The organism is Aliinostoc maniaoense (assembly GCF_058172895.1).
On record NZ_CP187952.1, the window covers coordinates 5,130,735 to 5,188,405 of the forward strand.

Here is a 57,671-nt window from a genome sequence, read left to right on the forward strand (position 1 = left end):
TAGAAGCCAGCTTTTTACATCCGGTGAATTGGGTAAGTGCCTGTGTCACAAGTTCACAGCGACTAGTGTTGTCTGCCTACAATGGCGATCGCCAACTATTATCTCAAAATATTCTACCAGGCCCGAATCTAGCTAATTCTGATTCATCCTTATCTCCTAATCTTTTATTATCCGTAGCTGCTAAAAACATTCGCCACATTACCTTCTGTGCGTTTGATGGTCAATTTACCATTGATGAATTTCGTTTTTGTATTTAATTATCAACATAATTAAGGGCTACTTACCTGAAACTTGAAAAAATCAGTAATAAAACCTAAGTGTGCTACTTCAGTCTGGATATGCTTGTAGAGTAATATTGATATTCGATTTATCTGACTGAGTAAGAGAAAAGTGGCAAGGGTGAAAAATACTGGAAATTTCACCTTTGACTAAAATTTTCACTTTTCCATACTTAGTGGAATATATGTATATAGTGTAGATATTTTGTGTAAGTAGGTAGGTAAACACTGTGGCAAAGGCTGTATCTTCTTGGCAGCAATTGATCAACCAGATACCCGACTGGCTGCTTCCAGAGTTTAAAACCAAAGCCACCAAGCAACGAATTATTCAGCGTTTCTCAGAGCCAGGAGCAATTCTAGGCTTGCTAACGTTACTTGTGGGTATGCTGTTGTGGAACTGGAAATTATTATTGGCACTGGTAGTTGGCATTACTGTGATGTTAGTTGTCTACTCCATGCGAAAGTGGAATTGGCAAGCGCATTGGGGAGAAATTAAAAAGTTTTTCCACAGTCCCAACCGTCAACTAGTCTTAGCAGTTAGCAGTGGTGGTATTGCTACTCTCAGTACATATATGGCCGCAGCAATTTGGGCGGACTCAACTAGCCCCTGGATAGCGACTGGGGCTATTGTCCAGGGGTTAGGGACGTTATTAACTTTAATTTTATTAGTTTGGCAAATAGTCAACTTTTACAGCCATCACGAACAAGATAGCTTTGAGAAGTTATTACTTGATCTAACTGAACAAGACCCAATTAAGCGTTTAATTGCTGTGCGTCGGTTAACTAAAATAGTCCAGCGTCAACAAATTGACCCTACATTAGAGCAAGATGTAGTGCGATGTTTACATCTTTTGTTGAGTCGGGAGGAAGAAGCCGCAATTCAAGAAGCAGCTTTTGAAAGTTTACAAGCTTTGGAGCGATCGCAGTTAGCATCCACTCCTTTACCAAATCTTATGCCTTTAGCTGCTAAATTCAAGGAACGCGCTTCTATTTAGGGGGCAGGGGGCAGGGGGCAGGGGGCAGAGGGAGACAAGGGAGACAAGGGAGACAGGGGGCAGGGGGAGTAGAACTCCTGAATTTTGTAGGCGCAAGCCTTCCCGCAGGGTATTTTGAATTTTGAATTTTGAATTGATATGCCCAATGCCCGATAATTCACCCCTGATAAAGTCTACCGTTACGTACTTGTATCACTGCCTTATTGCACCGACGTACTAGTTGTTCATCATGGGTAGTGACGATGACTGTCGCCCCAAAGGAATTTAATTTTTGCAGAATTTGCATCACCTGCCAGGAGTTATCAGGATCAAGATTACCTGTGGGTTCATCAGCTAAAAGTAAAGGAGGTGTACCTACAATTGCCCGTGCAATACTAACTCGTTGTTGTTCTCCCCCTGAAAGTTGATGAGGAAAACAATCAGCTTTAGAAAGTAAACCCACTAGTTTTAATGTAGGTTCTAAACGTCTTTGAATTTCTTTGCGGGTGTAGCCTTGGGCTTGTAAGACGAAAGTCACATTTTCTGCTACTGTGCGCTGGGGAATGAGTTTATAGTCTTGAAATACGATGCCAATGCGTCGCCGTAATAATGATAAGCGATCGCCCCGTAACCCAGAAATATTACATTCACCAACAATTACTTCTCCCTGTGTCGGTAATTCTTCACCATACAGCAGCTTTAAAAGTGTTGACTTCCCAGAACCACTAGGCCCTGTAATAAACAGAAATTCTTTCTTTTTCACCTCTAGGTTGACATCTAATAAAGCATGACAACCATTACTGTAAGTTTTAGTCACAGCACGTAGCTGCACCATGTTATCAATAATGCTATCCTGCTTTTGCTGTTGCTGATTGTTATCTTGTGTAGTTGTAACTGGTTGCGTTAATACGGGCATTGCTAAATAGAAAATAGGAAGTGGGAAGTTGAGAAGTGAAATCAGTTATCAGTTATCAGTGAACAGTTATCAGGACTGTCCAATGTGTATTGTTGACTAAAAACAATGATTCCCAGGAAATACCTAGGAATCACAAGTCTGACAGTGAAAATTTGTAATTTTTTGCACCCTGGAACTTTAGCCAAGTTGAATGTTCAAGTTTCAAGTCGCATTTTTGGCTGTGAAGCGATAAATAAAGGCTTTTACCGCGAACTTGGGTAAAGCCAACATCCGTCGCCAACGCCAGGGTTCTTGATAAAGTCGATACAACCATTCCAAATTGTTATTACCCAGCCAGGATGGCGCACGAGATTTTGTCCCTGCCCAAATATCAAAACTGCCACCGACACCCACCCAAATGGCTTGGGGACACAAATGACGATTTTGAGCAATCCATAATTCTTGACGTGGTACACCCAAACCTACCAAAATTAATTGCGGTTGCAATTGAGCTAAAGTTTGTTGTAGTTGTTGTTCCTCTTGGGCAGTATGGTAGCCAGAATGAGTACCAGCTATCTGCAAACCGGGATTTTGCTGCTGCCAAAACTCTGCTGCCTTAGCTGCTACTCCTGGTGCGCCACCGTAGAAAAATATTGTTTTGTCTGTCCGTTGTTGCCCAATGGCACGCAACAGAGTTTCTGCTAGTTCAATACCTGGACAACGGTTGATTTTTTGCCACAGTAGCCATCTTAAATAGAGAACTACTCCTGCACCATCTGGAATCACTAATTCTGCATTTTGAATGATTTGAGCCAAAGCAGGATTTTGCTGTGCTTGCATCGTCATTTCTGCATTCAGGGTAATGACATGAGTTCCTTGGTTGTTTTGCCAGCACTCTAGCAACCACCCTGGATAGTCATTCATGACATGAACAGGTATTCCCAACACCGAAAACACTTTAGGAGCTTGAAACATAGCATTTCTCTTAATTAGTCTCACACCAGATGATCTAGAACGATAGTTTATCAAATTTTTTAATAGGGTGTGTCTGAATTTGGATTCAAAGTCAAACTCAGTAAACCAATGCACTAGAGATTTTTTTAGCCTATTTTCGGTGATAAAAACAGCTTATAGTTCATCAGCAGAATTTTATCATCGATTTTTGATAAATTCTTAGCAGGATCACCTGATTTTTCCCAATCAACAGGCTAGCATCGTAACAGACTAAAGACGCAATAGTTCAGGCGTTCAAATAGACTATTAGGTAAAAATTCTATATTTATCTGTAAACACAATTATTTACACTGCATCTATTAAGTCTTTTTAGTAAACTCAGTTTTACAGTTAAGGTAGCGTCATGGATAGAAGTTGACTATGAAGAAAATTCGGATTGGCCTGATTGAAGATCACGAGCTTACCCGTGTAGGTATTCGCACAGCTTTGCTGCAAAAAGAAGAAATTGAAATTGTGGGAGAGGCTGCTAATGCTGTAGACGGATTGAAGATGTTAACAATGTTACAGCCAGATATTGCCATTATAGATATTGGACTACCTGATAAAGATGGTATTGAACTAACACGGGAGTTCAAAGCTACTGGTAATGGAGAAGAACTAGAGACGAAAATCGTGATCTTAACACTTCAAGATAATAAAGAAGCAGTGTTAGCAGCTTTTGGGGCTGGGGCTAGGCTGTTGACTTTGTTGAAATTTGGGCGGTTTTTAGTAATTTTGTACGCGATGTTTAATTTGTGCCTCAAAGCCTTCTCAAAACACAGTTTCAGCCATCGTAACTACGCACATTTTTTGCATGGACAAAATCCCAAAAAAGGTACAGAGTCAACAGCCTAGGCTGGGGCTGATTCCTATTGTATGAAAGATATTAAGTTTGATAATTTGTTAGAAGCGGTGAGAGTAACTTACAATGGCAACGCTTGGATTGATCCGGCGATCGCTCGCATTGTATTACAACAAGCACAACATAATCCTTCCCAGATAGAGAATGCCCCAGCAGATCGTAAATATCTACTCTCAAACCCAGACTCCCCAGAGCAACAGGAAAATCTTGATTCATACACCCTCACAGAACGAGAATTAGAAGTCTTACAATTAATCGTCGAGGGTTGTAGCAATGCAGTCATCGCCGAACGTCTTTACATTACAGTCGGGACTGTGAAAACTCACGTCCGCAATATTTTAAATAAACTCTGCGCTGATGACCGTACCCAAGCTGCTGTCCGTGCTTTACGTTCTGGATTAGTCGGTTGAAGTGATCTGCTGAATTTTCGCAAATTTCACCACCGACAAATTCCATCCTAGGGTACACAATATAAAGAGTAAAGTTATACTCGTATAAATAAATTCTTTTCCTGAAAAAATTTTTTCAGGGAGTTTTTAGGTGGTGGGATGAATATTTTATGCTCTTGCCACAGATTGACCCGTAAATAAAAGTCAAATATGACCCAAATCGAGGGAGAAAGACTTAAGCTCATGGTCGTAGACGATGAGCCAGATAACTTAGATTTACTCTACCGCACTTTCAGACGAGATTTTCAAGTATACAAGGCCAATAATGCTCGTAAAGCATTAGGGATTCTGGAACAAGAAGGAGAAATGGCCGTCATTATCTCCGATCAACGAATGCCAGAAATGAACGGTACGGAATTTCTCAGTCACACAGTAGAGCGATTTCCTGACACCATTCGGATTTTACTGACTGGTTTTACAGATGTGGAAGATTTGGTAGATGCCATTAACTCTGGTCAGGTATTTAAGTACATTACCAAACCTTGGAATCCAGAACGGTTAAAGGCTCTAGTTGAGCAGGCTAGTGATACATATCGCCTACTGAAAAAGCGTACTCGAGAGTTAAGTCGAGCTTTACGACGAGAATCTTTATTTAATGCTGTGACCACGGCAATTCGAGAGTCATTAGACTATGAGAGTATGCTACAAAAGATTGTCGCCACGATTGGACAAACTTTTGATGCTACTTGTTGTCTGCTGCAACCAGTAGAAGCGGATCTCCTATTACCAAACCGATTTTCTTATCAAAATCCCGCATTCCATAGCCCTGATGATGCTTTTGACCCCAGTGTTTTAATTCAAAAGGTTCTAGCGACCCATCAATGTCAAATTTCTCAACAGGTATATGAGGATAAACCGTGTAACTACTTAGTTGTCCCCCTATCCTACCAGCAAGACTTGTTGGCAGTTCTGGCTTTATACCAATGGGATCACGATGACCCTTGGCATGAGGAAGAAATTCAACTCATTACAGGTGTAGCGGAACAAGCGGCTTTAGCTCTTTCCCAAGCCAAACTTTACCAACGTCTTCACGAAAAACAAGAGCAAATTAAAGCGGAGTTAGAAGTTGCTCGCCAAATTCAAAACAATCTACTCCGCCAAACTCTCCCTGAGATGAAAGGCGCGAAGTTACAAGCTTGCTGCTACCCTGCGCGAGAAGTTGGCGGTGATTTTTTTGAAGTTTTTGTCCACCCCAAAGGAGACTTATGGTTAGCGGTGGGAGATGTTTCTGGAAAGGGTGTACCAGCTGCTTTATTTATGGCTAGTGCTATTTCTGTGTTGCGTCGGGAATTATCTCAGGAAACACCTGCTGATCCGAATGTAGTTATACATAATCTTAATCATGCTTTATGTAATGACTTAATTAGTAACAATTGCTTTATTACTCTTGTGTTAGCTTGTTTTACTCCGGCTACTAGAGATTTAGTCTATGCCAATGCGGGACACATTTATCCAATGGTTTGGTCACAGCAAGCTAAACAAGCACAAGAACCAAACTACCTCAAAGTCCGAGGCATTCCTTTAGGAATATTACCTCAATGGCAAGCTCAGTCAGGCCGCTTAGTTCTCAACTCTGGGGACATATTACTGCTTGCTAGTGATGGAATTACGGAAGCAATGGTATCAAACAATGTGTTATCTTCAGTAAAAACCGATGATGGCGTTCTGCCAGCAAGTCGTTCTATGCTGAAACAGGATGGTCTGTGGCAAATATTACAAGACGAAGTACAACCACTGTCTTTGAACCATTTACTAGCTCGCATCCAGGCAGATAACCCCGTGCAAGAAGATGATCAAACTATACTATCTCTGGAGGTTTTATAAGTAATGAAAAGTGAGCTGCACGTACCAAGTGACTTAAATTATTTAAATATCGTCGAAAACTGGTTACTGGGATGCTTAAAAATCCAATTGGGTGAATCTGTTGATTGGTCAAGACAGTCTAGTCGTTTGCGTCTAGCTTTGGTCGAAGCCTACTCCAATGTGGTTCGTCATGCTCACAAGGAGCAATCTAGTATACCTATTTTGCTGCGTTTGGAACTTAAGGAGCGAGATATTTCTCTAGAGGTTTGGGACTATGGTTCGGGCTTTGATTTGTCTACTTATTTTCCACCTAATCCTGTCGATAAGCAAGAAGGTGGCTATGGGTGGCTGATTATGAATCGTTTGATGGATAAAGTGGAATATCAGTTAAAGGTTGATGGGGCTAACTGTCTAAAATTAGAAGCGACTATCCCGGAACTCGCTAATAGTCATTAGTCTACACAGCTTGATTCTTAACCCTTAGACATTGACCGAATTTGATTATGCGTTGCCCAGAACCCTTGATAGGTACAATTAAGACATTGTACCTATCTGATTTTTTATTGAGAAATCTTAATTAGCCAAGTTATTTTTCAGGGCGTAAAGCCACTAACTCTTGAGGTGATGCTAGGAGTTTAATTGTAGCGTTAAGAATTTTTTGGTTTTGGTTGAGAACAAACACCCACAAGACATTGATGCTACACCAAGAAGTCTGTGCTTTACCCCGAACTTGTATTTGAATATAGCCATCTTCTGAGGTTTCAGCTATACCCTGATGAGGCTCGGCTTTAATGTCTTGGGCTTCTTTTTGTAGATAACGAGCGATCGCATCTACTCCCACAATACCAGATTCAAAGGGTGGATACATCACACCATCAGGGGCAAATAAAGCAGCTGTTGCTGTAAAGTTGCCAGCGTTTAAAGTTGTAAAATAGTCTATGATTGTAGACTCTGTAATTCCTGGAATCTCAAGAGCAGTTGTTTTCGCACCAGATAAATATTCAGCCGTTTTCATAAAAAGTACCTAGAATGATCATCGCTGAACATTAATTAAAATCAAAAAACAGAGATCAGAAAACTGCTATTGGAGCGTATTACCTCATCCATAAATCTCACCTAAGAAAGAATTTGTTCCCAAACTAGAGCTTGGGAACTAAAACGGGTGTGACATTGAGGTTGAGAAGAGATGGAAAGTTGACGTGTTGCGTAACAATTGATTGGTTGAAGTAGACTGCGAATCAGTTGGAGGTTGGCATCACTCTGGTAGTTTTACCTCCTGGTTTACATTTTGCATTATTTATTTACAAATCGCCAATAAAATTTACAAATGATGGCGGTAAGAAATATTGAACCCAAGCCTTGATAGAGTTAGGTATAATCGACAAACGCCCATGTTGGCAAAATTTGGTTATACGAATGGACTACTATTCCGTAGTTAGCAGCAGTGTGGTAAAGGAAAAAGCCAAAGAGTTGGGTTTTCACACAGTTGGGATTGCTGCTGTAGATAGGGGAAAAAATACAGAAGCCGAGAGGCTGCAAGCATGGCTGACAATGGGTTATCACGCTGATATGGAGTGGATGAATAACCCCAAGCGTCAAGATGTAACTTTAGTCATGCCAGAGGCGCGATCACTTGTTTGTGTGGCACTCAATTACTACACCCCACATCAACATCCTGAAGGGGAAGAATACGCCAAAATCTCCCGTTATGGGTGGGGGAGAGATTATCACAAGGTAATGCACAAGCAACTCAAAGCTTTAACTACTTGGTTACAATCCCTAGATCCAGGCATTCAAGCTCGTTACTATGCTGATACAGGCCCGATTCAAGATAAAGTATGGGCGCAACGTGCGGGGATTGGTTGGATTGCCAAAAATGGCAATGTGATTACTAGAGAGTATGGCTCTTGGGTATTTTTGGGTGAAGTGTTGACAAATATTGAACTAGAAAGCGATCGCCCCCATACAGAACATTGTGGTAGCTGCACACGTTGTCTAGAGGCTTGTCCTACTGGGGCAATTACCCAGCCTTTTGTAGTAGATGCTAATCGCTGCATAGCTTATCATACCATTGAGAACCGCGCTGAAAAATTACCAGAGGCGATCGCATCTCATATGCAAGGTTGGGTAGCCGGTTGTGATATCTGCCAAGATGTTTGTCCTTGGAATCAGCGTTTTGCTCAAACCACAGATGTGGTAGAATTTCAACCTTATCCTGCAAATATTGCGCCGAAACTGATAGAATTAGCGCAAATCTCAAAAGAGGAGTGGGAGAGAAGATTTCCGGCATCAGCGTTGCGGCGGATTAAGCCAGAAATGTTAAGACGGAATGCCCGTGCTAATCTTGACGCATCCAGGCAATGTCATGACACAGAAAGTGATTATCTTTGATTTCGATGGTACGATAGCAGATACTGTAGATGCACTTGTAACTATTGCCAATCGGTTAGCTATAGAGTTCGGTTATATCCAAATTACTCCAGAACAACTAACCCTCCTCAAAAATTTATCATCAAGAGAAATTATTAAATATTCAGGAGTTTCTTTGTTAAAAATACCTTTTCTGGTGAAAAAGGTAAAAGCAGAATTGAAAAATAAAATCCAGGAATTGAAACCTATTTCTGGCATGAGAGAATGTTTATTAGAACTAAAAAATCATGGCTATCAGCTAGGAATTATTACATCTAACTCCAAAGATAACGTTACAGCTTTTCTCAAGGTTAATGAATTAGATAATTTATTTGAGTTCATCTATTCAGGAGTAACAATTTTCGGTAAAACGACAATTATTAACAATGTCCTCAAACAGAAACAACTCAAACCTCAAACAGTGATTTATGTAGGTGATGAAACCAGAGATATTGAAGCATCGAAAAAAGCTAATATTAAAGTAATTGCCGTCACCTGGGGTTTTAATTCCGCCGAAATTTTATCTCAACAAAACCCGGATTTTTTAATTCATCAACCTAGTGAATTATTGCCAGCTATCAAATTTCTTGACTCATAGCTCAAATCACAATTAATCGTTGATGCGTGACTACATAAAAAATATTCCATTTGGGTAAGTCCTAATATAATTAATTACGAATTACGAATTACGAATTACGAATTATTGATTGGGATCGCTAAACTGAGGATTATGAATAAATGTCTCATCTGTTAAACTTCTCAAGAAAGCTATGAGGTCGCTTTTTTGGGCTTCAGTTAACTGAAAACCATTGATAAATTCACTTTTCCAAGGGTTTTTGCTCCCTACTCCAGCCAACTCACCTGTATGAATAGTTCTACCGCCTGCTTGGTAGTGGTCAATCACTGCTTCCAGAGTGGGGATAGTACCATCGTGCATATAGGGAGCAGTTAGAGCAATATTTCGGAGAGTGGGAGCTTTAAAACGTCCCATATCAGAGGGTTTGGTAGTAATTTCATAAACCCCAGTATTATTTGGTGGGTAAGCTCCTTGACCATCAATATTGTAAAGCCCAGTGTTGTGAAAAGCGATTTCTACAAAAGCCAGGCGATCGTGCATTACGGAATCACTAAAATTAATCCCACCATGACAATGAAAACATTCCAGATTTTCACTGTTAAATAATTGCTCCCCTCGTTTAGCGGCTGGGGAAATAGCATTAGCATCACCGCCGAAACGATAACGGTCATAGGGAGAATTGACGGAAATTAAAGTCCGTTCAAAAGCTGCTATAGCTTTCGTGAGATTACTTAAGCTAATTGCATCTTGATTATCGCCAAAAGCGGCTGCAAACATCCGGCGATATTTCTGATCATCCCGCAGCATTGTTAATATTTGTTGTTCCCGTCCTACCATACCCATTTCTACGGGATGTTCCCCAAACATTGGTACTAAAGCTTGACTTTCCAGCTTGGTCATGAAAGGATTAGCCCAAGTCAGTACCGAGTTGTAGCCGATATTAGCCAGACTCATCGAATTACGTGGGTGTTTTTCGCCAGTTGCACCTATCCCTACTGGTTTACCATCGGTAAAAGCTAAAGACTGGATATGGCAAGACGCACAAGAAAAATCACCTGTAATTGATAAACGCTTTTCGTAGAATAAATGCCGTCCTAACTCTACCTTGTGAGAACTCATTGGGTTATCTGCTGGGACAACTGGCTTGGGCATCCAAGTAGGGAGATTCCAATCATATTCTGAAGTTGAGGATGCGCCAAAAGCTGCACTCAATCCCATTGAGAGACAAAGCGACAACAGACAAATTATAGCCAAGGTAAACCAACGAGTTAATCTCATCAAAGGCAAAAGTAAGTATAACAGGGTAAATAATTAAAGGTTTGTAGTGAGAACTTTAGTTCTCTCTCCGTTCTCTCCGTTCGCGGAGCGTGTCGTAGACAGAGGCTACCCCAACGCATAGCGTTTCGTAGACAGATGCTCCGCGTTCGCGCAGCGTCCCGCAGGGAACAAAAAAGGACTAAAGTCCTTACTACGAACTGAATGCTATTATTTTTACATTACTTAACATAGTTTTCATGCGTTCTGGTGTAGGCAGTTCATGCCGACTACTTAAAAAGGTAAAAGAAAGAATGAACTGGGAAAGATATAATTTCCCATTCCCAATGCCCTACTTTACTATTACTCAACTTTGAAAAATTTCTGTTGTGAAGTTGGTTTATTACCAAAGGGTATACCTAAGTTAGTCATAATACCATTGCAGTCAGGGTCATTGGGGGATGACATACAACCTTGGGGGGTATTTGGTTGGTTGACTGTTAAATTAGTATTAGCTACTAATGCGGCTAAGTCTGCAACAACTGTATTTTTGTTGGGGTCAAATTTAGTCAGGACAACCTTGACAGTATTGGGATTTTTACAAGATGAGGGTTTCTGAGTATCTCCGCTAGCTTCGCAACCTGTGCTACCCAAGTGGATGGGGAAACCTTGCGCTTGATGATTGGGTTCACCGTGTTTCGCACCTGCGCTGGAAGTGTGTCTATGGTTCTCTAGATCAATCCGCGCAAATTTGTAACCAAACCGCCAATTCCACCAGAGGGATGTTAAATTTAACGGTGATGGGGCAATAACTGCATCTTCATGATTGAGATTGAAGGGGACACCCAAGGTAAATTGCAGTCCTTGATACTGTCCTTTAGGTACTGTACCAATCACTTGATTACGTGTTTCTACTGTGCCGTTACTACAAGCACCGGATTTGTTTTCAAAGTCTAGCAAGGCTAAGTTTTGGTATTGCCATTTACCATCTTGGGTTAAGGTGAGGGGTACAGTTTTGCCATTACTATCGATTAACGCTACATCATATACATAAAAGCGAAAGTCAGATATAGTAACTTTTTTAGCTGGCTTTCCTAAAGTGTAAGTTTTACCACATTCAAAAGGCTGCTTACCAACTTTACTATTAAATTTAATTGTGACTGCTTGAGTTTCAGTAGTAGAAGCTGAACTGAGGGTATAATTTCCCAGAACTGCGGCGCAGGGAATTGTTACCGCTATGAACGCCACTAATTTTGCTGGCAACTGCATCACTTTACCTGTGCATTAATTAAGATTTCTCCCAATTTTCAGTATATGGATGAGTTGCTGTCAAATGACTGGCTGTCAAAGTTGATAGGGTGGGAATGGGGCATGGGGCATGGGGCATTGGGCATTGGGCATGGGTTGAAGTCTGACGGGTTGTCTTTTGACGACATGAGGAATGAACAGCAGAATAAAGAGTGGTGATTAGTAATTGCGTTAGCGGAAGCGGGGCGTTTAGCCCATTGCGTAAAGCCTGCGGCATAGCTGTGCTTAGAGCGTAGCGGGACATTAGTCAATTGCGAATTACGAATTGCTTAATGTCGGTTTTTGTTCTCCTCACACAATTAAGATGATCTCATGAGTCGCTTTTATCGATTCATCTGGGTTTTTAGTATTGTTTTGCTCTTGTTTACTTCGCCTGCACAGGCATTATCTACGGTTAAAGAAGAAGCTACGGCAGGGGTATTTCTCCAGTCAGGGATAGAGAAACTGTTGCAGGGAAGTTATCAGGAAGCAATTCCTGATTTTACGGCGGCTATAGGCTTAAAAAAGAATTTTGCGGCAGCTTATAGCGATCGCTGTTTAGCTTATCTAGAATTAGCGGATTACAAAAATGCGATCGCTGATTGTAATCAAGCTGTTCGTTTTACCCCCGACAATCTGGAAGCATATCTAAATCGGGGTCTAGCATACTACAGATTAGGGAAATATCAGCAAGCGATCGCGGATGATAATCGTGTCATCGCTCTCAAACCTGATGATTCTAGAGCTTATTACAATCGGGGTATAGCTCGTGCGATGTTGGGCAATTATCAAAAAGCTATCTCAGATTATGATTTGGCGTTGCAAAATATCTCCTCAAGTTCTCCTTTAGGTGCAGCTGATATCTACAATGATCGGGGACTGGCTTGGTTTGAGTTATCGGATTTGTCCGAGGCTATCAGGGATTTTTCCCAGGCAATTGCTCTCAATCCTGGTGACTATAGAGCTTACTATAATCGGGGGTGTGTTTGTGGTAGAAGGAGTGATTATGCCTGTGCTATTGGGGATTTTACAAAATCAATTCAGATGAATGCTGACAACGCCCAAGCTTATCTCAACCGAGGGATAGCTTACCATCAAATTGGTCATGAAGCGGCGGCAATCGCAGATTTACAAAGGGCTGTAGAATACTTTGCCCAAGAGGGAGCAACTACAAGCTATGAGAAAACCTTAAACTTACTCAAAAATTTACAACAACAACTCTCATCGCAGTTAGAAATTGCTCTCATCTAGAATGGTATTGAGAAGTGACAACAACATCACCAAAGCCTGATACCATTTCACAAAAAATATGATGCAAATGTAGGTTGGGTTGAGGAACGAAACCCAACACCTCAAAGTCTTGTAATTGTTGGGTTTCACTTCGTACCACTCCGTGGAAGCAAGCTACAACCCAACCTACGCATCTGTTTCATTCTTTTCATGAATTGGTATGACTGCAAGTTTTCATAAAAAAATAGATAACATTTTTAACTTTTCACCATCATTCAAGTAATCTCAAGTTAAGTTTGACACTCTGTCTTTTGACATCAACAGTAGTTTGATTTACTGTCACAAATAATGATTTAAACAATTTTAAAAACAGCAAATCACTTACTTTTGAGTATAAGTGTGAGTGTGAGGGACTAGGTGAAACAATATAGTTTATCTGCTTATCTATGGTTAACATCTACCATATCAATTTTTGCTGCCTTCCCTGCATATTCAGATGAAATAGCTAGCAAAGATATTCCTCAATTGAGCGAAATACAGTTTCCTTATACCAATGTTAAAGAATTATTTGCACAGCAACCAAGTCAAGCTATTCAAGTGACAGGTGTACGTCTCAATGAAACTGCTAGCAGTTTAGAAATCATATTAGAAACCCCTACATCTGATCAGTTGCAGATTGCTAACAAAAGTGAGGGAAATCAATTTATCGCAGATATTCCCAACGCTCAATTGCGTTTATCAAGTGGTAATTCATTTCGTCAAGAAAAACCATTTATAGGTATTGCAGAAGTAGTCGTCATAAATCAGGATGCAAATACTATCCGAGTGATGGTTACAGGTGATGTAGATGTTCCCAAAGTCGAGTTAGATGACAGCGATGAAGGTTTAATTTTTATCATCACCCCAGCAACATCTCCAACACCACAAACACCGGATACATCTCAACCTAGTAGTGAAACACCACCCACACAACCATCATCCGACGCAAATGAACCGATTGAGTTGGTAGTCACCGCCCAAAAACGCCCAGAAGCATCACAGGATGTTCCTGTGAGTCTGACGGTAATTCCTCGCCGGGAAATCACAGACGGACAAATCAATTCTTTATCAGCGATCGCTAATAATACACCCAATTTTACTTTTCTCCCCACTACAGGAGGAAGTGCTGATTTTAGCTACTACAGTCTGCGGGGACTGAATAATTTTAACTTTTTAGCTAGTCAAGATACTGTAGGCTTTTATATTGATGATGTTCCTTTTGATTACGGCGGTTTTCTCGATGTTGCTTTGATTGATTTAGAACGGGTAGAGGTGTTACGCGGCCCCCAAAGTACCCTCTATGGTAGAACTAGTCCGGCTGGGGTGGTGAACATAATTTCTCGTCCCCCTAGCAATCGCCCAGAAATCGGTATTACGGCAGGTTACGGCAGTTACAACAGTCGGGAATTACAATTATCGCTCAGTGATGCGATTATCCCTGATCAACTTTCCTTTCGACTGGCGGGGGCATACAATGCACGAGATGGTATATTTGACAATATCTTTCTTGACAAGGCGGTAGGAGAGCGATCGCAAGTCACAGGACGCGCTCAAATTCTCTGGACACCTACCCCAGAATGGAATATATCATTTAATGCCTATGCCAGTGATAACGATCATGGCAGCCCAACTTTTTCCCGTCAAAATGCACCTGAACCTTTTACCGTTTCTCAAGAAGTCGATGGTTTTAATCGCCTCAGCACTAACACCCAGGCGTTGAAAGTGAGCTATAACGGTAACAGCTTTCGGGCTACATCCATCACCACACGCCGATTTAGCAATCAAAATACTTTAGTGGGTGATAATTTTCCTGGTGACTTGTTGCAGCAAATTATTGGTATTAATTCTACCTTGTGGTCGCAGGAGTTTCGCCTGCAATCTCCTGAAGATGCGGAAAAGTTTCGCTGGCTGTTGGGTGGATATTACGAGTTACGAGATTTTAAAGTAATTGATGATACTTTTAAATATACTCAGGCTGGTGCAGCTGCTTTTAGTCTACCAGCACCGGGAAGCGATCGCGTATCCGCAGAACAATACCGCCACACCTACGCCATCTTTGGACAAGTTGATTACAAACCAGTTACATCCCTAACTGTATTTGCTGGTCTACGCTATGAAACAGCTGATACTGACCTCGACCGTCGTCGTGTGTTTGAAAATACAGACGGCAGTATTAATCCCCCTACAGCAGAAGTACGGGGTGCAACCCTCAATAGTCAAGAATTTATCCCCAGGTTTGGCTTACAATATCGCTTTAGCGAAAATATGATGGCATACGCCACCATAGCGAAAGGCTATAGACCAAGTGGATTCAACTACCGTGCAGATACAGAAGATACACGACGATTTCAAGAAGAAACCTCCTGGAGTTACGAAGCAGGCTTAAAATCTTCTTGGTTAGATGATCGTCTCACAGCTAATCTCTCGGTTTTCCAAACTGATGTGGATAATTATCAAGTTTTGCTAACTGACGATTTTGGCTTTTTTAGAAATGTCACTAATGCCAATGTAAAAGTAACAGGCTTAGAATTTGAACTTACAGCCAAGCCAGTACAAGGATTAAATATAATTGCTGGTATTGGCTACGTAGACAGCAGATTTAAAAATTACAGAAATCCCTTTACAGGGGGAGACTTTAGTGAAAACCGCGTCCCCTTTGCACCAGAACTTACCTATAATTTAGCGGTACAGTATCGCAGTAGAAACGGAATTTTTGCCCGTGCAGAACTACGGGGTTATGGTATAACTTATTTCGATGATGCCAACCAAGTCAAACAAGACCCCTATGCTTTAGTCAATACCCGCATTGGTTATGAAGGTGAAAAATACGGCATTTACTTATATGCTAACAATCTATTTGATACCCATTATATTACCTCCGGCTTTCTGTTTCCAGCACCAAACGTCACCGCAGGATTTGGTGATCCTGTGACTTATGGTGTCCAGATGCGAGCTAACTTTTGAGCTGATAACGAAAATCTCAGCACAGGAATGGCGTTAAAGTAGTTCGCCATTCCTTGACGGTGGTTGCAAGTTTCCCAGATAACCACCTATCAAACTGCGGATATACAGGTAAACGTGGGACTAATTCCCACCCCCCAGGCTGTAAAATTTCTCTTAATTCTTGTTCCTGTAGATGAGGATAATCGGGATTTACTTCATCTTTGGGACTAATTCCCCCTAAATCTCTAGCACCAGCAGCGATACAAGCTAACAACCATTGCGGATCTTTAACTAAATTCGGCGGAATTTGAATTGTCACATCTGATGGTAAAATCTCCCGTGCTTTTGCAATTACCGTTGGTAATTGATGAGGGTTAAAAGGTGGTGCATCAAAGGTTTGTTGATTTCCTGGACTGTGGGGTTGTAAGATGACTTCTTGAATGTGATGATAACGTTGATGAATTTGGGAAATGGCTGCTAAGGTTTCCCAGGAATCATCAGCAGTTTCCCCAATTCCCAAAAGTAAACCGGTGGTAAAGGGAATTTGTAATTCTCCCGCCCATTCTAATTGTTGCAGCCTCAGTTCTGGTAACTTACTCGGTGCATAACGATGAACTGTCTTTAATAGTGCTGGGGTTAATTGTTCCAACATTAAACCCATTGAGACATTTACATTCTTGAGTTGTTGCATTTCTGCAAAACTCAAAGGGCCTGCATTCGTATGTGGTAAAAAACCCATCGATAATGCTAATTCACACAAATCATAAATCCTATGAAACCATTCTTTACGTTTATGTGAGTGAGGACTCACCTCACCGCTAAGGATGAGAATTTCACAAACTTGCTGATTTTGTAGTCGTTTTAAAATTTCCTCTGCTACTGATAAACTCAGCCAAGTGCTTTTACCAGGGTCGGTGCGAAAGTTGCAGTAAGTACAGCGATTGAAACATTCATAAGTCGGAACAATGGTGTAAGCAGGACTATAGGTGACTAGAGCAGAATTGAGAACTTGCATATATATAGAACTTACGCAGTGATACGAAGAATCAAGAGTTTGAGTGAGGGTGTAGGTGTTCAAAACCCTTACACCCCTACACCCTTATACCCTTACACCCCTTCTTAACAGATACCCTCTGTGCGTAAGTCCTGATATATAGAACCGTTTGAACAATTGTAAATAATTTACAGTCAAGAAAAATTATGGAATCTGTAGGCTGAAACACAGATGGCACATAAGTAACAGAGGTTTATACAGGTCTATGTAAAAAATTTTTTCTCAAAATACTTTACAAATCGCAACATCTTTGATTAAGATATGTAACAACAGGCGAAAACAAAAACGCCTGATACATACATAAAGTCAACCGTAATCATAGAAACATGACCACAACCTTACAACAGCGTCAAAGCGCGAACGTATGGGAGCAGTTCTGCAACTGGATTACCAGCACCAACAACCGCCTATATGTAGGTTGGTTCGGTGTATTGATGATCCCCACCCTGCTAGCTGCAACCACCTGCTTCATCATCGCCTTCATCGCAGCACCTCCAGTAGACATCGACGGTATCCGCGAACCCGTTGCAGGTTCACTAATCTACGGCAACAACATCATCTCCGGTGCAGTTGTTCCTTCCTCTAACGCGATCGGTTTACACTTCTATCCCATCTGGGAAGCAGCATCCTTAGATGAGTGGTTGTATAACGGTGGCCCTTACCAATTGGTAATTTTCCACTTCCTCATCGGCGTATTCTGCTACCTCGGTCGTGAGTGGGAATTGTCCTACCGCTTAGGAATGCGTCCTTGGATTTGTCTAGCATTCTCTGCACCTGTAGCAGCAGCAACCGCAGTATTCTTGGTATACCCCATCGGACAAGGTTCATTCTCTGATGGTATGCCCTTGGGTATCTCCGGTACATTCAACTTCATGATCGTGTTCCAAGCAGAACACAACATCCTGATGCACCCCTTCCATATGTTAGGTGTAGCTGGTGTATTCGGTGGTAGCTTGTTCTCTGCAATGCACGGTTCATTGGTAACTTCTTCCTTGGTGCGTGAAACCACCGAAAACGAATCTCAAAACTACGGTTACAAGTTCGGTCAAGAAGAAGAAACCTACAACATCGTAGCTGCACACGGTTACTTCGGTCGCTTAATCTTCCAATACGCGTCCTTTAACAACAGCCGCTCCTTGCACTTCTTCTTAGCTGCATGGCCTGTAATCGGTATCTGGTTCACCGCATTGGGCGTAAGCACAATGGCGTTCAACTTGAACGGTTTCAACTTCAACCAATCCATCATTGATTCTCAAGGTCGCGTCATCGGTACTTGGGCTGATGTGATCAACCGCGCTAACTTGGGTATGGAAGTAATGCACGAGCGTAACGCTCACAACTTCCCCTTAGACTTAGCTGCTGGTGAAGTTGCTCCTGTTGCTATCAGCGCACCTGCTATCAACGGTTAATTCTTCAACTGAGTTTAATAAACTTAGTTAAATAAAAAATACCCTCCAGAAATGGGGGGTATTTTTGTTTGGTTCTAGAGTTTAATCAACAGTCTAATGTCTCTAACTAGCAAATCATTAGCCGTTATGCTGAAGATTCTTGCTAGCCTTCTCCTTCCCTATGGGACGCTACGCGAACGGAGACGCTAACGCGAACGGCAACGCTTCGCGTACATCCGTCCTCACTAGAAACCTGAATATAAAGCGAAAACTCAGAGATGGGGAAGCCGCCGCTCTGAAGTTCGGTGGAGAGGAAAATCCACACCGCTTTTTGCCTCCCCTACATATCTACTTTTTCAGCAAGCCCTATATATCAATTGGCTGCTGTCTGGGCTTCTTGGTAAATAATTTCTTGGAACTGAATCACATCTTTTTGGGGATCAGAGATACTAACTTTCACTGATACCTGTTCACCTAATCTGACTGTCCGCCGAAATACCATTGGTAATTGTAAGCCTAAGTCTTCTAATAATATCAGTGCTAAGTTGCTATCTTCTCTGAGCCACATTAATATTGTGGCTTCCCAAACTTGCTCAGGATGACGACGTAAATATTCTAATGCCCAGTATCTATTAGTTTGCCGTTCTACTATTGTGACTTCTTGGGTGGTACTGGTGACGGTCATCATCACTTCTTTGAGTTGTTCGGCACTAAAGGGTGGAACTTCTCCCCGTAGATGGGCTTTGAGTTGGAAGTGAGTTAGCAAGTCACTGTAACGACGAATGGGTGATGTGGCTTGGGTGTAAGTGTCCAACCCTAAACCAGCGTGACGCACGGGAGTGATGCTCATTTCACTCTTGGGCATACAACGCCGCATGGCACAGGCGCGGACAAATCCGGCTGGTAATCGGACTAATTCTTCTTCTGGGGGTAATTCTGGTTGGGGTTGACCGCGAAAAGGTAAGGGGATGTTGTGTTCTTGACCGTAACGGGCGGCGACTTCCCCAGCTAAAATCATCATTTCAGCTACTAGTTGCCGCGATCTCGAATCATCTAAAATGTCGATGCTAATGTCGTCATTTTTGACTTTAATCATTGCCTCTGGCATATTGATGCTAATCGCACCTTGATTGTAACGCCAAGCTTTGCGTTTAGTTGCCCAAGCTGCGATCGCGGCAATTTCTGGTTCGGCTTGTACTCCTAATTCCAACATCTCATCTACATCTTCGTAGGTGAGGCGGTAGGTAGGTTTAATTAAAGTTGGGTGAATTGTATAATCTTCTACTGCGCCATTTTCATCTAAAATCACCCCGAAGCTCAAAGCACAACAAACTCTGCCCTGTACCAAACTCATTGGCCCAGTTGCCAGTACTTCTGGAAACATGGGAATCATCCCTGTTGGTAAATATACTGTACTACCCCGCTTTCTAGCTTCTAGGTCTAAGTCATCTTCTGGTGCTAACCAACGTGTGGGATCGGCGATGTGTACCCAAAGTCTTTCCCGATTATCTGAGAGGGTTTCCCAACTTAAACCGTCGTCTATCTCAGTGGTACTTTCATCGTCAATTGTATACACCTTCAGGTGAGTCAAATCTAGACGATTTGTGTCTGAGTCTGTTGGTGGATGATCCAAACGCTGTTGAGCCACTTCTAATACCTTGCTAGGAAACTGGATAGGAATTGAAAGACGACGGATGAATAAGTTTTCATGAAGACCCCACCAGCCCAAGTCTACTAATAATTGAAAGGCTGCTTGGGGTGTCGCTTGTCGCCCCAACATATTCATTGTTTCGAGGACTGTAGTTGGGGCAGGATTGCCACGGACTAAAGATTCATAGTTGATTTTCTCCAAGGCAATATCTGCTAGTAGTGTGGCGTATTTTTCCAAACCTTCTATACGCTGGCGGTCATGACGCTGCCATTCTACCACTTCCCCTTGGAGTGCTTTTTCTATCCTGACTAAAAATTCCTGCTGTCCCCTAGCTTTGAGGGCTTCTACTTCTATTTGGTGTTTGCGCTCTGCTACTTGTGTTGTTGTTCTCGGCTCGTAAGCGTCACCTTTTTGCTTGAAATAGAGTTTGTCATCTGATAATAGGCAATGGGCAGCGTAACAAGGGGCTGATGTTGATTCAGAAAACAGTAGGTTAGCCATTTGGGATGGCGTGACTGTCTCCCCTTCTTCTACTAGCAATTCCCAAGCTACTTCCAAGCTAGAGGGGTCTAAATACGGCTTGACCTCTTCTAAAAAGCTGGGAATTTCAGATGAGTTATATGTTTTACCGTTAACTTTATAGGTTATTTGTCTAGGCGCGAGGCTGTGGGATTGACCACGTTCATCTACCACAAACCAACGGGTCTTTCCGTCTGGACGATCTATTACGCCCAAACGGCGATCGCCTTGAACCCGAAATTCAACTAGCGTCCCCTTCTCCACAACTCTCGCAATTATTAATGGTTAACAAATAAATTTTAGATTTTGGAGTTGAATAATTGCTACTAAATCCAAAATCTGTTGATTTTAACTGACTGAGATTTTAGATTGAGGACTCAGACAACTGAAAGCTACATATCACTATTTATGTAGCTTTTCCCGTTCATCCCAAATCTAAAATTCTCGCCACTGAGTCAAATAATTAGCCTTCTGCATTGATAAATGGCAATAAAGCCACAATCCGCGCTCTTTTAATAGCTAATGTTAGTTCTCGTTGCTGTTGACAAGTCAGCCCGGTAATCCGGCGTGGCAATATCTTACCCCGCTCGGTAATAAACTTCCGCAGTAAGTCAACATCTTTATAATCAATTGGTTCTCCAGGCTTAATCGGAGACAAACGCCGACGATAATAGCTCATCTTTACTTGATTTCCTTGTGAACGGTATGTTTATTACAGTGGGTACAGAACTTTTTGAGTTCTAACCTGTTGGTGGTGTTACGACGGTTCTTGGTTGATGTATACCGTGAAACACCCGGCGATCGCTTGTCTGGATTTGTCCGACACTCAGTGCATTCTAGTGTCACTATGATGCGGACACCTTTACTTTTAGCCATAATCTTACAAACACTAAAGCCTGAAGAGAATTAACACAAATAACTATCTTCTCACATTTCGGCGCAAAGTTTCAACTAATCGTTTAATTTTTAAATCTAACGAGTAGCCGCGACGCGACGAAACAATGAAAGTACCTGCATAACGGTCGTGTAGAGCTTGGCGCATCTGGGTATCAGATAACGCTGCCCCACAGTCGATAGCTAGGGGAATTACTAGCAGTATAGCAGTGGGATTGGCGCGAATATTGCCCAAGGCAATAGACACCAAAATTGCACCAAAGCCAATTATAGCTTCTCTTTTAAAGAGTGCTAGCAATTGGGGAATCCTGCCGATAACTTGCCCGTCTTCCACTTCTAGCACTTTCAAGTCAAACGCCCATCGCCCAAGACTTTGCCCTTGATTGTTAAATACCACCAGTACCCGCAAAATTAACCAACCACAGATAAAAACTAAAATCGGGATGAGTTGAATCCCGACTTGATTACTTCCCAATAGAGAACTGACTAGCCAGACAACGAAAAAATCCAATCCCAAAGCCATACCACGCCGACTAATCTCAGCTTTGGGATAGTGTTTTTGGGGAACGCGTTCGATAGTCATAAATATTGGGGAATGGGGAATGGGGAATGGGGAATGGGGAATAGGGAATGGGAGAGAATTATTGCTTGTGCTTTTAATATTAAAGTGAAGTTTAAATACTTTATTTTTGGCAAACTTCCAATATCAGGCGATCGCTATGTTATCAGTCAGGGATGCAGAAAATATTATTTTTAATCTAGTTCAACCACTACAAAGCTTACAAGATACAGAAGTTATAGATTTATTCGCCGCCAATGAACGGATTTTAGCCACCCCTGTGACTAGTTCCCTAGATTTTCCCCATTGGGATAATTCAGCGATGGATGGCTATGCGGTACGTTATGAAGATGTTAAAAATTCTACCGCCGAACAGCCGGTTAAGTTAAAAATTATCTCAGAAATTCCCGCAGGCTATCAACCACAATTTACCCTCCAACCAGGAGAAGCGGCGCGGATTTTTACTGGTGCAGTGATCCCCAATGGTGCGGATACTATAGTTATGCAAGAGAACACACGCCGGGAAAATGACGAAGTTGGGATTCTCACAACACCCCAATTAAGCGAATTTGTCAGACGCAAAGCCTCTTATTACCAAGCAGGAACAGAATTATTACCAGCCGGAATTAAGTTAAATGCTGCGGAAATTGCTGTGTTAGCAGCAGCCCAATGTCCCCAAGTCAGGGTTTACCGTCGTCCTCGTGTAGCAATTTTTTCTACTGGTGATGAATTAGTTACAGTCAATCAATCCTTACAACCAGGACAAATTGTTGACTCTAATCAGTATGCCTTAGCTGCTTTAGTAGAGCAAAGTGGTGCAGAACCGATATTAATGGGGATTATTAAAGATAACCCAACAGCTTTAGCCGCAACAATTCAAACGGCTGTAGCCAACGCCGATATAGTAATTTCCTCCGGTGGTGTTTCCGTGGGTGATTATGACTACATTGACAAAATTCTTGATTCGTTGGGTGCGAAAATTCATATCCGCGCCGTAGCTATGCGCCCAGGCAAACCCCTCACCGTCGCTACCTTTCCCCAGTTTCCAATATATTTTGGTTTACCAGGAAACCCGGCGGCGGTTTTGGTGACATTTTGGCGATTTCTGCAACCAGCGATACGGAAATTGGCAGGACTGGTTGAGGGTTGGGAGGTAGAATTGATCAAAGTGCGATCGCATGATCATCTCCAATCAAATGGGAAGCGCGAAACTTATATTTGGGGGCGTTTGCATTTAATTGATGGAGTTTATGAATTTCACAAAGCACAAGGTAGTCATAGTTCTGGGAATTTAATTAATTTAGCGCACACAAATGCTTTAGCTGTGTTGCCTATAGGTCAAACATTAATTTCACCAGGAGACGAAGTAGAAGTTTTATCAAGAATAAGATTGAGTTTGTAGTAAGGACTTTAGTCCTTATTTGAGAACTAAAGTTCTCACTACAAACCTTTATTTTTCTAAACTCGCACCTTACCGTTATTACTCTCTGTTGTCATATTGGGTTGCAATTTCTGTGATTTACGTCCAGAAATATCCTGTAGTAAACCCATCAGTGCGGGGACGACTGTAGGAGTCAAAATTGTAGAAAATGCTAAACCACCAGTGAGAACAATACCTAAACCTTGATAGAGTTCCGAACCTTGTCCCGGTAACACCGCCAAAGGTAACATCCCTAATACACTCGTACCCGCCGACATAAAAATTGCTCGCAGGCGATCGCTTGTCGCATTATATAAGGATGTATCATAATCCTCCCCTGCTTGCTGTAGTTGTAAGGCTCTATCGACTAACAAAATGGCGTTGTTAACTACAATACCCGTAAGAATCACAAACCCTAACGCCGTAATCATATCCAACGCCACATTCATTCCCAGAATGTTGTTAGCAATTACTAAACTCAACAGTGCGCCACTCATCCCCATTGGTACAGTCGCCATAATTACGACTGGGTACAAAAACGAACGATACAACGCCACCAGCAATAAATAAGTAATGAAAATCGAAAATACAAAAGCCGAGGCTAATTCATTGACAGTTGTCGCCAATTGATCGGCTGAACCTGCCAATTCTAAACTGTAACCTGGGGCAAGACTGGCACGTAAAGGTGCTAAAACTTCCGCTTCGGTACGTTCTACCAATGTACCTAGAGGTGCATCGGGTGCAACGGAAACAGTTAAGCTAATGGAACGTTCTAAATTAACGTGATTAATCACATCTGCCCCTGTGGTTTCGTTAACTTCTGCCACGTCACCGAGTTGCACCTGTCGCCCTTGGGCATATAGTGGTAATTGTCGCAGTTGTTCTGGAGTTTCGACGGCTGTATTTTGCAGTTCTACTGACACGTCGAGTTCTTCTTTGCCATCAATATAATTAGAGGCGATGCGTCCCCCTAAAGCAGCTTCTACCATTGAACCAATTTCGGCTTCTGAAAGTCCGACTTCTGCTAAACGTTCGCGGTTGGGAATCACTTGTAGTTCGGCTGCACCGGCTACGAAGTTAGAACGGACATTCCGCACCCCTGAAAGTTGGCGTAATTTGCCGGTGATTTGCTTTTCTAAATCACCCAACTGATTTAAATCAGCCCCCACAATATCCACTTCAAATTCTTTACCAGGATCGCGGAAAGTGGGTATCCGTGTAGGGACAATAAAACGGTAGCCTGCGAAGTTACCGCTTACGGCGCGTAATCTATCCACCATTGCCGCTAAACCTGTAGTGGTGGCAAATTCCGATTTTAAGACGGTGGCAATTCCCCGTAATGCCCCTGGACGATCAACGTATAAAATGCGATCTACTTCGGGTTGCGATCGCAAAAATTCCCGTATCGGTTCAGATTGGCGAATGGCTTCGGGGATGCTTGTTCCTGGTAAGGGTTCAGCCCGTATCACCACTAAGTTACGATTCCCTTCCGGTAGGTAATCAGCAGGCGGTAAAAACAGCACACTAAATACTAGTAAAACTACGGGAATAGACAGCACCAACAACCGTCTACCAACGCGCTTGCGTCCCAATGACCAACTAACACTAGCAGCCAGGAAGTTTTCTAATTTACCTTGAAAATTCCGAAACACCGCAGAAGTTTGCGCCACAGCCCGTTCTAACCAATTCCCGCCTCGATATTCTCCCCCTGCCATCATTTGGGTTGCTTCGGATTGCTTGAGGAACAATCCCGACAGCATGGGGACTAGGGTTAACGCCGCAAACAGGGAAAATAGGGAAGAAGCAGAAAGAGCGATCGCCATATCTGCATATAGTCTTCCGGCTTCACCAGTCACCATAATCAATGGTGCAAACACTACAACGTTAGTTAAGGTAGAACCCAGCATTGCCCCCCAAACTTCCTGCGTTCCCTCAATCGCTGCCCGCATGGGACTTTTACCGTGCTGCATATGGGTGAAGATATTCTCAATCACCACGATTGCATTATCAACAACCATACCCACAGCAAAGGCCAGCCCAGCTAAACTGATAATATTCAGGCTTCGTCCCAAGGCAGACATAACAATAAACACCATCACCAAGGTTGTCGGAATGGTAATCGCTACTACCGCCACGGTACGCATTGAACCGAGGAACAAAATCAAGACGACGGTAGCGAGTAATGCCCCCGTTGCCAAGTTCCCTTGCACAAACGCCACCGACTGATTAATGTATTGGCTTTCGTCGTAGTTGAAAACAAACTGAATACCTTGATTTTGTTGGTCAAACTCCGCTTGTAGTGCGGCAATCTCTTGCCTAACGCCTTTAGCTACCTCTGGCACATTCGCCCCAATTTGGCGAATTACCCCAATGGCTACCCCTGGATTTCCATTGAAAATCAAAGCACTATCTTGGGGTTTGCGTCCCATCTGTACTTGTGCCACATCCCGCAGGTAAACTGTACCTGATTGGTCACGACGTAAAACAAAACCCTCAATTTGCGTTAAATCTTGCGATCGGCTGACAGTACGGACGCGGTATTCTCTGCGACCTAAAATTAAGGGGCCGCCCCGGATATCACGGTTATTGTCGCGGAGTACCTGGACAACATCACCGATAGTTAAATTGCGATCGCTTAACGCTTTGGGATCAACTTTTACCTCTACTTCCCGTTCTTGTCCACCTACTAATAAAAATTGCCCAGTTCCCTGCACTCGCCGCAATCTGGGAATTACCACTTCTTCTGCTAAATCACGATAGCGGTTAGCATCCGGCTCAAATCCTTCCTTGGTGTCAAACGGTAGCCAAATCATCGGCGAACTATTCGCACCCACCATTTCCACACTCGATTCTTGAGCTTCTGGGGGTAAATTATTTACCTGCTGTAAACGGTTGATCACATCAATCATCCGTTCCTGTACATCAGCATTGGGAGCAAATTCCAGACTAATACTACTACGTCCCGCACGGGAGTTACTGGTAATTTCCTGTACTCCCAACACCTCCTCCATTTGTTCCTCAATGGGGCGGGTGATTAAATCCTCCACCTCTGAAGGCCCTGCCCCTGGGTAGGATGTAGTAATAGTAATTTCCGGGCGATCGCCTCCCGGTTGCAATTCCAAAGGCAACCTGAGTAGGGAGAATACACCCAACAGTGCCAATAAGCAGAATAGGACAAAAGTACCGTGTCGCCAGCGTACAGCAGTTTCAATGAATTTCATAATTTAATTGGGGAATGGGGCATGGGGCATTGGGTAGGCTGTTGACTTTGTTGAAATTTGGGCGGTTTTTAGTAATTTTGTACGCGATGTTTAATTTGTGCCTCAAAGCCTTCTCAAAACACAGTTTCAGCCATCGTAACTACGCACATTTTTTGCATGGACAAAATCCCAAAAAAGGTACAGAGTCAACAGCCTAGGCATTGGGCATTGGGCATGGGACAAGAGAAATTTACTTCCTGTCATCTGTCATCTGTTACCTGTCACCTGTTACCTGTCACCTGTCACCTGTCACCTGTCACCTGTCACCTGTCACCTGCTTCACTGGCATACCATCTTGCAAACCATCGCCGCCACGGAGGACAATGTTTTGACCTGCGCTTAAGGTGGGATGATAGATGGCTACTTTTTCACCCATGTCTGCAACCATCTCTACTTCCACTTGTTGGGCTTTGTTATCAGCGACGGTGAAGACTAACCACTGATTTTGTCTTCTAGTTAAGGCATCTCTGGAAACTACAAAACTAGAGCGATTTGAGGGCATATTTAAATTACCTGCGATCGCCATTCCTGGTAATAATCCGGGTGGTGGGTTGTTAATTTGGACACGCACTCTTTGACGGCGGGAGGCTGGATCGGCAGAGGGAACTACGGCTGTAATTCTGGTTTGTTGTTTCCAATCAGGTAAAGCACGGGCTGTTAGGTCAATTGTCATCCCAGGGTTAACTTGACCACTGAGTGCTTCTGGTAACTCTAAGAAAATATCGAAGCGATCGCCTGCTACTAGACTGACAATGGGGCTAGAACTTTGAACTAAATCGCCGTTGCTGACGTGTCGTGTTTGTACCATCCCCGACTGTGCTGAGACAATGCGGGTGCGTTGCTGTGCTAATTCCGCTTGGGCTAAGTTGGCTTTGGCTGCTTCTACATTGGCTTTTTGAGCAGCGATTTCTTCCCGAATTGGCCCGGCTTTGGCTTCCGCCAGTTGCGCTTGGGCTTCTAAAAGTTCGCCTCGGATATCTTCTAATCTAGCTTGGGCTTCCACTAGCAACCGTTGTGATAAAGCTCCCTCTCTCACTAAGTCACGGGTACGCTGGAGATTATCTTGCGCTTCCTTCTCCCGTGCTTGTGCTGATGTCACCGCCGCCTGACGCTGGGCAATAATTTCGGGACGTGTGCCGACTTGCAACCGGGCTAAATTGCTGACTTGCTGTGCTAATTGTGCCTTGGCTTGGGAAATCGCCAGTTGTTGATCAGAGTCATCTAAAATAGCTATAACCATACCTGACTTGACGCGATCGCCTGGCTGCACTAATATTTTCTCCACAACCCCGCCAGTCTGGGCGCGTAGTGTAGATTGTTGAGTTGCTTCCACCTGTCCCAAAAGCTGTACACTTCTGGTAGCACTTCCCGTTGCTAAAGTCATAGTTTCAATCGGACGCGGTGGTTGTGGTTGTCGCTGTTGGGCAACAGAAGGCTGTGATGTACCACCAGGAATCAGCATCCGCCAGAGAATTATGCCCCCAGTTAGCAAACACAAAATTAATAATGTCTGCAACCAGGGTTTACCAGAACGAACTGGCACTAACTCAGAAGCAGAGACAGAACTATCTGACTGGGTTTCAACAGTTGAAACTTGAGCTTCAGAAGTATCCATAGTGTTTCACACCAGCTATTGAGGGATCAGTATAAAAATTGCTATAAATTAGCTCCCTCGTATTTTTGCAAAGAAAGGTGACGAAAAAATGACAAAATCTATATTTAGATTAAAAAATATTAAAATTAATCCCGTTTTAATACCAGTTAGCGTAATTTAGCGAGTTTTAATATATTTAAATGAAATAAATTTTTGTAAGTATATAGTTATGTTTGAAAAATATCAAAATCAAGGACATATCATATTTTACGGTGATGCTCTGGATATTTTATCTAGTGAAATTCCTTCCCAATCTGTAGACCTAATTTTTCTTGATCCTCCATACAATATAGGAAAAAAATTTTCCAATTTTTATGATAAGTGGGAGTCTGACGAAGAATATGCAAACTGGGCATATAAATGGTTAGATGAATGTATTCGTGTTCTCAAGCCAAACGGAACTTTATATTTGATGGCAAGTACGCAAGCGATGCCATATTTTGACCTTTACTTAAGGAATAAATTGACAATTCTTAGTCGTATTGTCTGGCATTACGATAGTTCTGGCGTTCAAGCAACAAAATACTTTGGTTCAATGTATGAGCCAATACTCCATTGTGTAAAAGACAAAAATAATTATATTTTTAATTCAGACAATATCAAGATAGAAGCTAAAACCGGCGCACAACGTAAATTGATTGATTACAGAAAAGCTGTGCCAACGCCATATAATACAGAAAAAGTTCCTGGGAATGCTTGGTACTTTCCTCGTGTTAGATATCGCATGGCAGAATATGAAAATCATCCTTCACAAAAGCCAGAATCATTGCTAGAGAGAATTATTCTTGCAAGTAGTAATCAAGGTGATATTATACTTGATCCCTTTGCAGGTACTTTTACAGTTGGTGCTGTCGCTAAGAAATTGGGTAGAGCTTCAATTAGTATAGAATCTCAAGAAGAATATTTAAAAATTGGACTGAGAAGGGTTTTAGAATTACAGGATTATCAAGGAGAAAAGCTTTTACCTTTACAAAAGAATCATACGAGCAAGAATAAACATATACAAACATTAGATATGATACAGGGAAATATTTTTGATGCGGATACTACAGCATGAATTTACTAAAAAAATAATTGAAATTTTAGATTCTTATTTCCCCGGTTATGGGAATAGAGCTTTAGAATCTAGTGAGTTATTGCAGTATCTCAATATCAAGACAAAAGCAGCTAATAGAGGTTCTAAGTCACGAGCAGGATTTGCTAATCATTATGCAATTTATGTTTTAGTTGAAGACTACTTAAATCATGATTTTCATATTAATAACAACTATGAAAATTATGAAGGTGTGCAGTTTACGACTCTCCTGCGTAGACAAAGAGAATTACCTTTTGGCAGTAAATTACAAAATCATGCACTGAATCATAGATTGAATGAAGAATTTAAAAAATATTTTCCTACATCTTTGTATTTACCTATTATTAGAGATGCTAAAACAAATAGATATTGGATTAATGAAAACCTCATTAAAATTATAGTTGATAATCATCAAATCAATCTTGCCACATCAATTAGAGATATAATTGATGCTTATGTAAAAGCAAGAAGCGATGCTTTTAATGAGTTTTTAGTTTACTGTCAACAAATGATAGATATTCAACAACAAGAACCCATACGATCAATAGAGTTTATTCGGGGTTTACTCAGACCAAATATAGATGCAAGAATTTTTGAAATTGTAACTTATGCGATTTTAAAAGAGTATTATGCCGAACAACAAATATATTGGGGTTGGTCATTAGATCGGATTAATACAGAATGTTTAATTCTATATAAGACAGGACGGACTAATGCAAATGATGGTGGTATAGATTTTGTAATGAAACCCCTTGGACGCTTTTTTCAGGTAACAGAAACTATAGATGCTGATAAATATTTTTTAGATATTGATAAGGTACAAAGATATCCAATTACTTTTGTGGTTAAAACTGAGGATACAGTAGATAACATCTTAAAAAAAGTAGAAGAACAAGCAAAAGCCAGATATAAGATTAAAACCATTGTTAATAGATATATGTCATCTGTAGAAGAAGTTATAAATATTCCAGAATTAATGCGTCGTTTTGATGTAGTTATAGGAAGGAATAAAGGTGCAGCAGTCATTGAAGAAATAGTTATCCAGAGCCGAGTTGAGTTTAACGTAGAAGCAGAAGAACAAGATATTCTCATCTACGAATAAACTTTGCAGAATAATATGTAAACGATATCAATTATCTCGGTGGATCTTTTTCTGTATACCTTGAGCGAAAAAATTACCTAATGCTGCACAGGTTGATAACGAATTAGTTCCTTAACGCGTTCTGGTGATAAGCCCAACTCACGACTGAGTTTAGCTTCTAGGCGACGAGGTTCGGTAATAGAAAACTCAAATATCATCGTTTTGAGAACCGAATGATTTGTTGTCACCTTCACCAGCGAAACACCTTTTGGCTGAAGAATTTCCGCCTCAATTGCCACTACCTTTTTCATCATTTGCCCTGTTAAGCGTGTATCGGCTGACAACGATTTTTTATGATTGTGAGTACGACTGAGTATTTGATCACCTATCAAACCACTGCCGAGCCAAAAAATTAGCCCAATCAATGGCAAAGATAACCAAAACACAAAACCTAAGTTACGTAATACTTGAAAAAATTGAAGTTTGTACATAGGTTGGGAATGGGGCATATCAATTCAAAATTCAAAATTCAAAATTCAAAATTCAAAATGAAAGACAGTTTGGGAATCAACAAGCCCTAAAAAACCGGGTTTCTGAACGAAAGATTAAGGTTTTAAGCTGAGGGATTTGCAAGAAACCCGGTTTTTAACCGATGTGCAAGATGTGTGTATGGGGTAAATATGTCTACCTTATCTACCTTGTCTCCCTGCCCCCTGCCCCCCTGCTTCTTCCTAAACTGACTGCACAGTGACATTTTTGCGTCACTTTTTTGGCTTAATGTGAAAATTAATAACTATAAATCATAGTAACTTGAGCAAGTGGGATGCTGATTTTACTTGTAGAAGACGATCCAGAGCAATTAGAGCCTCTGCGAGCAGCATTGTTAAAAGGTGGACATTTAGTGGATGCGATCGCAGATGGGGATACAGCCCAATGGTACGCTTTTCGCAAGGACTATGATTTACTGATTTTAGATTGGATGTTACCTAAAGTCAGTGGGGTAGAATTGTGTCAAATATATCGTCGGGCGGGGAAAGTCTCCCCGGTGTTGATGTTGACGGCAAAAGACACCGTAGCTGATAAAGTCATGGGTTTAGACGCGGGGGCTGACGATTACCTAGTCAAGCCTGTAGACGTGCTAGAGTTATTAGCGCGAGTGCGGGCATTAGGTAGGCGATCGCCGATGTGGCAAGGTGATATCCTGACCTTAGAAGATTTACATTTACATTTAGCCAGTTTGACTATTGAGCGAGGTACAGCCACCACTCAACTTTCTAGCCGAGAGTTTCAATTAATGGAATATCTCATGCGCCACCCCCGTCAAGTCTTATCTCATGATCAAATAGAACAAGCCCTCTGGAGTTACGGAGAAGAACCCGAAAGTAACGCCATCACCACCCTAGTACGCCGCCTCCGCCAACGCCTACAAATCGTAGACGCAAGAGATTGGCTGGAAACAGTCCATCGTGTTGGTTATCGGTTGAATCCGCCTAATTAGGGGTGTAGGGGTGTAGGGGGAGACAAGGTAGACAAGGTAGAATTTTTACCCAATTCCCAATTCCCCATTCCCAAACAGTCTTTCATTTTGAATTTTGTAGGCGCAAGCCTTCCCGTAGGGTATTTTGAATTTTGAATTTTGAATTGATATTCCCAATTCCCATTAAAAAATGTTTGAATCTAGCCGCCGTAATCTTGCTCACTGGTTTGCTTTATCGATGGGGGGGATTTTATTTGCTTTTGCGGGGGTGGGTTATTGTCTGAATGTGGAAGAACAATTACGGTTTTTTGATGATGAACTGTTTCAGCATAGTAAAAGCTATGGTACAAAAAATCAGTATTATTTTTATCAAACTCAATGGCAAAATCAACAGGAACAACCATTATCAGAAAACGGTAATTCCTTGAATGGTGGGTTGATATATGCCCGGTGGTATAACGATAGGAAGCAACTTGTACAGTTTATTGGCTCATCGGGTGATAAGGTATTAACTATGGAATCCGGGTTTCAAACGCTACAACTAACTAGGGGTGTGGTACAGTCTTCTACAAACCAATCTTGGGTTCGCCAAGTGACTATTCCTATAGTGCAAGATAAGGAGCTAATTGGTTACTTTCAAACAGCCGCACCGATGGACTCTCTCCGAAATAGTCTCAATCAAGCTCGGTTGTTTTTAGCTGTGGGTGTTCCGATTACGTTCGGTGTGATTGGAATTACGGGTTGGTTTTTAGGTGGCTTGGCAATGCGTCCATCTTGGCGTGCTTATCAGCAATTACAAAGATTTACCGCCGATGCTTCCCATGAACTGCGGACACCTGTAGCGAGCGTGTTAAGTAATGCCCAAGTTGCTTTAATGCCACCGGAAGATATTGTAGAACAAAGACAGCGATTACAAAAAATTGTTGAAACAGCTAAGTCTATGAGTGTGCTGATTAATAACTTGCTGTTTTTGTCACGGAATGAAGGTTCTCTAGCTGAAACTACATTACAACTGATTGACTTGCGGGAATTATTGCGATCGCTCACTTTAGAGTTTACACCCCAAGCCACTGCCCAAAATCTCTATTTCAGCACCGAACTACCAGAACAATCTATCATGCTTCGGGCTGATGCGAATTTACTCAAACAAGCTGTCATCAACCTCTTGAGTAATGCTTTGAAATACACACCTCCAGAGGGTAACGTGAAATTACGCCTATTCACCCAATCCCACCGCGCCATCGTTCAAGTTATAGATGATGGAATTGGCATTCCCAGCGATGATTTACCCTATATTTTTGATCGCTTTTATCGAGTAGATACTGTGCGTTCTCGCCAAACAGGCGGCTTTGGATTAGGATTAGCGATCGCTCAACAAATCATCCAAGCACACCAAGGTCAAATATCTGTCAAAAGTATAGTTGGTCAAGGCTCAACTTTTCAAATTGATTTACCTATGAAGGGATAATAAATCAGTTATCAGTTATCAGTTATCAGTAACCTGTAATACCGTTTTTTGATGAAGATGCACTTTATTCTGTACTGTAGAGACGTTGCATGCAACGTCTCTACATCATTTATTTGGCGCAACTTCATACAGAATTGGTATAAGCTGTCACCTGTCAATTGAGCAACACCACAAAAGCTTACCCTTGTAACAACCAAAAACCTGTGTAAGTCATTCCAGAATCATCAGGTTGTACTATTAAAAAATGCAGTCCTTTGCTTTGCTGTTTGCGCTGTTCAAAAACTTTCGCCGCCGCCGCTACTTCTGCATCTTCAAAAGTTACTAAAATCCATCTATCTACTAAACCAGCTTCTAAAACTAAACCATCCGGCGCGCCAGCAACATAGTGAAGAGAGACAGGATTTACTGATTGTATCCATTGGGCTAAACGTAGCGATCGCCTACCACCAAAAATTACCACACCGGGAACGGCTGCTGTTGATGACAATCCCAAATTAAGCGGTTGTAGAGATTCTGGCATAGATGAAATTGGGATGGGGCGATCGCTAAATAAATCGACAATATCACCAGCCGCAATTGTCGCAAATCTCCACTCCTCCCCCCAAAGGTTTTCCGGTAAAGGTAATGGAGGGGGTTTATCTATAGTTATGGAATATTGCTTTTCTGTTAACCATTCTTTCAAAGCCACAGTTTGCCGTAATGGTTCAACCTTAATTCCTAAATTCCCGCCAGCTGTTTCCATTAAACTCAACGACTGGGGACGAAACACCTGAATCACATCAGGAAGCTTTCCCCCAGCCGCCTGCTGTAATTGCTCAGTTAACCAGCTTGCATTCGCCTCAGACTGGAGACAAGTAGCAGTATATTCAAAACTACGAGTTGCATCACAAATCAACAACTCCCATAAAATATTACCTGCACTATCCTGGTGCGGACTACGATAAAAATCAGCTTGCCAAACTAGAGTCATGAGTTGGTAGGGGTGTAGGGTGCAGGGGGCAGGGTGCAGGGGGCAGGGGGAGACAAGGTAGACAAGGGAGACAAGGGAGACAAGGGAGAAATATTTACCCCACAATGCCCGATGCCCAATGCCCCATGCCCCATCCGTTACATTAAACCAAAAGCGATCGCATGATGGCGAATGTGTTCTTCTATAAAAGTAGCGATGAAATAATAGCTATGGTCATAACCTGTTTGATATCGTAAGTTTAGAGGCTGGTTAACACTTTTACAAGCCTGAGCAAAGACATCTGTAAGTAATTGTGTCTCTAAAAATTTATCAGCAGTACCTTGATCAATTAAAATTTCACTGTGAAAACCCACTTGCTGCACTAATTCACTAGCATCATAAGCGCGCCACGTTTCTTGATTGCTGCCTAAATAACCAGTCAAAGCTTTTTGTCCCCAAGGACAACGCATCGGTGCAACGATGGGTGCAAAGGCTGACACGGATTTATATAAACTCGGATTTCGCACTGCACAAACTAAAGCCCCATGTCCCCCCATTGAATGGCCGAAAATACCTTGATTTTCAGACTGTACAGGGAAATTAGCCGCAATCATAGCAGGTAATTCTTGTACGATATAACTATACATTTGATAGTGCGATCGCCAAGGTGTTTCCGTCGCATCCACATAAAAACCCGCACCTGTGCCAAAATCCCAATCATCATCTTCACCAGCAATTCCAGTATTACGGGGGCTAGTATCCGGTGCAACTAACATCACACCGTACTCAGCCGCATAGCGTTGCGCCCCAGCTTTCACCATAAAATTTTCTTCAGTACAAGTTAAACCAGAGAGAAAATATAAAACTGGTAGAGGCTTTTGTTTAGCTTGCGGTGGCTGATAGACAGCAAAACGCATTTCGCTATTACAGGCTGATGAGTGATGAGAGTAAAAGCCGAGTTTGCCGCCAAAGCTTTTATATTCAGAGATGAGTTTTACGCTAATCATTTTTGGTAATTTATCACTAGCTAATACCTACTCGTACAGTCATTTAGTATTGCTAAACTTCAATCGTGATGATTTCGCTCAAACATAGGCTTTTTGCCCGAATACGTTTGATTCCTTCATGCTTTAATCGCTGTTTGTGCCATTGCGCTTCAAATGCTTGACAGAAATCATCTACCTGGCAAAACAAAACATCTAAACTAAACATAGGGCAGGTTGCTGGATTTTCGTTATTTTCAGCTTACTACCTGTCCCTTTCCTTATCCCGAACTCAGGTTACTTAATCTCCTTAGAATAGTCTTATCTTTCGCCTCTCTGAAATTTCATTGTCATCTCTAGGCGAGATAACGCACTAGTGGCAGACTCCCGCACATAGGAGTCGGTAGATTCATCCTCAATTAGAGAAGTTAGAACCTCTACACCTCGCTCATCACCAATTGAGCCAAGGGCATTGACTAGGGAGATTGCCAGCGCGGGGTTATCTGTAGTTTGCAATGCCTCAATTAAAACATCTACAACCGGAGAACCAATTTCACCCAAAGCCATGACAGCCGCAATATGTACTACCGGGTTAGGATCATTGAGGGCAGTCTTTAAACCCTGTACACCTTCTTCCGCAAAGGGAACATCGGGATGATTAATAGCAACTTGCGCTAGTGCTTTAGCCGCACTTCCCCGAACAGTCACATTTTCACTATTAAGCAACGCTTCTACCAGAGGAGTCACCGCATCAGGGCCGATCGCGCCTAAAGCCTTGACAGCAGCACGTCGATAGGTGGTATCTTCCTCATCCAGAATACTCATTAATCTAGGAATCACTGTTGCATCTGGATTTTCAGCTAAAGCCCACATTGCTTGATCACGCAGGTGTGGGTTAGGGTGTCTTAGTTGTTGAAATAATTCTTCTGTAGTCATAAAAAATTCAAAATTCAAAATTCAAAATTCAAAATGGGCATGGGGCATTGGGTATTGGGCATGAATTACTCCCTTGTCTCCCTTGTCTTCCCTGTCTCCCTTGTCTCCCTGCCCCCCTGCTCCCCTGCTCCCTGCTCCCCTGCTCTCCTGCTCCCTGCTCCCCTGCTCCCCTGCTTCTTCAATCCCCCAATACTTATATTGAGATACTGAGTTGCAGTTTCGAGTTGACTTTTTCCCGAATCAACCAATCATCATCGTTGGCGAGTTGCTGATAACTGCTGGTATCGCCGAGTTTTTCTAATGCCATCAAAGCTGCATACTTTAAATCCCAGATTTTGGTTTCTAAACAGGCTTTCAGTTCGGGAATTGCCCGTGATTCACCGAGTTCACCGAGAGCGATCGCAGCTGCTGCTCGTGATTTTTGAAATTGTGGTTGTTTGTTATACAATGCTTCCACTAATAAATCATAGGCTGGGGAATGTTTCAACCAACCAAATAATTTCATGACATGGAAATGCGCCCCATAATCATTGTTGGCTTCTTCGGCATAGGTAGCAAACAAAGCCTCTGGTGCAGCATCGGCGTAATGTTGCAAAATAGTTTTGCTAGCTAAATAGCAGCGTCCAAAGTCTGTCTCATACAAGCCACGTATTAAAACTGACAATTCAGGTAAGTTATTATAACTATGCACCAAATTTAAATTTTGGGGATGGTCGTATAATGTCTGCTCTAAATAGGGTTGAATTTGAGCAAAGGTGATTGCGCCGCTAGAAATACCTGCTTGTGCTAATGTCCTGATACCACGTAGCCGAAAAACTAGAGAAACTGGACACCGAGCAATATCAGGAATGGCATCATAATAACGAGCATCCATCAAATCTTGAATACACAACCGCCTCCCTAAGACATTGGGATGTCGTAATATTGCCACCACTTTATCCATCTGAGCATAATCTTGAGTTAAGCGGCAAACTCCAGCCATTGCAGCACTGGCTGTAGGTGGATCAGCATCATTTACAAATCTGCGAATCCGTTCTAGGGCAGGTTGATAATTAAATTTTGTCAGTGTATGAATAATTACTCTATATGTTTGCCCTGGCTTGTCTAGTAGCTGGGCTACTTCTTCCAGTAAATCGGGTTCATCCGTACCGATTTCACCAATTGCCCATACAGCGTTTTCTACTGTATAGCAGTCATCATCACCTAGACAAGTGCGAATCACTGGTAAAGCCGTAGTAGCTTTGAGTTTTCCCAAAGTTTCCACCGACTTACGGCGAACGATACGGTTATCCAAATCGGGATCAGTGCGCTCTACTGCCCGCATCAGTGCATTAATTGAGGGTTCTGTGGGGAAGTTGACTAAATGAGCCGCCGCAATATAACGTGAGTCATCCTCACTCAACTGATCTGGAGGCGTATCCAAAAGTGCGATCGCCTGTTCTTCTGTAAGATTAAAAAAATTAAAAAACCGTTTATCCATAATCAATAGTCAATAGTTTTTCTCCCCAATCCCTAATCCCCAATCCCCAATCTAAAACAAAACAAGCCCAGAGGTTCTTTGCCATCACTCGACCTTAACAGGCAAAGCAAAGAGCGAAGAAACCCTAGGCTTGATGGGTAACAATTTACACCTGCAACCCAATTACAAGTTGAGCAATTGACTAGGACAAGGAGTTGATAGCGTAGTCAAGTAGTGCATTGTACTCGGTCAATGCTTGAGCAGACATATCACGAGGAGCGCAACCACGGTTACGAGCAAAGCTTAATGCTTCAACGTAAGGAGCGGTGGGTAAGCCCAAAGCGCGATAAACTTCACGTTGTCCAGCAATACCCCACTCATCCAATGGGCCAGTACCACCAACTACCAAGCAGTACTGAATGAGGCGCAAGTAGTGCTTGATGTCACGAGCGCACTTAGCTTTGAAGGTATCGGTGGAGTTAGCTTCACCAGCATTGTTGAGGTAAGGATATTTTTTGATGCAAGCATTGTAAGCTTCAGTTGCAACGGCATCAATGTTGCCAGCTAGCTTTTCAGCAGCTTCCAAACGAGCAGCTGCACGTTGGATAGAACCTTGTACTGATTCTAAGTCAGAGGTGCTGGGGAAACGACCTGCGGCATCAGCAGATGCAATAACGGTTGTAACAACTGATTTCATTTCTTCAATCTCCCAAAAGGCTTTTAATTTAAAATGTGTTGGATGTTAATCTGTTGAGTTAATTACAATTTGTAATTAATTAGCTCAAAGCAGAGATTACGCGATCGAAGTAGCTAGAAGCTTCAGCAACTAAGCTAGCGCAACGATCTTCTACAACGGGAGTTCCCATCTTACGCAATTTAGCACCAGCACGAGCCTCGCTGGGGGTGTCTTGAATGTGAGCAGCTGCTTGAGCCTTCATGATTTGTACTGCACGCACGGTAGAGGTGGTAGGTACGCCTAGAGCAGCATAGGTTTCTTTCAAACCGTTCAAGCAACGATCATCGAGAACTGAAGCGTCACCAGCTAATAGAGCGTAGGTTACATAGCGTAAGATGATTTCAGCATCGCGTAAGCAAGCAGCCATGCGACGGTTAGGATAGCAGTTACCACCAGCTTGGATCAAACCTTGGTTTTCGCAGATCATTCCAGCTACAGCATCAGAAACCATGCAGCTAGCGTTACTAGCGATCGCATTTACAGCATCCAAACGTCTGTTACCACTAGCAACGAACGCTCTGAGGGCAGCAATATCAGATACAGTAGAAGTGCTAGCATCTGCTGAAACTACAGCTCTAGAAAAAGCGTCAAGCATTTCGCTCTCCTTGAATATTGGTTATCTGTAAAACTTGAGTGTCTGTTCCTTGAACAAGACAATATAGAACATAAAAGATCACCCTTGTATCAGTCTCAGTTATGAGAAAGTAAGTAACAATCCTTAACATCCTCAACACAATACCCCAGTCAGACTTCTGGCTGGGGTAAATATCACAAATATTGTTTGAGAGGGGCGAAACGAAGGGATTGATTGTTTTTCCTGAGAGTTGATCCTAAAGCTGCTTAAGGAGGTGCTTAATCATATTGTCTTTCACCATTAACTGTCTTAGCACCTCCAACAGAAATTTTTGAGATTCTTCCTGGCTTAATCCTTTAACTTGTTCTTCATAAAGTTTGAGATTAAATTTTTGCTCTAAATTTAGCTCCATTGGAATTTCCATAATTTTAGCTCTCCGGTGTTTCGCAACATTCAGTTTATTTAGCCTCTAAATCTAAGGTTAACAAAAGTTACACCTACTTGACAAGTGGACACTTTTAGACGATTGCGAATAAACAAAGGTAAATACTGGGGACGCTAAGGTTTTATAGAAGAGAGCGGGAAGCTGAAAACCACTATTCTTACAGGCTGTGGATATTCGCGTAGCGTTCCCGAAGGGTAAGCGACACGGGCAACTTTAGTTGCCGTGTTCATGGTACAATTACAAGCAGTGGCAGGGTAATCAACCACTTAAAAAACCCATTTGCTGCCTAACACGCAGAAGCTGAACCTTGACAAATGAATCTAGGGGGTTCTACTTCGTAGTTCTAGTATCACCTGGAAGTAGGTAAAAGATTCGCAGGTACTAGACGAACAGCATTAAACTTCAAACAAATTTTGCACTTTGTGCAACTATGGTCGGGCAGACCAAAAGTTAACGCTTGGGGAGAGAACTACCTCTGGCTTAGATACCGCAAGGACTTTAAGTTAAGTGGACTCGTTGAACCAAGAATCCCCTGCCTTTTTAAGCAAGTGAGCGAAAGCGTTCGCGCAGCGTGCCGTAGGCAAACTTGATTAGGCAGGGGAGTGTCAAAATTGATGAGCATAGGGTTGCCCAATTTATTGTTCGGAGTTAGCTTTTAAGTTATGGATGCAATGGAGTTTTTTCAAAAAAGTACAGGGAAATGGCGATCGCAACGCACAACACACCACCTGGCTTTTAAGCGAGCGGAAGCAGGAGAATCTGATATTCAAGTCCAAGCCCTAGCAGCCGATCATCCTCAAGTGATTGAAATTTGCCAACTCCATGAGGTTGACCCCAAATTAGCAATTGGTGGTGCTTTTGTGACTTGGCAAGGTGCGATGGGATGGGATAGAGAAGACGAAAATCATGAAGGCTCGACGGTGTTCTCCCTGATTCCTGATGCTGATAATCCCCGTCAAGGCTCATTATTAAGAGAACGGGGCTATGCCGAAATTGTCCCAGTGGCAGGACGTTATCACATGGATGATGAAGATGCCTTAGTCCTGACAACTGAGTACGAAACCATGAGTTCAATTGAGAGATTTTGGTTTGTTACCCCCAGCGTCAGGATGCGAACCAGCACAGTCAAACGGTTCGGCGGTTTTAGTACTGCTACCTTTTGTACAGAATTGCGGATTGCAGATGCTTCAGAGGTGGACTCTCACCTAACTCCTGACCAGATTAACCATGCGGCTCAACCCACAAAACACTTCTCCTTCTTTGGTTGGTAAATTAATCATTACGAACAGCACCGATCCAGTAGCACGGGGGTTAGACTACCTATATGGAGTGAGGAGTCTAGCTCTTGATTCAGAGATGATAGATGTGGTTCATGATCTTAAGAACCGCATCCCTCTGTGTGCCTGGATCGGTAAGCATATTGATGGGGTGAACAGACAACTGGAAAACTATCTTCAAGCGTGCCACGATTGTTTTCACCCTTGGGAGCAGCCCCCTATTCAAATTTTTGCTGCTCCGATTGCCCAGCGTTTTGGTATCGATGCTATCTGCAACCTCAATACCAATCCCATTACCATCCTAATTGATGTGGGACGAGTAGTGCCGGCAGACTGGTTGTTCTTAGTTGTCCATGAATATGCCCATGCTCATGTCGGGCTGCCAGGACACGACGAACAATTTGCGCGATCGCTCTCTCACCTCTGCTTGGGTTTGGGAATTGCACCTCCCCCCAGGACATCTACTATAGCCTCTCACCTGCGTTATTATCCCGACTGCCGTCCCACTCAAAACCCCTTAGCATTTTGGCGGGGAGAATAAGCAAGACTGACAATCCAATGTTACGAATTGCTGCTTTGTTTCGCAAATCAAGAGTCTAAATACCTACACAGGCCTATTCTGAATTTTGAGATTACCTAAATGGGTAGCAGTTACATCACCCATACTCAAAATTTGGGGTAATAGGCTGTTAACCATTTGGGACAATGGCGAAATTCTTACGTGCGTTTCACATAGCATAAAGGTGTTCATTATGTCAATTCCTTTGTTGGAGTATGCCCCTTCATCTCAAAATCAGCGTGTGATTAGCTTTGAGATACCTGGTGATGAACAGCCTAGAGTTTACACAACAGATAACCTGCTGTCAGCCAGTGAAATGGATGCCTTGATTATGGCAGCCTATCGTCAAATTTTTCATGAACAGCAAATGCTGTTAAATCATCGTCAAATCTTCCTAGAATCGCAACTCAAAGCCGGACAGATAACAGTCAAAGATTTTATTCAAGGATTACTTTTGTCCGATTCATTCCGACGGCTCAATTATGATGCTAACAATAATTATCGCTTTGTAGAACTTTGCGTACAAAGGATTCTGGGACGCAATATTTATAGCGAACGCGAAAAACTCGCGTGGTCTATTGTCCTAGCCACCAAAGGACTCAAAGGCTTCATTGATGAATTGCTCAACAGTCAAGAATATCTAGATAACTTTGGAGATAATACCGTTCCTTACCAACGGCGGCGAGTTTTACCCCAGCGTTCTCAGGGTGAGTTACCCTTTGAACGGATGGCACGCTACGGCACTGATTATCGTGACAAGTTGCCACCTTCCATGAGAGGGTATAGACAATTTCAGCCATTTAATTTACAAACCTTCTTACGCAGTTCTGACAAGGATGTAATTTTATGGCTACTGGCTACTGCTGTATTTTTGATTGCCTGCTCCTATTTGCTACCCATATTTAATGTGCTGCCACAAATCGGCCCATACTAATAATTGGTAGCCCAAAATCCTGTTTTAAAGACGCGATTTATCGCGTCTTTAAAAAAGTCTTTTCCTTACACCCCTATACCCTTACACCCCTATACCCCTTTTAAATAATTAAAGGTTTGTAGTGAGAACTTTAGTTCTCTCTCCGTTCTCTCCGTTCGCATAGCGTGTCATAGACAGACTCTCCGCGTTCGCGCAGCGTCCCGCAGGGAACAAAATAAGGACTAAAGTCCTTACTACGAACTCAATCTTAATCTTTTTTTGTCAATTTTTAATTTTGCAGCTTTAGCTTGTCGCAGGGTATATTGATTCATTTTCCCAGGAAAGTAATTGAATTTCTGTATTCAGGTTATATCTAGCAAATAGCTCTGCAAATTCCAACATCAAAGGTGTAAAGTATATATTTGCCCTTTGCAAAAATTTTTGCAAAACTCGTTGACGCGCTACCACATACTCTGATTTTGATAACCAGGAATATTCTTGACGAATAGCATCGGCATATTCCCGATATTTTTGGGGATTAACAGCTAAAATTCCCAAATCTGCATCTAAGAGAACTTGACTATCAAGATCATCAATATCGGCTTGATGGTATTTCGTATTGATGATTAGACGTTTAACAGTATTAATTTCGTTAATGGGAACTTCTAACTTTCTGAGGAATTTATCGGCATATTCAGCACTTTTTTCTTCGTTATCTTTGGCTTGTGGATCATAAACAATATCATGCAACCAAGCAGCCAGTTGTACGGCTGGTAAGTTGTCAGTGTAAGTTTTTAAAGTCTCAATAATCTCAAGTACATTATGAATATGTTTTAGATTATGGTAATAACGATGAGGAGCAGAATAGGAATCTACTAATTCAGCAAAAGCTGTCTCCAGATTTATTTTATTAGCTCCAAAAGGTTGGAGTGTATGCTGCCAGTAACGAAATAAAATATTCGTAAGATTTTCTGTAGGCATAGATGCAGGATTGGCACTGTTGATACTCAAAAATTTTTAGCTGCAATTTATCCAAGAAACCGGGTTTCAAGAAACCCGGTTTCTGAACTTCGCTACCATCTTAACTAATGAATTAAACTTCTAGGGGTGCTTATGATATGAAAGAATTAAATAACGCAAAATCCCCAGGCGACTAATCCACTCAGCAATGGCTGTAGAGTTAGCAGATTGCTCATAACCTATTTCACGCTGAAGCCGTTTGAGTAGTGGATAAGTGGGTAGGGTGTTAACGGTGATATCTTCTTCTAAGATGGATGTAAAACCTGTAGTTTGGGCAAGTTGACGATAAGTGTCTAGGGTAAAACTACTATCAACTTGTCCATAGGTGCTACTAACACCTGGCCCCAGTACATTGGCGGCTATGTTCATCAAAGGACGGATAAATTTTAAAGGGACAAAGTCACAAATAGCTAATTTACCGCCTGGTTTTAACACTCGCCATGCTTCTTGGAAAAAGCGTTCTCGACTAGGGAAATGAAAAATACACTCAACAGCAAGTACCAAATCAAAAGAATTATCTGCAAAAGGTAATTGGCAAGCATCCCCTTGAATAAATTCGATTTGATTATTATTACGAGGTTGGACTTGTTCTTTGGCTCTGGCGAGTTGGCGGGGGTCAATATTTAAACCAGTCAGCTGCATATTGTTGAAGCGATCGCTTAAACTAGCGATCGTGCCACCAAATCCACAACCACAGTCTAGTACCTTTTGCCCATTCGTCGCCCCACCAGCATCACATACTCGCCGCGTTAAATTTTCTGCTGCTGTAGCAAAATCCTCTACTGAACCATCTGATGAATTGGGATTTTCCCAGTAGCCCCAATGTACGTGTAAACCAAAGCCTTTAGTTAGTTCAGTGTTACCTTGACTAAATCCTTCTAGTAATTGGTCAAAATAGGGTAATTCAACTTTTTGATTATCAAGCATACTTTTTTATCAAAACTTACACCAATTTCTATCATGGTTTGGTGTCAACCTGGGAACAGCAGAGTAGAAATGTTTTACTCAATACTCATCACCCATGACAATTTCATAGATAGCGATCGCTTCATCTTTGCCCTTTAATTTCACCGCTTGCTCTACTAATCTCAGAGAAAATAATTCTGGTGAGGATAAACTGTTAACTACTGACTCAGTAATCAATATACTACAACCATAGTGCTTAGTTAAGCCCTCCACACGGGAAGCCACATTAACAGCATCACCGACTACGGTAGAATCAATCCGGCAAGTAAAACCTACTGTTCCCATCACCACTTCACCGCGATGAATACCAATACCGACGCTAATTTTTGGTAAACCGTTTTGTCTGCGCTGATCATTAAATTTATCTAAAGCTGCCTGCATCAAAATTGCTGCTTGTAGTGCGCCATCAGTAGCAACATCATCAAACAAAGCCATAATGGCATCACCAATATACTTATCAATAAACCCACCAGCTTGATCTATCGCTTTCCCCATACAAGCCAAATAATCATTTAAAAATGTAAAAATTTCTTGTGGTGTCATTAGCTCTGACATAGATGTATAACCACGGATATCACAGAATAAAATTGTGATGGTTCGGGTAGCGGCTAAACCGACGATAATATTTTCAATTCCTTGGGGAGCGATCGCTAAAATAAATTTATTCGGCACAAATAACTCAAAGGAGTTTAAAGTCTTCTGTAACTTATTAAACGACCCCTGCAAAGTCACAGACATTTCATTAAACGAAGTTGCCAATGCTCCAATTTCGTCTGCATTGGTAATTTGGGCGCGATGTTCCCAATCACCAGCCGCAATTTTCATTGCACTTACCTGTAAACGGCGAATAGGCTCACTTAAACGCTTGGCTAAGATATACGCCATTACCCAACCAATTGCCAAACTGATTAAACCACCTACTAACGCCTGATTGATTACCCTAGTAATAGCACGGTCAACTCGACGTAAAGACAAACCTAAACGCAGATTCCCGATTTTTTGGCCAGATGGGAAGCGAATTTCCGAGGCTACTTCCATCACTCTTTCACCCCGTTTGGCTCGTAAATTTTCAGCAAAATAAATGTCGCGGAGAATAAATGTCTCTGTTACCGTTAATCCTTGCCTCGATTCTAAAACATTATTTGTCACAGGTACAGGTACAACATCGGGAATATACTGATTTTGTAAATCATTGAGCGAACTAGCCACAATCAAATTTTCTTGGCGAGCATCGGAGACAAAAACATACAAAAACTCTTGATTTTCCCGTAAAAGTATATCAAAAGTCAGGCGAATTTGACTCCAGTTCTCTTCTACTAACTCATTACCCAAAGTATAACTTAATACTTGAGTAAAATATTTGGCATTCTTGACACTTTCTTCTTGATAGAAACGACTTTCACTTTTTGCCCACACCGAGACAATTACACCAATTACACTCAGCAATAAAAGTGTAGTAGTAGCCATTATCCGGGTGTGGATTGACTGGAAAGCCCAAAATTTCATGGTTTGATTACCAATTCTTCTACAAAAGTTACCCACCACCAACCGCGAGTTTGAGCCTGACAATTAGAACCAAAAGCTAAAGTAACCGGGCCACCCATTTTGGCGGGGATGGGTTGTTTGTCATCACCCCAGTTAGTTACCAAGAGAATGTCACAGTTTTGGATGTCAGTAGAGGCTAATCTGACTGGGTTGAGTTTGTTGTGGTATGTTGTTTGTTTACCTTGCACCACAAGCTCCCCAGAAGCTGGTAATTTTATTTTTGCTAAATCTAAAACATTGCGTACATTGACTCCATGTAGTTTGACTTTGCCACTCGGCCACCCACTACGATAACCAACAGTTGCCAACATCGTAACTTGGGGTAATTTTGCCAAATCAGCCGAGTTAAATTCTTCCTTTCCTATTCGTAGGCGGATTGGTTCTGTCCCCACAACGATATTACTGATATAAAATACCCAAAATGATTGCGGATAGAGCTGTTTAAGCAGGGGGTATTGAGTATGGGGAAAAACTAGATAAATCGGGCCGCCTTGGTTACGGCTGATAGGTTTACCATTATTGGCGATCGCTAAAATAATTGGATACTTGAATAAATCTTCTAACTTGACTGTTACTTGATAAGAGTTGTAAGCAATAAAAGTTACTTCTGTCACATCAGCCTGATAACCAAATTTTTGCAGCAGCCTCGATACTGGTACACCACGAAAATCAAAAACTTGATGTGGCTGAAGGATGTTATTAGCATCAATTGTTTTGACATGAGTTGTAGCCAATGATTGTAACTGCTGCCAATTTAAAGTAACGTCTTTACCAGTGGTGGTTTGACCTTGAATAACTAAATTCCACTGCCTTGGCTGAGTGCTTTTGGCGTGATTTGCCATAATTTCCGCATTGCGAGCGATCGCTTCTTTACGCCATACTTCCAGTTGTTCATCACTAGGTTGCTGTGTACAACCTCCCAAGTCAACAACAGTGAACATTACAATGCTGAGGAGTGAGTTTTTCAGTAAAAACACAGTATTTCTACGTATATTACTCATCTCTCTTTCGCCCTTTTTCCATAGGTGTATTACTGTTTTACACGTTGTCTGAAAAACGTCCACCCAAAAACTTGAATCTACATTTTTAATTTTGAATTTCTTATCTGTGGTGACAAAAAAAATCACGCGCCACAATAGAAAGCGCAGTCTTCATAAATAAAACTCTTAACTGACATCAGGAGTTCACTATCAGTGGTATTACAAATACAAACCAGCACCTACGAAGCGAAAACTCAAGAAATTGCTAAACAGCTTTTGGCAGCAACTCAAGAAAATCGCTCATTTTTAGCTTCCCTACGTGATCAAATGCGTTGGGACGATAAATTACTCGCTTGGGCGATGAGTAACCCTGGTTTACGGGTACAATTGTTTCGTTTTATCGATACTCTCCCCGCACTGCGGAGTAAATCGGAAATTGCTGCTCATCTCCAAGAATATTTAGGTGATGAGTCTGTAGAACTTCCAGCCGCTTTAAAGGGAATGCTCAACTTTGCTAACCCTGACTCGATGCCGGGGCAAGTGGCTGCAACTACTGTGTCTACAGCCGTTGAGACTTTAGCTCATAAATATATTTCTGGCGAAAATATTCAACAAGTCATCAAAACCGTTGAACGACTACGCAAAGAAAAAATGGCGTTCACCATTGATTTACTTGGTGAGGCGGTAATTACGGAAGTAGAAGCACAGTCTTATCTAGAACGGTATCGAGAATTAATCACTCAATTAACAGCAGCAGCTAAGAATTGGGGCAGTATTGGGGCGATTGATGAGGCTGACGGTGAACCGTTGGCAAAAGTCCAGGTTTCTGTGAAATTAACGGCGTTTTATTCTCAATTTGACCCTTTAGATGCTCAAGGTAGTGAAGCGCGAGTTAGCGATCGCATCCGTAATTTATTACGTTATGCTCAAGAGTTGGGCGCATCTATCCATTTTGATATGGAACAGTATGCTTATAAAGATTTAATTCTCAATATTTTGCAAAAAATCTTATTAGAAGATGAGTTCCGCCAACGTACAGATATCGGCATGACTATTCAAGCCTATCTGCGGGATAGTGAAGCAGATGCCAAAAATGTGATTGATTGGTTAAAAGAGCGTGGTTATCCGTTAACTATTCGGTTGGTAAAAGGGGCGTATTGGGATCAAGAAACTATTAAGGCTGCTCAAAAACATTGGAATCAGCCTGTATTTAACGATAAGGCGGCAACGGATGCTAATTTTGAGGCGATAACTCAGTTATTGTTGGAAAATCATCAGTATGTTTATGCTGCCATTGGTAGTCATAATGTGCGATCGCAAGCACGGGCTATAGCTATAGCGGAAACTCTTAATGTCCCCCGGCGGCGGTTTGAAATGCAGGTGCTTTACGGGATGGGGGATAAGTTGGCTAAGGCTTTGGTGGATAGGGGTTATCGGGTGCGGGTTTATTGTCCCTATGGGGAATTGTTGCCGGGGATGGCTTATCTGATTCGGCGGTTGTTGGAAAATACGGCTAATAGTTCTTTTTTACGGCAAAATTTGGAGAATAAGCCGATTGAGGAGTTGCTTGCACCTCCAGATGTTGATTTGTCTCACGCAGAGGCGCGGAGGCGCAAAGAAGGAAAGGAGGGGTTTGTTGGTGCGGCGGATACGGATTATGCGGAAGTGGAGGAAAGGACGGAGGCGGCGCGGGCTTTTGCGGCTGTGCGTGGGGAGTTGGGTAGGAGTTATTTACCTTTGATTAATGGGGAGTATGTCAATACTTCTGAGGTGATTGATTCGGTTAATCCTTCTAATTTTAGTGAGGTGGTGGGGAAGGTTGGATTGATTTCGGTGGAACAGGCGGAACAAGCTATGCGGGCGGCTAAGGCGGCGTTTCCTGGGTGGAAGAGTACGTCTGTGAAGGAACGGGCGGGGGTTTTGCGTCGGGCGGCTGATTTGATGGAACAGCGTCGGGCGGAACTCTCGGCTTGGATTGTTTTGGAGGTGGGTAAACCTGTTAGGGAAGCTGATGCGGAAGTGTCGGAGGCGATTGATTTTTGTCTCTACTACGCCGATGAAATGGAACGGTTGGATCAAGGTGTAATTTATGACGTGGCTGGGGAAACTAATAGATATATTTACCAGCCCCGTGGGATTGCTGTGGTGATTTCACCTTGGAATTTTCCTTTGGCGATCGCTTGTGGAATGACTGTTGCTGCTTTGGTTGCAGGTAATTGCACTCTGCTCAAGCCTGCGGAAACTTCTTCTGTGATTACTGCTAAACTCACGGAAATTTTGGTGGAAGCGGGGATTCCTAAAGGTGTATTTCAATACGTCCCTGGTAAGGGTTCGCAGGTGGGGGCTTATTTGGTGAGTCATCCCGATACCCATGTCATCGCTTTTACTGGTTCTCAGGAAGTTGGTTGTCGCATTTATGCGGAAGCTGCTACCCTCAAGCCTGGGCAACGGCACATGAAGCGGGTAATTGCGGAAATGGGTGGTAAAAATGCCATCATCGTTGATGAAAGTGCTGATTTAGACCAAGCTGTTGTAGGGGTAGTACAGTCGGCCTTTGGCTACAGTGGACAAAAATGTTCTGCTTGTTCGCGGGTAGTTGTGGTAGAAACCATTTATGATGCGTTTATTCGGCGGTTGGTAGAGGCTACGAAATCCCTAAATATTGGGGAAGCGGAGTTACCCAGTACCCAAGTCGGCCCGGTAATTGATGCTAATGCGCGCGATCGCATCCGCGAGTATATTCAAAAGGGTAAGGCAGAATCTCAGGTGGCTTTAGAGTTATCAGCACCTGAACATGGTTATTTTGTCGGGCCTGTGATTTTTAGTGAAGTACCAGCCAATGGAATCATCGCCCAGCAAGAGATTTTTGGCCCGGTATTGGCAGTAATTAAAGTTAAAGATTTTGCGGAAGCTTTAGCAGTTGCTAATGATACCAACTACGCTTTGACTGGTGGCATTTATTCTCGTACACCCTCCCACATTCAAAAAGCACAGACAGATTTTGAAGTCGGGAATTTGTATATTAACCGTACCATCACAGGGGCGATCGTTGCTCGCCAACCCTTTGGCGGCTTTAAACTCTCTGGGGTAGGTTCTAAAGCAGGGGGGCCAGATTATCTCTTGCAATTCCTCGAACCCCGCACCATCACCGAAAACATTCAACGCCAAGGTTTTGCACCCATTGAAGGAGCGGAATAATTTGTAATGGGGCATGGGGCATGGGGCATGGGGCATGGGGCATGGGGCATTGGGTAGACAAGGTAGACAAGGTAGACAAGGTAGACAAGGTAGAATTTATTTGCCCTACACCCTTACACCCCTACACCCCTACACCCCTACACCCCTACACCCTTACACCCCTACACCCCTACACCCCTACACCCCTACACCCCTACACCCCTACACCCTCTACCGTTCTGGTAAAAAAAGCGTAAACTGACTCCCTACACCCACAGTTGATTTTACAGTTACATCACCACCATGCAATCGGGCTAATTTTCGAGTTAGGGCTAAACCTAAACCCGTACCTTCATAATGACGATTTAATTTACTATCTAACTGTTTAAATGGTTGAAATAAATATTGAAATTGACTGGCTTCAATACCAATTCCTGTATCTGAAACTGTGAATGTTATCCCTTGTGGTACTTTTTTAACTATCAAGGAAACTTCGCCGCTAGGAGTAAATTTAATGGCATTAGTGAGTAAATTGAGCAACATTTGCTTAATGCGTCGCTCATCAGCAATACAAATATCTACCCTAGCATCAATGTGACTGGTGAGTTTTAATCCTTTTGCGATCGCCAGATCACGCACACTCGATAAAATATAATTACACAAATCTGAGATTACTACAGGCATCAGAAATATTTCTTCTTTGCCTACTTCTACTTTTGATAAATCTAAGATATCGTTAATTAATGACAGTAAGTGTTCGCCACTACTATATATACAACTAATATATTCTTGCTGTTGTTCATTCAAAGAGCCAGCTATTTCTTGTTGCAGTAACTGAGATAAGCCCATAATGGCATTCAGAGGTGTTCGCAATTCATGGCTCATCGTGGACAAAAATTCACTTTTGGCTCGATTACCTGCTTCTGCTGCTGCTTGTGAGGCACGCAATTGTAATTCAGTTTCTTTAGATGCGGTAATATCTTTGACAATAACTAACAGCAACTCAGGTTCACCATCGAAACCAGGCATTACAGAAACCGAAATTTTAGTCCAAACCAAGTATCGCTGTTTATGTAAGAATGCTCTTTCAATTTCAACGTGTTCTGCATGATTAAACTGTTGAATATCTTTGCATATTTCTACAAAAAACTCTTGATAATTATCTAAATTTTCTGGAGTGGGCAAAATATAATCTGTCAAACAATGGCCAAATAACTCTTCTCGACTATACCCCAGCATTTGACATAGTGCAGGATTAACATCTACTATTTGCGCTTTGATATTTATTAATCCTATTCCCACAGAAGAACGCTCAAAAATTGCCTTAAATTGTGCCTCACTCTTTTGTAGTTGTTCTTGTGCGGTTTTGCGTTCTCTCGCTTCTATGGCTAATGAAATAAAATCTGCGATCGCACCTGCAAAATACTCCTCTTCTACAGTCCATTCCCGAATTTCAGCACAATGTTCATAGCATAATATTCCTAGTAAACGACCCTCTACCCAAATTGGTGTACTCAGCAGAGACATCACATTAAACGGTGAAAGATAACTGGCAAATAATTCTTGTGTTCTGTGATCATTCATCACATCATCCACTGCAACGCAACGTTCCTGGGCTAAAGCTTGGAAATATTTAGGATAATTCGCTGCTGACAAGGACTGACCAAAGCTATGCTCCTCAGTATTCAGATTATACAAATCAATACACTCCATTTCTAAGTGTTCCTTGTTGTATAACCATATACTAACGCGTTGCACTAAAAGTGTTTGCGCCGTAGCTTCGGTGATTTCTTGGAAGACGGCATTTAAAGTACCTGATTGGAAGGTCTTGCTTGTTGCCAAGTGCAATAGTGTCCGACTGTATTTACGTCGTTCCTTGTCTCTAATTGGCAGTAATTCTTGGGACTGCTGGTATTGTGTAATATCTTTAACCACTAGCACCTGCATGTGTTCTCAACAGAAATCACTTTGCATTGCAGTTCTAAAAATAAATAGAACTGTTTCTATAAATACAACTTTCACATCTAGATTTACAGAACCTGAAGGTATATTTTTTAGGATAATTTTTATAAGTTCTATGTTTTTAATTACAATCTATTTTGTGTAAGCTGTTTTTAACCTGATATCAATTATCTCATTGATATCAGGCGATCGCACGAAAAATATCTGTGTTAATTTTTTACAGAGATTTCACAGAAAATTTAAAAACACTGGGTTTAGAGCCAGAGTGTATTAGTTTAGATCAAAATCAAGAAATATTGATCAAACTATACATTACCAAAAGTAATTTAGATAGCGATTCCGGTTAATTACTGACCAGATAATTCATGATTGTTAAATAATTTTGCTGAACACCCATTCTCAATAACCATGAGAGATATAGACAGATATACTCATTTTTCTATTAGTTTTGATATTAACACTTGTGTATTCCCCTCTAGAAAGATACTCTAATAGCTAAATTTTGCAACAATTGAACTAAGTTCAGCACAGCTGTTACAGAGATGGTGCAATAATGGAAAATTCTACTATCAGAATTATTTCTCTGATTCCTAGTGGAACAGAGATTTTAGCAGCTTTGGGTTTAACGGATGCAATTGTCGGGCGATCGCACGAATGTGACTATCCTCCAGAAATCACAGATCGTCCTATTTGTACTCAAGCTCGCTTAGATGGCAATATTCCCAGCAGTAAAATCCATGATCAGATCAATGGTTTGCTACAATCTGCTCTCAGTATCTATGATGTCAAGACAGAGACTTTAGAAAAATTACAACCTACCCATATCTTGACCCAAGACCAATGTAAGGTTTGTGCAGTTAACTTTAAGGAAGTAGAAAAAGCAGTTGCCGAACTTACCCAAAGTCAACCTCAAATCATTTCCTTACAACCTAATCTCCTGGAAGATGTTTGGCATGACATTGAGCGGGTAGCGCATATCTTTGATGTAGATGCAGTTCAGGTGTTAGAAAACTTAGAGGCTCGTGTCAAAATTTGCCAAAAGAGAATCCAAGGACTATCTTTGGCAGAATTACCAACTGTCGCCTGTATCGAGTGGACAGATCCTCTCATGGTGGGAGCAAATTGGATTCCTGAATTAGTCAACTTGGCTGGGGGACAATCACTATTTTGTGTGACTGGTCAATCTTCTCCGCATTTGCGATGGGAAACACTCTTAGTCAGCAATCCCGATATTATCGTATTTATGCCTTGCGGTTTTGACTTGCATCGTACCCGTCAGGAAGCCCAAATCATCACCCAAAATCCTGAATGGGAAAAACTCCACGCGACTAAAAGCGGTAGAGTCTACATCACTGATGGTAATGCCTACTTCAACCGTCCAGGGCCAAGGCTAGTAGATTCTCTGGAAATTATGGCAGAAATTTTACATCCAGAAATTTTTGACTATGGTTATAGAGGCACCGCTTGGGAACGCTTGTGAATTTAAAAGACAAAACAAAGGAACTATCTTAACTAGATTTTTTGAGTTGATTGAGGTATTCAATTAAAGTTCTTAAAGCGTTAGTTAGTGCAACTTCACTGATTATCACTGAGTGTTGCTGGCCATGATCTGCTACAGTCAACCTATATTGGAAGCGATCGCACTGAGAATTACCAGACATCATTTGCTCAGGTAGATGAAAAAAATCTGCCCCCTCCAGCAGTTGTGACAGTTCCTCAGTTACCTGGAGTGGGAGATTATTAGTATCAACAGTGATTTTTTGACTAATCCCAGTAAAGCCACCTGTGCGTTCTAACGATACCAGCATTTTCGAGAGGGATAAATACTCAAAGCCATTGACACTCCCCACGGCTGAAGCCGGGGGATTCCAGCGTCACTGACGTTCCTTGCTTTTACTGGACTTGCGTCCAACAGAAGTAGAGGAAACATCTCGACTGGCGTTACTTCCCGGATGCCCTCCGGTAGCGGCAGTTGCTCCCCTTGGGGAGACCCCAAGACCGCACTGCCTTGCCTTTGCACGACTCAAAATTACTTTGGCAGCATTCACATCACGTTGTTCAATGTGTCCACAATGTAGACAAGAATGAGTTCTGGTGCTAAGTGATTTCTGGACTTTAGCACGACAATTACTACATTCTTGACTGGTGAAATGAGGCGGAACAGCAATTATTTCTCGTCCTAATTTCTCCCCAAAGTATTCGAGCCATTGGCGGAAATTGTACCAAGACGCATCAGAGATGCTCTTAGCAAGCTTGTGGTTTCTCACCAACCCACTAACATTTAAATCTTCCAAGACAACCTTAGCGTTAGCTAGGCATAAGTTACGCGCCAACTTTTTGGCGTGTTCATTCCTTTGTCGAGTTACTTTTAAATGTTTTCGAGCATAAACACCACGAGCTTTTTTTCTGCCAGATGACCCCTTTTTCTTTTTATAAATATTGCGCTGAACCCTTTTAATATCTTTCTCAGCTTTACGCAAATATCGTGGGTTTTCTTCATGCTTGCCATTGCTATCAGAGTAGAAGTATTCCAATCCCACATCAATGCCAATTTCAGATGTGGTTATTGGTACTTCCTGCTTATTATCAACTTTCACGCAAAACTGCACATAGTATCCATCTGCACGACGAACAATCCTAACTCGCTTGATTAGCTCAACAGGATAAGTATGAATATCCCATTTACCTAATAATTTGAGTTCACCAATACCTTTCTTATCAGTGAAAGTAATACGTCGTTTTGTTGGGTGAAGTTTCCAAGATTGTTGTTTATATTCAACAGAGCGACTATGTTTTTTGAATCTTGGATAACCTTTCTTGCCTGGTTTTTTAGCTTTGCAGTTAGCAAAAAATCTATTGATAGCACGTTCTACATTTTCCACAGACGCTTGACAAGCATGACTGCTCAAATCTCTAACAAATTCAAATTCTGCTCGTAACTGAGTGTTGTATTGGTACAATTCTTTCTTGCCAATACCACGATTATCAATCCAGTATCTAAGCACCTTATTTCTGACGAATTGACTTATGCGGATAGCTTCATCTATAGCTTTGGCTTGTGCCTTTTTGACAACTGCTTTGTACTCCATTACTAACACTCTTGAATCACCCCCTTGTATTTGATAGATTATATTTAGTATATACACAATATCTAAGTATGACAACTAAAAAAAGATTAAAAAATGTGCCAATTTTGCATGATGAAATTAAAGAAAGGCATCAGATAGTAGTTACGCCTACCGCTTGGAAAAACATGAAAATGGAGTCCAGCAATAGAGGTATTAGCGTTAGTGAATTAATTGAAGAGTTTGGACGGCGAATAAATTCGCCTGCGGCTAACCCCCATGTCTAAAGCCAGGGGCTAGCCCGCCGCAGTTATATTGGTCTAGCAAATTACGAATTACGTAGCTTGCTTCAGCGTAGCGGTATTACGAATTACGAATTAACTCAAAACTCCCACCTCTTGCCAAGCTTTCTGTACGGCTTGATGTTCTAAACTTCCATCTCCGTAGAGTTCGCTGGCTATTTGCACAGTCACATGGGCAGCTTTTTTAAAATCAGCTTTAGAACGCAGGCGATCGCATAAAGCAATATACCAAATTTTCCCGGCTTTCTCCCAAGCGTACCCCCCTATTTCCATAGCGGCTAAATAGAAAGCACGGTTAGGAATACCTGAGTTGATATGTACCCCACCATTATCAGCCCAGCCTATATATTGCTCTTTGACATGGCCTGGTTGGGGGTCTTTACCCAATACAGGATCATCATATGCTGTTCCTGGGTCTTTCATAGAGCGAATACCAACACCTTTGACACTTGGCATCAATAAACCCTCACCAATAATCCAATCAGCCTCTTCTACTGTCTGATTTTTTACCCTCTGTTTTACCAAAGCACCAAATACATCAGAGAAGGATTCGTTTAACGCTCCTGGTTCACCATAATATATTAATGCAGCCTCATACTGAGTTACACCATGTGTTAACTCATGTCCAATCACATCAATACACTTAGTGAAGCGATCAAATAATTCTCCATCACCATCACCGTAAACCATCTGGTCGCCATTCCAAAAGGCGTTTTCGTATTTCACACCATAATGCACTGTTGAATCTAAACGCAGTCCTTTATTATCAATAGAATTGCGCTCAAATATTTCGTAAAATAAATCATAAGTCGCACCAGCCGCATCATAGGCTTCGTTGACTGTTTCATCCTCACTCGGAGGATCACCTTCGCTTCTGACTATAGTTCCTGGTAGTAACTGAAGATTTTTAGCATCATAAACTGTGCGGCTTTTTTCACCAGGGGAAGGTGCAAAAGAAATATTGCCAACAATGTCTCTACGTCCGCGCAACTGTGCCGAAAGATTTAATGTATGGAACGCCCAATTGCGCTGTTGTTCTGTACCATTCACCGCTACATTTTCCAGGATATGCGGCGGGATAACACAACATATAGGACATCTTGTTTTGCTGGAATGATCACAATTGAATCTAGATGATTTCTGTTTATTCCTAGCCATCTAATACAGTCTCCTTTGGTAATTAAGTAAGGAACAACCGTGGATAAAACACCACGGTTGTCATGTCAGGAGCAGAGGGATTAATGGAGATGGCGATTCCCTGGTTGATATTCTGATGAATCTTTTCTACTTTTTATTGTCTAATAAATCTCTCAAAAATCAATAGGTTTTTGAACAACCAATCAAATTTTGATATCCCGTAAAAATCATTTTTTATTTATATTCATAAATTTGTAATCCCTGATTATTTTTAGTAATTAAAAATAACTAAAAAAATACTCACATCAAGAATAATGTAGATATTTTGATGGGGTTATTACTCAATAGATTACATACACGAATTAAAATTATGTAGATTAAGCCAGTAATATCTCTATTACTGACAAGATAATTTTTTCTAGTGGTTAATGTTAAATTATATTGCTAAAAAAATAGGCTATCTACTTTCGTCAATTACTAACTGACAACAGAAATTGACTGATAACATTTCTGTATTAAGAATGCCATATTTGGCACAATGTTAATACTTCGGAGATTGCTGATTAACTTGATTACCAGAATCGGCAAAAAAATGGCGATCGCTTTTTTGGTATGTTAGTAGCAATAATCAGCTAGTCAAGTCAATGATCCTGTAGAGAAAATCGAACCACATTTTTGATATCTGACGCACCCTACTAATATGCCAGTTGCGTAAGTCCTGACTCATTACTCATTACTTATTACTCATTACTCATTACTCATTACTCATGCTCTACGTCACTTACTTCAAAAGTGCTGTAAACTATCCTGTTGTCCGCTAAAAAAGTTTGTTTCAAGGCGCGTTTTAACTAGCCATTCAACAAATTCTGCTTTGTATTCTTCTGTTTTCTTTATCATAAAGAAAATTGAAAATGCAAGTGAAGGTAATACAGTTGATAATGGACGGGCAATTATTTTGGGAAAAGGGTAGAATTGAGAACCAGAGAATTTTTCAACAGATGCAAAACGTCCAGCAATATTTTTATAAAATTGAATTGTATCATTTTTAGAAAATACTCTTACATGAGCAGATATTAACTTTGAACAAGTTGGGTGCATCCCAAAAATACCTAAAATGCGGTTATGGAAAGAAAGTACATTTGGTACGCCCAAATACAAATAACCCCCTATTTTTAAAGTTCTAAATATTTCGT

At 41.8% G+C, this 57,671-nt stretch carries 53 protein-coding genes and 3 pseudogenes (2 of these 56 cut by a window edge); 24 read left to right on the top strand and 32 right to left on the bottom strand.

The window, feature by feature from the left end; translation table 11 throughout:
* Positions 1-257, top strand: partial view of a hypothetical protein gene (locus ACPZ3T_RS22260; protein ID WP_490271617.1) — the 3' end only. The gene continues 346 nt to the left of window position 1, outside the view; the window shows 257 of its 603 coding nt (coding positions 347-603); its start codon lies off the left edge, out of view; it ends in the stop codon at positions 255-257.
* A gap of 251 nt (positions 258-508) precedes the next feature.
* A complete protein-coding gene (locus tag ACPZ3T_RS22265) occupies positions 509-1,273 on the top strand; it encodes an armadillo-type fold-containing protein (protein ID WP_490271618.1) in 765 nt (254 codons plus the stop codon).
* Between the two features lie 157 nt (positions 1,274-1,430).
* Here ACPZ3T_RS22265 and ftsE read toward each other — a convergent pair whose 3' ends face one another.
* Both ftsE and ACPZ3T_RS22275 read right to left on the bottom strand, forming a co-directional pair.
* Positions 1,431-2,168, bottom strand: a complete 738-nt coding sequence (gene ftsE / locus ACPZ3T_RS22270) for a cell division ATP-binding protein FtsE (RefSeq protein ID WP_490271619.1) — start codon at positions 2,166-2,168, stop codon at positions 1,431-1,433.
* A 201-nt stretch (positions 2,169-2,369) separates the two neighbouring features.
* Complete coding sequence (locus ACPZ3T_RS22275; RefSeq protein WP_490271620.1) at positions 2,370-3,122, bottom strand: WecB/TagA/CpsF family glycosyltransferase; 753 nt, start codon at positions 3,120-3,122, stop codon at positions 2,370-2,372.
* 399 nt (positions 3,123-3,521) lie between these two features.
* On the opposite strand from ACPZ3T_RS22275, the pseudogene ACPZ3T_RS22280 reads away from it, so the two are divergent.
* The 4 genes and pseudogenes from ACPZ3T_RS22280 to ACPZ3T_RS22295 all read left to right on the top strand — a co-directional run.
* Positions 3,522-3,824, top strand: a pseudogene (locus ACPZ3T_RS22280) (response regulator); the annotation flags it as partial.
* A gap of 171 nt (positions 3,825-3,995) precedes the next feature.
* Positions 3,996-4,412: pseudogene (locus tag ACPZ3T_RS22285) on the top strand (response regulator transcription factor); the annotation flags it as partial.
* Between the two features lie 189 nt (positions 4,413-4,601).
* Positions 4,602-6,275 (top strand): SpoIIE family protein phosphatase, encoded by a 1,674-nt coding sequence (locus ACPZ3T_RS22290; RefSeq protein WP_490271621.1) that lies wholly within the window; start codon positions 4,602-4,604, stop codon positions 6,273-6,275.
* 3 nt (positions 6,276-6,278) lie between these two features.
* Positions 6,279-6,710 (top strand): ATP-binding protein, encoded by a 432-nt coding sequence (locus ACPZ3T_RS22295; protein ID WP_490271622.1) that lies wholly within the window; start codon positions 6,279-6,281, stop codon positions 6,708-6,710.
* Positions 6,711-6,840: 130 nt separating this feature from the next.
* Here ACPZ3T_RS22295 and ACPZ3T_RS22300 read toward each other — a convergent pair whose 3' ends face one another.
* Positions 6,841-7,269, bottom strand: a complete 429-nt coding sequence (locus ACPZ3T_RS22300) for a nuclear transport factor 2 family protein (RefSeq protein WP_490271623.1) — start codon at positions 7,267-7,269, stop codon at positions 6,841-6,843.
* A gap of 401 nt (positions 7,270-7,670) precedes the next feature.
* Here ACPZ3T_RS22300 and queG point away from each other — a divergent pair, with 401 nt between their 5' ends.
* Both queG and ACPZ3T_RS22310 read left to right on the top strand, forming a co-directional pair.
* Positions 7,671-8,645, top strand: coding sequence for a tRNA epoxyqueuosine(34) reductase QueG (queG, locus tag ACPZ3T_RS22305; protein ID WP_490271624.1), 975 nt, complete (start codon positions 7,671-7,673; stop codon positions 8,643-8,645).
* Positions 8,620-9,261, top strand: a complete 642-nt coding sequence (locus tag ACPZ3T_RS22310; RefSeq protein WP_490271625.1) for an HAD-IA family hydrolase — start codon at positions 8,620-8,622, stop codon at positions 9,259-9,261. The genes queG and ACPZ3T_RS22310 overlap by 26 nt, the downstream gene beginning before the upstream one ends.
* Before the next feature lie 102 nt (positions 9,262-9,363).
* On the opposite strand, the gene ACPZ3T_RS22315 is transcribed toward ACPZ3T_RS22310, so the two are convergent.
* The 3 genes from ACPZ3T_RS22315 to ACPZ3T_RS22325 form a co-directional block, all read right to left on the bottom strand.
* Complete coding sequence (locus tag ACPZ3T_RS22315; protein ID WP_490271626.1) at positions 9,364-10,458, bottom strand: MbnH family di-heme enzyme; 1,095 nt, start codon at positions 10,456-10,458, stop codon at positions 9,364-9,366.
* Positions 10,459-10,857: 399 nt separating this feature from the next.
* Positions 10,858-11,763: an MbnP family copper-binding protein gene (locus ACPZ3T_RS22320; protein ID WP_490271627.1), complete on the bottom strand. Its 906-nt coding sequence runs from the start codon at positions 11,761-11,763 to the stop codon at positions 10,858-10,860.
* A 19-nt stretch (positions 11,764-11,782) separates the two neighbouring features.
* Positions 11,783-12,046 carry a hypothetical protein gene (locus ACPZ3T_RS22325; protein ID WP_490271628.1) on the bottom strand — a complete coding sequence of 88 codons (264 nt, stop codon included), beginning with the start codon at positions 12,044-12,046 and terminating at the stop codon, positions 11,783-11,785.
* Positions 12,047-12,114: 68 nt separating this feature from the next.
* Here ACPZ3T_RS22325 and ACPZ3T_RS22330 point away from each other — a divergent pair, with 68 nt between their 5' ends.
* Entirely contained in the window at positions 12,115-13,032 is a 918-nt protein-coding gene (locus ACPZ3T_RS22330; RefSeq protein WP_490271629.1) for a tetratricopeptide repeat protein, read from the top strand.
* Between the two features lie 396 nt (positions 13,033-13,428).
* On the top strand, positions 13,429-16,014 hold the full coding sequence (locus ACPZ3T_RS22335; protein WP_490271630.1) for a TonB-dependent receptor domain-containing protein: 2,586 nt from the start codon (positions 13,429-13,431) through the stop codon (positions 16,012-16,014).
* A 16-nt stretch (positions 16,015-16,030) separates the two neighbouring features.
* Here the strand turns inward: ACPZ3T_RS22335 and cofG are convergent, their stop codons facing one another.
* Positions 16,031-17,008 carry a 7,8-didemethyl-8-hydroxy-5-deazariboflavin synthase subunit CofG gene (gene cofG / locus ACPZ3T_RS22340; protein WP_490271631.1) on the bottom strand — a complete coding sequence of 326 codons (978 nt, stop codon included), beginning with the start codon at positions 17,006-17,008 and terminating at the stop codon, positions 16,031-16,033.
* A 365-nt stretch (positions 17,009-17,373) separates the two neighbouring features.
* Between cofG and psbA the strand changes: the two genes are divergently transcribed.
* Entirely contained in the window at positions 17,374-18,456 is a 1,083-nt protein-coding gene (psbA, locus tag ACPZ3T_RS22345; protein WP_490271632.1) for a photosystem II q(b) protein, read from the top strand.
* A 352-nt stretch (positions 18,457-18,808) separates the two neighbouring features.
* Here psbA and ACPZ3T_RS22350 read toward each other — a convergent pair whose 3' ends face one another.
* The 4 genes from ACPZ3T_RS22350 to ACPZ3T_RS22365 all read right to left on the bottom strand — a co-directional run bounded on the left by ACPZ3T_RS22350 (position 18,809) and on the right by ACPZ3T_RS22365 (position 22,082).
* Positions 18,809-20,869: a ribonuclease catalytic domain-containing protein gene (locus ACPZ3T_RS22350; RefSeq protein ID WP_490271633.1), complete on the bottom strand. Its 2,061-nt coding sequence runs from the start codon at positions 20,867-20,869 to the stop codon at positions 18,809-18,811.
* A 199-nt stretch (positions 20,870-21,068) separates the two neighbouring features.
* Positions 21,069-21,284 (bottom strand): 30S ribosomal protein S18, encoded by a 216-nt coding sequence (gene rpsR, locus ACPZ3T_RS22355; protein WP_096582652.1) that lies wholly within the window; start codon positions 21,282-21,284, stop codon positions 21,069-21,071.
* 2 nt (positions 21,285-21,286) lie between these two features.
* The gene (gene rpmG, locus ACPZ3T_RS22360; RefSeq protein WP_096554383.1) at positions 21,287-21,481 is read right to left on the bottom strand and encodes a 50S ribosomal protein L33; all 195 of its coding nucleotides are present in this window, start codon (positions 21,479-21,481) and stop codon (positions 21,287-21,289) included.
* A gap of 43 nt (positions 21,482-21,524) precedes the next feature.
* A complete protein-coding gene (locus ACPZ3T_RS22365; RefSeq protein ID WP_490271634.1) occupies positions 21,525-22,082 on the bottom strand; it encodes an RDD family protein in 558 nt (185 codons plus the stop codon).
* A 136-nt stretch (positions 22,083-22,218) separates the two neighbouring features.
* Here ACPZ3T_RS22365 and ACPZ3T_RS22370 point away from each other — a divergent pair, with 136 nt between their 5' ends.
* Positions 22,219-23,460 carry a molybdopterin molybdotransferase MoeA gene (locus ACPZ3T_RS22370; protein ID WP_490277333.1) on the top strand — a complete coding sequence of 414 codons (1,242 nt, stop codon included), beginning with the start codon at positions 22,219-22,221 and terminating at the stop codon, positions 23,458-23,460.
* A 56-nt stretch (positions 23,461-23,516) separates the two neighbouring features.
* Here ACPZ3T_RS22370 and ACPZ3T_RS22375 read toward each other — a convergent pair whose 3' ends face one another.
* Positions 23,517-26,699, bottom strand: a complete 3,183-nt coding sequence (locus ACPZ3T_RS22375; protein ID WP_490271635.1) for an efflux RND transporter permease subunit — start codon at positions 26,697-26,699, stop codon at positions 23,517-23,519.
* 295 nt (positions 26,700-26,994) lie between these two features.
* On the bottom strand, positions 26,995-28,353 hold the full coding sequence (locus ACPZ3T_RS22380) for an efflux RND transporter periplasmic adaptor subunit (protein ID WP_490271636.1): 1,359 nt from the start codon (positions 28,351-28,353) through the stop codon (positions 26,995-26,997).
* A gap of 208 nt (positions 28,354-28,561) precedes the next feature.
* On the opposite strand from ACPZ3T_RS22380, the gene yhdJ reads away from it, so the two are divergent.
* Both yhdJ and ACPZ3T_RS22390 read left to right on the top strand, forming a co-directional pair.
* Complete coding sequence (yhdJ, locus tag ACPZ3T_RS22385; RefSeq protein WP_490271637.1) at positions 28,562-29,449, top strand: adenine-specific DNA-methyltransferase; 888 nt, start codon at positions 28,562-28,564, stop codon at positions 29,447-29,449.
* Entirely contained in the window at positions 29,430-30,569 is a 1,140-nt protein-coding gene (locus tag ACPZ3T_RS22390; RefSeq protein ID WP_490271638.1) for a restriction endonuclease, read from the top strand. Before yhdJ ends, ACPZ3T_RS22390 begins: the two co-directional genes overlap by 20 nt.
* Before the next feature lie 77 nt (positions 30,570-30,646).
* Here the strand turns inward: ACPZ3T_RS22390 and ACPZ3T_RS22395 are convergent, their stop codons facing one another.
* Complete coding sequence (locus ACPZ3T_RS22395; RefSeq protein ID WP_490271639.1) at positions 30,647-31,057, bottom strand: hypothetical protein; 411 nt, start codon at positions 31,055-31,057, stop codon at positions 30,647-30,649.
* A 104-nt stretch (positions 31,058-31,161) separates the two neighbouring features.
* Positions 31,162-31,302 carry a hypothetical protein gene (locus ACPZ3T_RS22400; RefSeq protein ID WP_490271640.1) on the bottom strand — a complete coding sequence of 47 codons (141 nt, stop codon included), beginning with the start codon at positions 31,300-31,302 and terminating at the stop codon, positions 31,162-31,164.
* Positions 31,303-31,371: 69 nt separating this feature from the next.
* Here ACPZ3T_RS22400 and ACPZ3T_RS22405 point away from each other — a divergent pair, with 69 nt between their 5' ends.
* Both ACPZ3T_RS22405 and ACPZ3T_RS22410 read left to right on the top strand, forming a co-directional pair.
* Positions 31,372-32,046, top strand: coding sequence for a response regulator transcription factor (locus tag ACPZ3T_RS22405; RefSeq protein ID WP_490271641.1), 675 nt, complete (start codon positions 31,372-31,374; stop codon positions 32,044-32,046).
* A gap of 169 nt (positions 32,047-32,215) precedes the next feature.
* Positions 32,216-33,493 carry a sensor histidine kinase gene (locus ACPZ3T_RS22410; protein ID WP_490271642.1) on the top strand — a complete coding sequence of 426 codons (1,278 nt, stop codon included), beginning with the start codon at positions 32,216-32,218 and terminating at the stop codon, positions 33,491-33,493.
* Between the two features lie 178 nt (positions 33,494-33,671).
* On the opposite strand, the gene ACPZ3T_RS22415 is transcribed toward ACPZ3T_RS22410, so the two are convergent.
* The gene (locus ACPZ3T_RS22415; protein WP_490271643.1) at positions 33,672-34,463 is read right to left on the bottom strand and encodes a Tab2/Atab2 family RNA-binding protein; all 792 of its coding nucleotides are present in this window, start codon (positions 34,461-34,463) and stop codon (positions 33,672-33,674) included.
* Positions 34,464-34,496: 33 nt separating this feature from the next.
* On the opposite strand from ACPZ3T_RS22415, the gene ACPZ3T_RS22420 reads away from it, so the two are divergent.
* A complete protein-coding gene (locus tag ACPZ3T_RS22420; RefSeq protein WP_490271644.1) occupies positions 34,497-34,628 on the top strand; it encodes a hypothetical protein in 132 nt (43 codons plus the stop codon).
* On the opposite strand, the gene fghA is transcribed toward ACPZ3T_RS22420, so the two are convergent.
* From fghA to ACPZ3T_RS22455, 7 genes and pseudogenes are all read right to left on the bottom strand, one after another.
* Positions 34,601-35,449, bottom strand: coding sequence for an S-formylglutathione hydrolase (fghA, locus tag ACPZ3T_RS22425; RefSeq protein ID WP_490271645.1), 849 nt, complete (start codon positions 35,447-35,449; stop codon positions 34,601-34,603). The two genes, ACPZ3T_RS22420 and fghA, sit on opposite strands and share 28 nt — an antisense overlap.
* A 55-nt stretch (positions 35,450-35,504) precedes the next feature.
* Positions 35,505-35,654: pseudogene (locus tag ACPZ3T_RS22430) on the bottom strand (IS982 family transposase); the annotation flags it as partial.
* Positions 35,655-35,746: 92 nt separating this feature from the next.
* Complete coding sequence (locus tag ACPZ3T_RS22435; RefSeq protein ID WP_490271646.1) at positions 35,747-36,361, bottom strand: HEAT repeat domain-containing protein; 615 nt, start codon at positions 36,359-36,361, stop codon at positions 35,747-35,749.
* A gap of 193 nt (positions 36,362-36,554) precedes the next feature.
* Positions 36,555-37,841, bottom strand: coding sequence for a C-phycoerythrin alpha-cysteine-82 phycoerythrobilin lyase CpeY (gene cpeY, locus ACPZ3T_RS22440; RefSeq protein ID WP_490271647.1), 1,287 nt, complete (start codon positions 37,839-37,841; stop codon positions 36,555-36,557).
* Positions 37,842-38,022: 181 nt separating this feature from the next.
* Positions 38,023-38,517 carry a C-phycoerythrin subunit alpha gene (cpeA, locus tag ACPZ3T_RS22445; protein WP_490271648.1) on the bottom strand — a complete coding sequence of 165 codons (495 nt, stop codon included), beginning with the start codon at positions 38,515-38,517 and terminating at the stop codon, positions 38,023-38,025.
* A gap of 79 nt (positions 38,518-38,596) precedes the next feature.
* On the bottom strand, positions 38,597-39,151 hold the full coding sequence (cpeB, locus tag ACPZ3T_RS22450; protein ID WP_096577369.1) for a phycoerythrin subunit beta: 555 nt from the start codon (positions 39,149-39,151) through the stop codon (positions 38,597-38,599).
* Between the two features lie 235 nt (positions 39,152-39,386).
* On the bottom strand, positions 39,387-39,554 hold the full coding sequence (locus ACPZ3T_RS22455; protein ID WP_490271649.1) for an NblA/ycf18 family protein: 168 nt from the start codon (positions 39,552-39,554) through the stop codon (positions 39,387-39,389).
* A 683-nt stretch (positions 39,555-40,237) separates the two neighbouring features.
* On the opposite strand from ACPZ3T_RS22455, the gene ACPZ3T_RS22460 reads away from it, so the two are divergent.
* The 3 genes from ACPZ3T_RS22460 to ACPZ3T_RS22470 all read left to right on the top strand — a co-directional run bounded on the left by ACPZ3T_RS22460 (position 40,238) and on the right by ACPZ3T_RS22470 (position 42,345).
* On the top strand, positions 40,238-40,846 hold the full coding sequence (locus ACPZ3T_RS22460; protein WP_490271650.1) for a phycobiliprotein lyase: 609 nt from the start codon (positions 40,238-40,240) through the stop codon (positions 40,844-40,846).
* An 85-nt stretch (positions 40,847-40,931) separates the two neighbouring features.
* Entirely contained in the window at positions 40,932-41,393 is a 462-nt protein-coding gene (locus ACPZ3T_RS22465; protein ID WP_490277335.1) for a hypothetical protein, read from the top strand.
* Positions 41,394-41,604: 211 nt separating this feature from the next.
* Positions 41,605-42,345 (top strand): phycobilisome rod-core linker polypeptide, encoded by a 741-nt coding sequence (locus tag ACPZ3T_RS22470; protein WP_490271651.1) that lies wholly within the window; start codon positions 41,605-41,607, stop codon positions 42,343-42,345.
* A gap of 282 nt (positions 42,346-42,627) precedes the next feature.
* Here the strand turns inward: ACPZ3T_RS22470 and ACPZ3T_RS22475 are convergent, their stop codons facing one another.
* The 4 genes from ACPZ3T_RS22475 to ACPZ3T_RS22490 form a co-directional block, all read right to left on the bottom strand.
* Positions 42,628-43,335, bottom strand: coding sequence for an HD domain-containing protein (locus ACPZ3T_RS22475; protein WP_490271653.1), 708 nt, complete (start codon positions 43,333-43,335; stop codon positions 42,628-42,630).
* A 90-nt stretch (positions 43,336-43,425) separates the two neighbouring features.
* On the bottom strand, positions 43,426-44,271 hold the full coding sequence (locus ACPZ3T_RS22480) for a class I SAM-dependent methyltransferase (RefSeq protein WP_490271654.1): 846 nt from the start codon (positions 44,269-44,271) through the stop codon (positions 43,426-43,428).
* Positions 44,272-44,349: 78 nt separating this feature from the next.
* The gene (locus ACPZ3T_RS22485; RefSeq protein ID WP_490271655.1) at positions 44,350-45,816 is read right to left on the bottom strand and encodes an adenylate/guanylate cyclase domain-containing protein; all 1,467 of its coding nucleotides are present in this window, start codon (positions 45,814-45,816) and stop codon (positions 44,350-44,352) included.
* Positions 45,813-46,796 (bottom strand): molybdopterin-dependent oxidoreductase, encoded by a 984-nt coding sequence (locus ACPZ3T_RS22490; RefSeq protein WP_490271660.1) that lies wholly within the window; start codon positions 46,794-46,796, stop codon positions 45,813-45,815. Before ACPZ3T_RS22490 ends, ACPZ3T_RS22485 begins: the two co-directional genes overlap by 4 nt.
* A gap of 252 nt (positions 46,797-47,048) precedes the next feature.
* Here ACPZ3T_RS22490 and pruA point away from each other — a divergent pair, with 252 nt between their 5' ends.
* Positions 47,049-50,033 (top strand): L-glutamate gamma-semialdehyde dehydrogenase, encoded by a 2,985-nt coding sequence (gene pruA / locus ACPZ3T_RS22495; RefSeq protein WP_490271664.1) that lies wholly within the window; start codon positions 47,049-47,051, stop codon positions 50,031-50,033.
* 13 nt (positions 50,034-50,046) lie between these two features.
* Complete coding sequence (locus ACPZ3T_RS22500) at positions 50,047-50,274, top strand: hypothetical protein (protein WP_490271667.1); 228 nt, start codon at positions 50,047-50,049, stop codon at positions 50,272-50,274.
* Here the strand turns inward: ACPZ3T_RS22500 and ACPZ3T_RS22505 are convergent.
* Entirely contained in the window at positions 50,244-51,959 is a 1,716-nt protein-coding gene (locus ACPZ3T_RS22505) for a sensor histidine kinase (protein WP_490271673.1), read from the bottom strand. The genes ACPZ3T_RS22500 and ACPZ3T_RS22505 overlap by 31 nt on opposite strands.
* 568 nt (positions 51,960-52,527) lie before the next feature.
* On the opposite strand from ACPZ3T_RS22505, the gene ACPZ3T_RS22510 reads away from it, so the two are divergent.
* Positions 52,528-53,454: a cobalamin-binding protein gene (locus tag ACPZ3T_RS22510; RefSeq protein ID WP_490271677.1), complete on the top strand. Its 927-nt coding sequence runs from the start codon at positions 52,528-52,530 to the stop codon at positions 53,452-53,454.
* Between the two features lie 28 nt (positions 53,455-53,482).
* Here the strand turns inward: ACPZ3T_RS22510 and ACPZ3T_RS22515 are convergent, their stop codons facing one another.
* Both ACPZ3T_RS22515 and ACPZ3T_RS22520 read right to left on the bottom strand, forming a co-directional pair.
* Positions 53,483-53,824, bottom strand: a complete 342-nt coding sequence (locus ACPZ3T_RS22515) for a protealysin inhibitor emfourin (RefSeq protein ID WP_490271680.1) — start codon at positions 53,822-53,824, stop codon at positions 53,483-53,485.
* Positions 53,825-53,848: 24 nt separating this feature from the next.
* Positions 53,849-55,072, bottom strand: a complete 1,224-nt coding sequence (locus tag ACPZ3T_RS22520) for an RNA-guided endonuclease InsQ/TnpB family protein (RefSeq protein WP_490271682.1) — start codon at positions 55,070-55,072, stop codon at positions 53,849-53,851.
* 59 nt (positions 55,073-55,131) lie between these two features.
* Here ACPZ3T_RS22520 and ACPZ3T_RS22525 point away from each other — a divergent pair, with 59 nt between their 5' ends.
* Positions 55,132-55,326 carry a hypothetical protein gene (locus ACPZ3T_RS22525; RefSeq protein WP_490271683.1) on the top strand — a complete coding sequence of 65 codons (195 nt, stop codon included), beginning with the start codon at positions 55,132-55,134 and terminating at the stop codon, positions 55,324-55,326.
* 90 nt (positions 55,327-55,416) lie between these two features.
* On the opposite strand, the gene ACPZ3T_RS22530 is transcribed toward ACPZ3T_RS22525, so the two are convergent.
* Both ACPZ3T_RS22530 and ACPZ3T_RS22535 read right to left on the bottom strand, forming a co-directional pair.
* Entirely contained in the window at positions 55,417-56,499 is a 1,083-nt protein-coding gene (locus tag ACPZ3T_RS22530; RefSeq protein ID WP_490271684.1) for a M4 family metallopeptidase, read from the bottom strand.
* A gap of 765 nt (positions 56,500-57,264) precedes the next feature.
* Positions 57,265-57,671 carry the 3' portion of a class I SAM-dependent methyltransferase gene (locus tag ACPZ3T_RS22535; protein WP_490271685.1) on the bottom strand. It continues 355 nt past the right edge of the window, so 407 of the gene's 762 nt are visible here — the last part of the coding sequence; its start codon lies off the right edge, out of view; its stop codon occupies positions 57,265-57,267.

Bases quoted from the DNA above. Each gene is read 5' to 3' on its own strand.
- ftsE (WP_490271619.1), bottom strand. From the start codon at position 2,168: ATGCCCGTATTAACGCAACCAGTTACAACTACACAAGATAACAATCAG.
- ACPZ3T_RS22275 (WP_490271620.1), bottom strand. From the start codon at position 3,122: ATGTTTCAAGCTCCTAAAGTGTTTTCGGTGTTGGGAATACCTGTTCAT.
- ACPZ3T_RS22290 (WP_490271621.1), top strand. From the start codon at position 4,602: ATGACCCAAATCGAGGGAGAAAGACTTAAGCTCATGGTCGTAGACGAT.
- ACPZ3T_RS22295 (WP_490271622.1), top strand. From the start codon at position 6,279: ATGAAAAGTGAGCTGCACGTACCAAGTGACTTAAATTATTTAAATATC.
- ACPZ3T_RS22300 (WP_490271623.1), bottom strand. From the start codon at position 7,269: ATGAAAACGGCTGAATATTTATCTGGTGCGAAAACAACTGCTCTTGAG.
- queG (WP_490271624.1), top strand. From the start codon at position 7,671: ATGGACTACTATTCCGTAGTTAGCAGCAGTGTGGTAAAGGAAAAAGCC.
- ACPZ3T_RS22310 (WP_490271625.1), top strand. From the start codon at position 8,620: ATGACACAGAAAGTGATTATCTTTGATTTCGATGGTACGATAGCAGAT.
- ACPZ3T_RS22315 (WP_490271626.1), bottom strand. From the start codon at position 10,458: ATGGGATTGAGTGCAGCTTTTGGCGCATCCTCAACTTCAGAATATGAT.
- ACPZ3T_RS22320 (WP_490271627.1), bottom strand. From the start codon at position 11,763: ATGCAGTTGCCAGCAAAATTAGTGGCGTTCATAGCGGTAACAATTCCC.
- ACPZ3T_RS22325 (WP_490271628.1), bottom strand. From the start codon at position 12,046: ATGTCCCGCTACGCTCTAAGCACAGCTATGCCGCAGGCTTTACGCAAT.
- ACPZ3T_RS22330 (WP_490271629.1), top strand. From the start codon at position 12,115: ATGAGTCGCTTTTATCGATTCATCTGGGTTTTTAGTATTGTTTTGCTC.
- cofG (WP_490271631.1), bottom strand. From the start codon at position 17,008: ATGCAAGTTCTCAATTCTGCTCTAGTCACCTATAGTCCTGCTTACACC.
- psbA (WP_490271632.1), top strand. From the start codon at position 17,374: ATGACCACAACCTTACAACAGCGTCAAAGCGCGAACGTATGGGAGCAG.
- rpsR (WP_096582652.1), bottom strand. From the start codon at position 21,284: ATGAGCTATTATCGTCGGCGTTTGTCTCCGATTAAGCCTGGAGAACCA.
- rpmG (WP_096554383.1), bottom strand. From the start codon at position 21,481: ATGGCTAAAAGTAAAGGTGTCCGCATCATAGTGACACTAGAATGCACT.
- ACPZ3T_RS22365 (WP_490271634.1), bottom strand. From the start codon at position 22,082: ATGACTATCGAACGCGTTCCCCAAAAACACTATCCCAAAGCTGAGATT.
- ACPZ3T_RS22370 (WP_490277333.1), top strand. From the start codon at position 22,219: ATGTTATCAGTCAGGGATGCAGAAAATATTATTTTTAATCTAGTTCAA.
- ACPZ3T_RS22375 (WP_490271635.1), bottom strand. From the start codon at position 26,699: ATGAAATTCATTGAAACTGCTGTACGCTGGCGACACGGTACTTTTGTC.
- ACPZ3T_RS22380 (WP_490271636.1), bottom strand. From the start codon at position 28,353: ATGGATACTTCTGAAGCTCAAGTTTCAACTGTTGAAACCCAGTCAGAT.
- yhdJ (WP_490271637.1), top strand. From the start codon at position 28,562: ATGTTTGAAAAATATCAAAATCAAGGACATATCATATTTTACGGTGAT.
- ACPZ3T_RS22390 (WP_490271638.1), top strand. From the start codon at position 29,430: ATGCGGATACTACAGCATGAATTTACTAAAAAAATAATTGAAATTTTA.
- ACPZ3T_RS22395 (WP_490271639.1), bottom strand. From the start codon at position 31,057: ATGCCCCATTCCCAACCTATGTACAAACTTCAATTTTTTCAAGTATTA.
- ACPZ3T_RS22400 (WP_490271640.1), bottom strand. From the start codon at position 31,302: ATGTCACTGTGCAGTCAGTTTAGGAAGAAGCAGGGGGGCAGGGGGCAG.
- ACPZ3T_RS22405 (WP_490271641.1), top strand. From the start codon at position 31,372: ATGCTGATTTTACTTGTAGAAGACGATCCAGAGCAATTAGAGCCTCTG.
- ACPZ3T_RS22410 (WP_490271642.1), top strand. From the start codon at position 32,216: ATGTTTGAATCTAGCCGCCGTAATCTTGCTCACTGGTTTGCTTTATCG.
- ACPZ3T_RS22415 (WP_490271643.1), bottom strand. From the start codon at position 34,463: ATGACTCTAGTTTGGCAAGCTGATTTTTATCGTAGTCCGCACCAGGAT.
- fghA (WP_490271645.1), bottom strand. From the start codon at position 35,449: ATGATTAGCGTAAAACTCATCTCTGAATATAAAAGCTTTGGCGGCAAA.
- ACPZ3T_RS22435 (WP_490271646.1), bottom strand. From the start codon at position 36,361: ATGACTACAGAAGAATTATTTCAACAACTAAGACACCCTAACCCACAC.
- cpeY (WP_490271647.1), bottom strand. From the start codon at position 37,841: ATGGATAAACGGTTTTTTAATTTTTTTAATCTTACAGAAGAACAGGCG.
- cpeA (WP_490271648.1), bottom strand. From the start codon at position 38,517: ATGAAATCAGTTGTTACAACCGTTATTGCATCTGCTGATGCCGCAGGT.
- cpeB (WP_096577369.1), bottom strand. From the start codon at position 39,151: ATGCTTGACGCTTTTTCTAGAGCTGTAGTTTCAGCAGATGCTAGCACT.
- ACPZ3T_RS22455 (WP_490271649.1), bottom strand. From the start codon at position 39,554: ATGGAAATTCCAATGGAGCTAAATTTAGAGCAAAAATTTAATCTCAAA.
- ACPZ3T_RS22460 (WP_490271650.1), top strand. From the start codon at position 40,238: ATGGATGCAATGGAGTTTTTTCAAAAAAGTACAGGGAAATGGCGATCG.
- ACPZ3T_RS22465 (WP_490277335.1), top strand. From the start codon at position 40,932: ATGATAGATGTGGTTCATGATCTTAAGAACCGCATCCCTCTGTGTGCC.
- ACPZ3T_RS22470 (WP_490271651.1), top strand. From the start codon at position 41,605: ATGTCAATTCCTTTGTTGGAGTATGCCCCTTCATCTCAAAATCAGCGT.
- ACPZ3T_RS22480 (WP_490271654.1), bottom strand. From the start codon at position 44,271: ATGCTTGATAATCAAAAAGTTGAATTACCCTATTTTGACCAATTACTA.
- ACPZ3T_RS22485 (WP_490271655.1), bottom strand. From the start codon at position 45,816: ATGAAATTTTGGGCTTTCCAGTCAATCCACACCCGGATAATGGCTACT.
- ACPZ3T_RS22490 (WP_490271660.1), bottom strand. From the start codon at position 46,796: ATGTTCACTGTTGTTGACTTGGGAGGTTGTACACAGCAACCTAGTGAT.
- ACPZ3T_RS22500 (WP_490271667.1), top strand. From the start codon at position 50,047: ATGGGGCATGGGGCATGGGGCATGGGGCATGGGGCATTGGGTAGACAA.
- ACPZ3T_RS22505 (WP_490271673.1), bottom strand. From the start codon at position 51,959: ATGCAGGTGCTAGTGGTTAAAGATATTACACAATACCAGCAGTCCCAA.
- ACPZ3T_RS22510 (WP_490271677.1), top strand. From the start codon at position 52,528: ATGGAAAATTCTACTATCAGAATTATTTCTCTGATTCCTAGTGGAACA.
- ACPZ3T_RS22525 (WP_490271683.1), top strand. From the start codon at position 55,132: ATGACAACTAAAAAAAGATTAAAAAATGTGCCAATTTTGCATGATGAA.
- ACPZ3T_RS22530 (WP_490271684.1), bottom strand. From the start codon at position 56,499: ATGGCTAGGAATAAACAGAAATCATCTAGATTCAATTGTGATCATTCC.